Origin of the sequence: Streptomyces sp. NPDC058373 (assembly GCF_042723275.1) — a bacterium.
Classification (GTDB): domain Bacteria; phylum Actinomycetota; class Actinomycetes; order Streptomycetales; family Streptomycetaceae; genus Streptomyces.
The window spans coordinates 1-53243 of sequence record NZ_JBHXJE010000040.1 but is presented as its reverse complement, the minus strand read 5'-3'; the positions used below and the strand labels follow the sequence as shown (position 1 = coordinate 53243).

General features: G+C 74.5%; 56 protein-coding genes, 1 tRNA gene and 2 pseudogenes. 32 read left to right on the top strand and 27 right to left on the bottom strand.

Going from position 1 to position 53243, the window contains the following annotated elements:
* Positions 1–50 precede the first annotated feature (50 nt).
* From ACFWMZ_RS21550 to ACFWMZ_RS21540, 3 genes are all read left to right on the top strand, one after another.
* Positions 51–626, top strand: a complete 576-nt coding sequence (locus tag ACFWMZ_RS21550; protein WP_383173075.1) for a TerD family protein — start codon at positions 51–53, stop codon at positions 624–626.
* A 196-nt stretch (positions 627–822) separates the two neighbouring features.
* A complete protein-coding gene (locus ACFWMZ_RS21545) occupies positions 823–1413 on the top strand; it encodes a GNAT family N-acetyltransferase (protein ID WP_383173080.1) in 591 nt (196 codons plus the stop codon).
* On the top strand, positions 1413–1910 hold the full coding sequence (locus ACFWMZ_RS21540) for an alcohol dehydrogenase catalytic domain-containing protein (protein WP_383203482.1): 498 nt from the start codon (positions 1413–1415) through the stop codon (positions 1908–1910). The genes ACFWMZ_RS21545 and ACFWMZ_RS21540 overlap by 1 nt, the downstream gene beginning before the upstream one ends.
* A 19-nt stretch (positions 1911–1929) precedes the next feature.
* Here the strand turns inward: ACFWMZ_RS21540 and ACFWMZ_RS21535 are convergent, their stop codons facing one another.
* The gene (locus ACFWMZ_RS21535) at positions 1930–3285 is read right to left on the bottom strand and encodes a M1 family metallopeptidase (RefSeq protein WP_383173087.1); all 1356 of its coding nucleotides are present in this window, start codon (positions 3283–3285) and stop codon (positions 1930–1932) included.
* Between the two features lie 299 nt (positions 3286–3584).
* On the opposite strand from ACFWMZ_RS21535, the gene ACFWMZ_RS21530 reads away from it, so the two are divergent.
* From ACFWMZ_RS21530 to ACFWMZ_RS21520, 3 genes are all read left to right on the top strand, one after another.
* A complete protein-coding gene (locus ACFWMZ_RS21530) occupies positions 3585–4094 on the top strand; it encodes a hypothetical protein (protein WP_383173089.1) in 510 nt (169 codons plus the stop codon).
* Positions 4095–4167: 73 nt separating this feature from the next.
* Positions 4168–4509 carry a hypothetical protein gene (locus ACFWMZ_RS21525; protein ID WP_383173091.1) on the top strand — a complete coding sequence of 114 codons (342 nt, stop codon included), beginning with the start codon at positions 4168–4170 and terminating at the stop codon, positions 4507–4509.
* A gap of 209 nt (positions 4510–4718) precedes the next feature.
* Positions 4719–5759, top strand: coding sequence for a M14 family zinc carboxypeptidase (locus ACFWMZ_RS21520; protein ID WP_383173093.1), 1041 nt, complete (start codon positions 4719–4721; stop codon positions 5757–5759).
* A gap of 58 nt (positions 5760–5817) precedes the next feature.
* Here the strand turns inward: ACFWMZ_RS21520 and ACFWMZ_RS21515 are convergent, their stop codons facing one another.
* Both ACFWMZ_RS21515 and ACFWMZ_RS21510 read right to left on the bottom strand, forming a co-directional pair.
* A complete protein-coding gene (locus tag ACFWMZ_RS21515) occupies positions 5818–6294 on the bottom strand; it encodes a GNAT family N-acetyltransferase (RefSeq protein ID WP_383173095.1) in 477 nt (158 codons plus the stop codon).
* 68 nt (positions 6295–6362) lie between these two features.
* A complete protein-coding gene (locus ACFWMZ_RS21510; protein WP_383203499.1) occupies positions 6363–7274 on the bottom strand; it encodes an aminoglycoside phosphotransferase family protein in 912 nt (303 codons plus the stop codon).
* 260 nt (positions 7275–7534) lie between these two features.
* Between ACFWMZ_RS21510 and ACFWMZ_RS21505 the strand changes: the two genes are divergently transcribed.
* Both ACFWMZ_RS21505 and ACFWMZ_RS21500 read left to right on the top strand, forming a co-directional pair.
* Positions 7535–8932, top strand: coding sequence for an NAD(P)/FAD-dependent oxidoreductase (locus ACFWMZ_RS21505; RefSeq protein ID WP_383203479.1), 1398 nt, complete (start codon positions 7535–7537; stop codon positions 8930–8932).
* Positions 8933–9213: 281 nt separating this feature from the next.
* Entirely contained in the window at positions 9214–9831 is a 618-nt protein-coding gene (locus ACFWMZ_RS21500) for a histidine phosphatase family protein (protein WP_383203476.1), read from the top strand.
* Positions 9832–9932: 101 nt separating this feature from the next.
* Here ACFWMZ_RS21500 and ACFWMZ_RS21495 read toward each other — a convergent pair whose 3' ends face one another.
* A complete protein-coding gene (locus ACFWMZ_RS21495) occupies positions 9933–10334 on the bottom strand; it encodes a MerR family transcriptional regulator (RefSeq protein WP_383203496.1) in 402 nt (133 codons plus the stop codon).
* A gap of 73 nt (positions 10335–10407) precedes the next feature.
* Between ACFWMZ_RS21495 and ACFWMZ_RS21490 the strand changes: the two genes are divergently transcribed.
* The gene (locus ACFWMZ_RS21490) at positions 10408–11535 is read left to right on the top strand and encodes an alkene reductase (protein ID WP_383203473.1); all 1128 of its coding nucleotides are present in this window, start codon (positions 10408–10410) and stop codon (positions 11533–11535) included.
* Positions 11536–11546: 11 nt separating this feature from the next.
* Here ACFWMZ_RS21490 and ACFWMZ_RS21485 read toward each other — a convergent pair whose 3' ends face one another.
* A complete protein-coding gene (locus ACFWMZ_RS21485) occupies positions 11547–12629 on the bottom strand; it encodes a hypothetical protein (RefSeq protein WP_383203470.1) in 1083 nt (360 codons plus the stop codon).
* Positions 12630–12895: 266 nt separating this feature from the next.
* On the opposite strand from ACFWMZ_RS21485, the pseudogene ACFWMZ_RS21480 reads away from it, so the two are divergent.
* A pseudogene (locus ACFWMZ_RS21480) lies at positions 12896–13072 on the top strand (ABC transporter ATP-binding protein); the annotation flags it as partial.
* Here the strand turns inward: ACFWMZ_RS21480 and ACFWMZ_RS21475 are convergent.
* The 5 genes from ACFWMZ_RS21475 to ACFWMZ_RS21455 form a co-directional block, all read right to left on the bottom strand.
* Positions 13062–13604, bottom strand: coding sequence for a cysteine hydrolase family protein (locus tag ACFWMZ_RS21475; RefSeq protein ID WP_383173100.1), 543 nt, complete (start codon positions 13602–13604; stop codon positions 13062–13064). The pseudogene ACFWMZ_RS21480 and the gene ACFWMZ_RS21475 overlap by 11 nt on opposite strands.
* Before the next feature lie 138 nt (positions 13605–13742).
* Positions 13743–14159 (bottom strand): CBS domain-containing protein, encoded by a 417-nt coding sequence (locus ACFWMZ_RS21470; protein ID WP_383173102.1) that lies wholly within the window; start codon positions 14157–14159, stop codon positions 13743–13745.
* A gap of 628 nt (positions 14160–14787) precedes the next feature.
* Entirely contained in the window at positions 14788–15018 is a 231-nt protein-coding gene (locus ACFWMZ_RS21465; RefSeq protein WP_383173104.1) for a hypothetical protein, read from the bottom strand.
* Between the two features lie 387 nt (positions 15019–15405).
* On the bottom strand, positions 15406–15675 hold the full coding sequence (locus tag ACFWMZ_RS21460; protein ID WP_383173106.1) for a GlsB/YeaQ/YmgE family stress response membrane protein: 270 nt from the start codon (positions 15673–15675) through the stop codon (positions 15406–15408).
* Positions 15676–15794: 119 nt separating this feature from the next.
* Positions 15795–16886 carry a hypothetical protein gene (locus tag ACFWMZ_RS21455; RefSeq protein WP_383173108.1) on the bottom strand — a complete coding sequence of 364 codons (1092 nt, stop codon included), beginning with the start codon at positions 16884–16886 and terminating at the stop codon, positions 15795–15797.
* A 519-nt stretch (positions 16887–17405) separates the two neighbouring features.
* Here ACFWMZ_RS21455 and ACFWMZ_RS21450 point away from each other — a divergent pair.
* The 6 genes from ACFWMZ_RS21450 to ACFWMZ_RS21425 all read left to right on the top strand — a co-directional run bounded on the left by ACFWMZ_RS21450 (position 17406) and on the right by ACFWMZ_RS21425 (position 21317).
* Complete coding sequence (locus ACFWMZ_RS21450) at positions 17406–17570, top strand: hypothetical protein (protein ID WP_383173110.1); 165 nt, start codon at positions 17406–17408, stop codon at positions 17568–17570.
* A gap of 1 nt (position 17571) precedes the next feature.
* Positions 17572–17847: a DUF4190 domain-containing protein gene (locus tag ACFWMZ_RS21445; protein WP_383203467.1), complete on the top strand. Its 276-nt coding sequence runs from the start codon at positions 17572–17574 to the stop codon at positions 17845–17847.
* A gap of 132 nt (positions 17848–17979) precedes the next feature.
* Positions 17980–19041 (top strand): NAD-dependent epimerase/dehydratase family protein, encoded by a 1062-nt coding sequence (locus tag ACFWMZ_RS21440; protein ID WP_383173114.1) that lies wholly within the window; start codon positions 17980–17982, stop codon positions 19039–19041.
* 85 nt (positions 19042–19126) lie between these two features.
* Positions 19127–19882 carry a glycosyltransferase family 2 protein gene (locus ACFWMZ_RS21435; RefSeq protein ID WP_383173116.1) on the top strand — a complete coding sequence of 252 codons (756 nt, stop codon included), beginning with the start codon at positions 19127–19129 and terminating at the stop codon, positions 19880–19882.
* Complete coding sequence (locus tag ACFWMZ_RS21430) at positions 19879–20535, top strand: DUF2064 domain-containing protein (protein ID WP_383173118.1); 657 nt, start codon at positions 19879–19881, stop codon at positions 20533–20535. The genes ACFWMZ_RS21435 and ACFWMZ_RS21430 overlap by 4 nt, the downstream gene beginning before the upstream one ends.
* The gene (locus ACFWMZ_RS21425) at positions 20532–21317 is read left to right on the top strand and encodes a class I SAM-dependent methyltransferase (RefSeq protein WP_383203464.1); all 786 of its coding nucleotides are present in this window, start codon (positions 20532–20534) and stop codon (positions 21315–21317) included. Before ACFWMZ_RS21430 ends, ACFWMZ_RS21425 begins: the two co-directional genes overlap by 4 nt.
* 367 nt (positions 21318–21684) lie before the next feature.
* Here ACFWMZ_RS21425 and ACFWMZ_RS21420 read toward each other — a convergent pair whose 3' ends face one another.
* The gene (locus ACFWMZ_RS21420) at positions 21685–22944 is read right to left on the bottom strand and encodes a molybdopterin-dependent oxidoreductase (RefSeq protein WP_383203461.1); all 1260 of its coding nucleotides are present in this window, start codon (positions 22942–22944) and stop codon (positions 21685–21687) included.
* Positions 22945–23087: 143 nt separating this feature from the next.
* Here ACFWMZ_RS21420 and ACFWMZ_RS21415 point away from each other — a divergent pair, with 143 nt between their 5' ends.
* Positions 23088–24515, top strand: a complete 1428-nt coding sequence (locus ACFWMZ_RS21415; RefSeq protein ID WP_383203459.1) for a hypothetical protein — start codon at positions 23088–23090, stop codon at positions 24513–24515.
* A 260-nt stretch (positions 24516–24775) separates the two neighbouring features.
* Positions 24776–25189: pseudogene (locus ACFWMZ_RS21410) on the top strand (LuxR C-terminal-related transcriptional regulator); the annotation flags it as partial.
* Between the two features lie 22 nt (positions 25190–25211).
* Here the strand turns inward: ACFWMZ_RS21410 and crcB are convergent.
* From crcB to ACFWMZ_RS21395, 3 genes are all read right to left on the bottom strand, one after another.
* Positions 25212–25589 (bottom strand): fluoride efflux transporter CrcB, encoded by a 378-nt coding sequence (gene crcB / locus ACFWMZ_RS21405; protein WP_383173127.1) that lies wholly within the window; start codon positions 25587–25589, stop codon positions 25212–25214.
* The gene (locus ACFWMZ_RS21400) at positions 25586–26149 is read right to left on the bottom strand and encodes a fluoride efflux transporter FluC (protein ID WP_383203456.1); all 564 of its coding nucleotides are present in this window, start codon (positions 26147–26149) and stop codon (positions 25586–25588) included. The genes crcB and ACFWMZ_RS21400 overlap by 4 nt, the downstream gene beginning before the upstream one ends.
* Positions 26150–26336: 187 nt before the next feature.
* On the bottom strand, positions 26337–26474 hold the full coding sequence (locus tag ACFWMZ_RS21395) for a hypothetical protein (protein ID WP_383203453.1): 138 nt from the start codon (positions 26472–26474) through the stop codon (positions 26337–26339).
* 132 nt (positions 26475–26606) lie between these two features.
* Between ACFWMZ_RS21395 and ACFWMZ_RS21390 the strand changes: the two genes are divergently transcribed.
* From ACFWMZ_RS21390 to thiI, 3 genes are all read left to right on the top strand, one after another.
* The gene (locus tag ACFWMZ_RS21390) at positions 26607–27527 is read left to right on the top strand and encodes a diiron oxygenase (RefSeq protein WP_383173137.1); all 921 of its coding nucleotides are present in this window, start codon (positions 26607–26609) and stop codon (positions 27525–27527) included.
* Positions 27528–27708: 181 nt separating this feature from the next.
* On the top strand, positions 27709–29406 hold the full coding sequence (locus tag ACFWMZ_RS21385; protein WP_383203450.1) for an FAD-dependent oxidoreductase: 1698 nt from the start codon (positions 27709–27711) through the stop codon (positions 29404–29406).
* 228 nt (positions 29407–29634) lie between these two features.
* Positions 29635–30915 (top strand): tRNA uracil 4-sulfurtransferase ThiI, encoded by a 1281-nt coding sequence (gene thiI, locus ACFWMZ_RS21380; protein ID WP_383203447.1) that lies wholly within the window; start codon positions 29635–29637, stop codon positions 30913–30915.
* Positions 30916–31105: 190 nt separating this feature from the next.
* On the opposite strand, the gene ACFWMZ_RS21375 is transcribed toward thiI, so the two are convergent.
* The 3 genes from ACFWMZ_RS21375 to ACFWMZ_RS21365 form a co-directional block, all read right to left on the bottom strand.
* Positions 31106–31426 (bottom strand): SCO5918 family protein, encoded by a 321-nt coding sequence (locus ACFWMZ_RS21375; protein ID WP_383173143.1) that lies wholly within the window; start codon positions 31424–31426, stop codon positions 31106–31108.
* Between the two features lie 269 nt (positions 31427–31695).
* On the bottom strand, positions 31696–33240 hold the full coding sequence (locus ACFWMZ_RS21370; RefSeq protein WP_383173145.1) for a DEAD/DEAH box helicase: 1545 nt from the start codon (positions 33238–33240) through the stop codon (positions 31696–31698).
* Positions 33241–33875: 635 nt separating this feature from the next.
* Entirely contained in the window at positions 33876–34079 is a 204-nt protein-coding gene (locus ACFWMZ_RS21365; RefSeq protein ID WP_383173147.1) for a cold-shock protein, read from the bottom strand.
* Positions 34080–34662: 583 nt separating this feature from the next.
* Between ACFWMZ_RS21365 and ACFWMZ_RS21360 the strand changes: the two genes are divergently transcribed.
* Positions 34663–35010 carry a MerR family transcriptional regulator gene (locus ACFWMZ_RS21360; RefSeq protein ID WP_383173149.1) on the top strand — a complete coding sequence of 116 codons (348 nt, stop codon included), beginning with the start codon at positions 34663–34665 and terminating at the stop codon, positions 35008–35010.
* Between the two features lie 35 nt (positions 35011–35045).
* Here ACFWMZ_RS21360 and ACFWMZ_RS21355 read toward each other — a convergent pair whose 3' ends face one another.
* A complete protein-coding gene (locus tag ACFWMZ_RS21355) occupies positions 35046–35597 on the bottom strand; it encodes an ATP-binding protein (protein ID WP_383173151.1) in 552 nt (183 codons plus the stop codon).
* Positions 35598–35726: 129 nt separating this feature from the next.
* Positions 35727–36077, bottom strand: coding sequence for an STAS domain-containing protein (locus ACFWMZ_RS21350; RefSeq protein WP_383203444.1), 351 nt, complete (start codon positions 36075–36077; stop codon positions 35727–35729).
* A gap of 571 nt (positions 36078–36648) precedes the next feature.
* Between ACFWMZ_RS21350 and ACFWMZ_RS21345 the strand changes: the two genes are divergently transcribed.
* Positions 36649–36936, top strand: a complete 288-nt coding sequence (locus ACFWMZ_RS21345; protein ID WP_383203441.1) for a hypothetical protein — start codon at positions 36649–36651, stop codon at positions 36934–36936.
* A 58-nt stretch (positions 36937–36994) separates the two neighbouring features.
* On the opposite strand, the gene ACFWMZ_RS21340 is transcribed toward ACFWMZ_RS21345, so the two are convergent.
* Genes ACFWMZ_RS21340 through ACFWMZ_RS21330 form a run of 3 tightly spaced genes read right to left on the bottom strand, consistent with a single transcriptional unit; the run spans position 36995 to position 40166 of the window.
* Positions 36995–37360 carry an STAS domain-containing protein gene (locus tag ACFWMZ_RS21340; protein ID WP_383173157.1) on the bottom strand — a complete coding sequence of 122 codons (366 nt, stop codon included), beginning with the start codon at positions 37358–37360 and terminating at the stop codon, positions 36995–36997.
* Positions 37357–38463: a B12-binding domain-containing protein gene (locus ACFWMZ_RS21335; protein ID WP_383203438.1), complete on the bottom strand. Its 1107-nt coding sequence runs from the start codon at positions 38461–38463 to the stop codon at positions 37357–37359. The genes ACFWMZ_RS21340 and ACFWMZ_RS21335 overlap by 4 nt, the downstream gene beginning before the upstream one ends.
* Positions 38460–40166, bottom strand: a complete 1707-nt coding sequence (locus ACFWMZ_RS21330) for a PP2C family protein-serine/threonine phosphatase (RefSeq protein WP_383203435.1) — start codon at positions 40164–40166, stop codon at positions 38460–38462. The genes ACFWMZ_RS21335 and ACFWMZ_RS21330 overlap by 4 nt, the downstream gene beginning before the upstream one ends.
* Before the next feature lie 261 nt (positions 40167–40427).
* Here ACFWMZ_RS21330 and ACFWMZ_RS21325 point away from each other — a divergent pair.
* A tRNA-Met gene (locus ACFWMZ_RS21325) sits at positions 40428–40504 on the top strand.
* 58 nt (positions 40505–40562) lie between these two features.
* On the opposite strand, the gene ACFWMZ_RS21320 is transcribed toward ACFWMZ_RS21325, so the two are convergent.
* On the bottom strand, positions 40563–42005 hold the full coding sequence (locus ACFWMZ_RS21320) for an FG-GAP and VCBS repeat-containing protein (RefSeq protein WP_383173163.1): 1443 nt from the start codon (positions 42003–42005) through the stop codon (positions 40563–40565).
* Between the two features lie 94 nt (positions 42006–42099).
* Here ACFWMZ_RS21320 and ACFWMZ_RS21315 point away from each other — a divergent pair, with 94 nt between their 5' ends.
* From ACFWMZ_RS21315 to ACFWMZ_RS21295, 5 genes are all read left to right on the top strand, one after another.
* Positions 42100–42675, top strand: coding sequence for a hypothetical protein (locus tag ACFWMZ_RS21315; RefSeq protein ID WP_383203433.1), 576 nt, complete (start codon positions 42100–42102; stop codon positions 42673–42675).
* A 482-nt stretch (positions 42676–43157) separates the two neighbouring features.
* Positions 43158–43571, top strand: a complete 414-nt coding sequence (locus tag ACFWMZ_RS21310; protein ID WP_383203430.1) for a hypothetical protein — start codon at positions 43158–43160, stop codon at positions 43569–43571.
* Between the two features lie 149 nt (positions 43572–43720).
* Complete coding sequence (locus ACFWMZ_RS21305) at positions 43721–44311, top strand: carbonic anhydrase (RefSeq protein WP_383203428.1); 591 nt, start codon at positions 43721–43723, stop codon at positions 44309–44311.
* An 8-nt stretch (positions 44312–44319) separates the two neighbouring features.
* Positions 44320–45807 carry a SulP family inorganic anion transporter gene (locus ACFWMZ_RS21300; RefSeq protein WP_383173171.1) on the top strand — a complete coding sequence of 496 codons (1488 nt, stop codon included), beginning with the start codon at positions 44320–44322 and terminating at the stop codon, positions 45805–45807.
* Positions 45808–46071: 264 nt separating this feature from the next.
* Positions 46072–47448, top strand: a complete 1377-nt coding sequence (locus ACFWMZ_RS21295; RefSeq protein ID WP_383173173.1) for a hypothetical protein — start codon at positions 46072–46074, stop codon at positions 47446–47448.
* Positions 47449–47627: 179 nt separating this feature from the next.
* On the opposite strand, the gene ACFWMZ_RS21290 is transcribed toward ACFWMZ_RS21295, so the two are convergent.
* Genes ACFWMZ_RS21290 through ACFWMZ_RS21275 form a run of 4 tightly spaced genes read right to left on the bottom strand, consistent with a single transcriptional unit; the run spans position 47628 to position 50426 of the window.
* On the bottom strand, positions 47628–47984 hold the full coding sequence (locus tag ACFWMZ_RS21290; protein WP_383173175.1) for an MmcQ/YjbR family DNA-binding protein: 357 nt from the start codon (positions 47982–47984) through the stop codon (positions 47628–47630).
* Positions 47981–48415 (bottom strand): VOC family protein, encoded by a 435-nt coding sequence (locus ACFWMZ_RS21285; RefSeq protein WP_383173177.1) that lies wholly within the window; start codon positions 48413–48415, stop codon positions 47981–47983. Before ACFWMZ_RS21285 ends, ACFWMZ_RS21290 begins: the two co-directional genes overlap by 4 nt.
* Positions 48412–49089: a hypothetical protein gene (locus ACFWMZ_RS21280; protein ID WP_383173179.1), complete on the bottom strand. Its 678-nt coding sequence runs from the start codon at positions 49087–49089 to the stop codon at positions 48412–48414. The genes ACFWMZ_RS21285 and ACFWMZ_RS21280 overlap by 4 nt, the downstream gene beginning before the upstream one ends.
* Positions 49086–50426, bottom strand: a complete 1341-nt coding sequence (locus ACFWMZ_RS21275; RefSeq protein WP_383203425.1) for an APC family permease — start codon at positions 50424–50426, stop codon at positions 49086–49088. Before ACFWMZ_RS21275 ends, ACFWMZ_RS21280 begins: the two co-directional genes overlap by 4 nt.
* Before the next feature lie 71 nt (positions 50427–50497).
* Here ACFWMZ_RS21275 and ACFWMZ_RS21270 point away from each other — a divergent pair, with 71 nt between their 5' ends.
* The 3 genes from ACFWMZ_RS21270 to ACFWMZ_RS21260 all read left to right on the top strand — a co-directional run bounded on the left by ACFWMZ_RS21270 (position 50498) and on the right by ACFWMZ_RS21260 (position 53196).
* Positions 50498–51508, top strand: a complete 1011-nt coding sequence (locus ACFWMZ_RS21270) for a GlxA family transcriptional regulator (protein ID WP_383173184.1) — start codon at positions 50498–50500, stop codon at positions 51506–51508.
* Between the two features lie 78 nt (positions 51509–51586).
* Positions 51587–52816, top strand: a complete 1230-nt coding sequence (locus ACFWMZ_RS21265) for an amidohydrolase family protein (protein WP_383173186.1) — start codon at positions 51587–51589, stop codon at positions 52814–52816.
* Between the two features lie 17 nt (positions 52817–52833).
* The gene (locus ACFWMZ_RS21260; protein WP_383203422.1) at positions 52834–53196 is read left to right on the top strand and encodes a hypothetical protein; all 363 of its coding nucleotides are present in this window, start codon (positions 52834–52836) and stop codon (positions 53194–53196) included.
* Positions 53197–53243 lie beyond the last annotated feature (47 nt).

The window sequence follows — 53243 nt, the reverse complement described above, 5'->3', positions numbered from 1 at the left end:
AGCTTCGTCCCGCGTACGAAGCCCGCGACACACGACGAAAGGGACATCCCATGGCTGTAAGCCTGTCCAAGGGCGGCAACGTCTCGCTCACCAAGGAGGCTCCCGGCCTGACCGCCGTCACGGTCGGCCTCGGCTGGGACGTCCGCACCACCACCGGTACGGACTTCGACCTCGATGCCTCCGCCATCGCGGTCAACGCCGAGGGCAAGGTCTACTCCGACGGCCACTTCGTCTTCTTCAACAACAAGCAGACGCCGGACCAGACCATCGTCCACACCGGCGACAACCGCACCGGCGAGGGCGACGGCGACGACGAGGCGATCAACGTCAACCTCGCCGGCCTCCCCGCCGACGTCGACAAGATCGTCTTCCCGGTCTCGATCTACGACGCGGAGTCCCGCTCGCAGAACTTCGGCCAGGTCCGCAACGCCTACATCCGCATCGTCAACCAGGACGGCGGCACCGAGATCGCCCGCTACGACCTGAGCGAGGACGCCGCCACCGAGACCGCCATGGTCTTCGGCGAGCTCTACCGCAACGGCGCGGAGTGGAAGTTCCGCGCCGTCGGCCAGGGTTACGCCTCGGGCCTCGTCGGCATCGCCCAGGACTTCGGCGTCAACGTCTGACCCGGTCCCCGCACACCGCCCCGCCCGGCCCTCCGTCCCACCCCGGAGAGCCGGGCGGTCGCGGTTCCGGACGCCTTCCCGCCCGCGGCTCCGCTCCGTACGGCCCTCCCCAGGTGCCCGCCCCCGCCCGCCGCCGCAGAATCGAAGCCCCGGCTCCGGCCGGACCGGGGTGGTGCGGACGAGGGAGTGAGCGCGCGTGGCCGCCATGTACGTCGACATCGTGACCCCGGACGACGCGGCGCTGCCCGGCGCCCTGCTCACCGAGATCACCGAGGTCTACGCCTCCGCGCAGGCCTTCCACGAGCTGACCGGGGACTTCCCGGACGCCGGTGACATCCGCGTCTCCCAGGTCGCGGCCGCCCTCGCCGACGAGTTGTCGGTGCCCGGCAGCGTCGTCCACCTGGCCCGGGTCAGGGGCGAGCTGGTCGCGGTCGCCGTCACCCTCGACCACCACCCGGCCGACCCCGGCGACCCGGACCCGTGGATCGGGCTGCTCCTGGTCCACGGCGAGCGGCGCCGCGAGGGGCACGGCCGCGCCCTCGCCGACCACTTGGCCGCCCGCTTCCGCGAAGCGGGCCGGTCCGGGCTGCGGCTGGCGGTGCTCGACACCGACGCGGCCGCCCTCGCCTTCTGGGAGGCGCTCGGCTACGTCCCCATCGACCACCGGCCGGACCTGCGGCGCGGCCGCCAGTGCGCGGTCCTCCGCAAGGGACTGGCCGAACCGCCGGGCTCCCGGCCCGAGGCGGGCGCGGCGGCCGACGGCTCCCCGGCAGCGGGCGACGCCTGATGCGCGCCGTCGTCTACGAGTCGCCCCGCCGGGTCACCGTCCGCGACGTCGAGGACGCCGTGGTCGAGGAGGAGACGGACGCCCTGGTCCGGATCACCTCCAGCGCCCTGTGCGGTACGGACCTGCACATGTACGACGGCCGGACCGGCGCCGAGGAGGGCATGGTCCTGGGCCACGCGCCACTGGGCGTGGTCGAGGAGACGGGGAGCGCGGTCACCTCGGTGCGCCCGGGCGACCGCGTCGTCCTCCCCACCCACCTGTTCTGCGGCACCTGCCCGCACTGCGCGCAGGGCCTGACGGCGGCCCGCTCCCGGATCCGCCCGGACGGTTTCGGCGCCGCCTACGGCTACGCGGGCATGGGCCCGTACCGGGGCGCGCAGGCCGAGCTGCTCCGCGTCCCCTTCGCCGACGCCAACTGCGTACCGCTCCCCGGCGTACCCGGCGACCGCTTCGAGGACGCCTTCGTGCTCCTCGCCGACGCCTTCCAGCTGCCGTGACCGGGGGCGTCGGGTCCCGTCACCGCCCCGGCTCAGCGCTGTCCGGCTTCCCCTCCGCGCGCAGCCACGCCGCCCAGGTGCGGGTCAGCGCCTCGCGGGTCTCGGTGTCGGGAGCGAGGGACTCGGCGTAGGCGGTGAAGTCGGCGGTGCGGGCGTTACCGTAGGCGTACTCCTTCGGCCAGCCGGTGAGGAGTGCGGCGAAGCGGCCCTCGCCGAGGACGCGGCGGACCTGGTGGAGGGTCATGGCGCCGCGCTGGTAGACGGGGTCGGTGAAGAGCGAGTCCTGGTCGGGCGGGTCGGCCGGGGGGAAGGCCCACAGGCCGGCCTCGTCCGAGGTGGCGTAGAGGCGGTCGAAGGTGTCCTGGGCGCTGGGCCCGTCGTGGTCCTCCTCCCAGAGCCACTCCGCGTAGGTGGCGAACCCCTCGCTGAGCCAGATGTCCTGCCAGGTCCGAGGCGTCACCGAGTTCCCGAACCACTGATGGGCGGTCTCGTGGACGACCAGGCCCACGCCGGGCGAGCCCGGGTAGACCGGCCGGGTCTGGGTCTCCAGCGCGTACCCGGCGGTGTCCGGCGCGAGGACGATGGCGCCGAACGAGTCGAACGGGTACGCCCCGAAGCGCTCCACCGACCAGTCGAGGACGTCCGGCTGCCGCTTCAGCGCCTCGGCGTCCTCGCCGGGCGCGACGGCGTCGACGACGGTCACGCCGGACCGGGTGCGGGACTCGGTGAGGCCGTAGCGGCCGATGGCCAGGGTGGCGAGGTAACTGGCCATCGGGCGACGCGAGTTCCAGACCCAGGTGGTGCGCCCGCCGTTGCCCGGCGTCGGCTCGATGGTCTCCGGTTCACCGTTGGAGACGGCGCGCTGCCCCTTGGGGACGGTGGCGCGAAGGGTGTACGTGGCCTTGTCGAGCGGGTGGTGGTTGCCCGGGAACCAGGTCATCGACCCGGACGGCTCGCCCAGCGCCACCGTCCCGTCCTCCCCGGTCAGCCACCCCTCCTCGCTCCCGTCGGCGTCCTCGACGGGCCCGGGCCGCCCCTCGTACGCGACGGTCGTCCGGAACGTCTCCCCCTTGTCCAGCTCGCCCTCGGGCCGCACGGTCAGCTCGGTCCCGGCCTGGCTGTAGCGGGCGGGCCGCCCGTCCACGGTGACGGCGGTGACCTCAAGGCCCTTCAGGTCGAGGTTGAAGGCGCTGAGATTCTGCGTCGCCCGCGCCGTGATCCGCGCGGTCCCCCGCAACGGCCGCTCGGCCCGCTCCCCGGACCGCGCGGGCTCCCAGTCGAGCGCCAGGTCGTAGTGCCGCACGTCGTACCCCCCGTTCCCCAGTCTGGGGAACAACGGATCCAGCACCCCGGCCGCCCCCGGCGTCCCCCGCACGCCATCGTCCCCGCACCCACCCACCGGCACCAGCACGACCAATGCCGCGACAGCGGCGAGAGCGGTACGGGAACGAGGGGCGAGACGGCGGCGCCGGGCAGCTCGAGACTGACGTGGGGAAAGCACCCGCTGATCCTAGGCGCCGCCCCCCGTCCACCCCGGCACTTGCCCGCGCGCCAGCCCCGCCCGCAACACCCTCCCCCGCGGCCAACCGCGCCCGGGAGCCGAAGGGGCGCGTCGGCGGTCTCGACACCGGCATGTGGCGCCCCGGAGGCGGACGGGTGCCTCAAAATAGAACCGTGCTTGATATCGGCTACGCCCTCTCCGCCCGCTTCCCCGACCCGTCCGACCTGGACTACGCCCGGGTCGACCGGCATGCCCTGCGGCACGATCTCTTCTGCGGGGACGTCTATCTGGCGGACACCAAGGCCGACCGGGAGTTGTCCACAGCCTGGGGATGGGTGCCGGTGCTGGACTTCGCCTGGGCGCTCTGCGACATCGTGGAGCAGATCGACCAGGATCCCCGGGGCAGCCGCGCCTCGCGGCCGCAGTACGCGGAGCTGGACTTCACCGAGTCGAGTGACCGGATGCTCTTCACCCGGCGGTTCGGCTGGGTCGACATCGAGGCCGACTGGATGAAGGCGGACGAGCCGCCGCTGACCTTCTCCCACACGGAGCTGCGCCGGGAGGCCCGCGACTTCCTGCACGATGTCGTCGCGGACCTCTGCGACCTCCACGAGGAGCTGGCGGGCAACCCGGTGGTCTGGGATCTCCAGGCCCGTTTCCCGCGCCTGCCCGCGCCCCGCTGAGGCGGGGCCTTACCGCGGCCTGCGGGGGTACGCGTACCTCTACGTGTCCGAGGCCGACGGAGGGAAAGGCACCGTGAACCACTCGCACGCCGCACCCGGCACGACCCGGATGACCCCGCACCGGGCCCGGCCGCCACGCCACGGCAACACCAAGTACCCGCTCTCCCCGTCCACCGTCCGCGTGCTGCGCTGGGGCCGTTGGTTCTCGCTGACGCTGGCCGTGCTGACCTGGGCCGTGGTGATCACGGCGATCTTCACCGGCTCCTGGGGCGCGGACCTGTTCCTGGTGGTCACCAACGCCGTGGGCGCCGTCCTGTGGCCGGCCCACGCGATCTGGTCCTTCCACGCCCTGCGCCGCCACCGGGCCGCCGTGGAGGCGGCGGGCGCGGTGGACCACGCCGACGCCCCCGTCTGACCCGGATCGCCGCACGCCCGGAGCGACCGGTCCGCCCGAGCAGGCGGGCGGACGGCTTTCGCCCCGTTCGTGACTCTTTCCGCCAATCCCCGGCTTGCTTTTGCTCATTGACGGCACAACGGGTGGATGGAACGGTTCCGTTTCAGTGGGGCCCGGCCCGACGACGGCCGGGCCCCACGCGTACGCACCCTCCGTATCCCCCACTGGAGATGACCGTGAGCAGACGCCGCCACGCCGCCCTCGTGATCGCCGCCGCCCTGCTGGCCTCGCCCCTCGCCGCGAGCCCCGCCACCGCCACCGCCACACCGCCGCTGAAGCCGGGCCCCTGGGTCTGCGAAGGCGAGCCGGTCAAGCTGAACCGGCTGACCAGCAATGCCGAACTCTCGTCCGAGCTAAGCCAGTTGGCCAAGCGGAACCCGCGCACCCTGGAGCTGGAGACGATAGGCCGCTCGGTCGACGGGCGGCCCCTGTACTCCGCCACGGTCGGCACCGGCGCGCGCAAGCTGCTGGTGCTGACCCAGATGCACGGGGACGAACCGCTCGGGACCGAGGCGGCCCTGCGGATGCTGAAGAAGGCGGCCGGACCGGGCCGGGCCGCGCGCGAGCTGCGCGAGGAGGTCACCATCAAGGTCGTGCCGCGCGTCAACCCGGACGGCTGGGAGCGGTATCACGACCCGGACTTCCGCGAGGGCGTCGACCCGCGTCTGAACACCCACAAGGTCGACCTGAACCGCATGTTCGGCCCGGCTCCGGAGTACGACCTCTCCCTCGCCCCCGAGGCGGCCGCCGTGCACGGCGTGGTCGACGGCTTCGAACCCGACCTCGTCCTCGACTACCACCACCAGGTCACCTACGCGACGCCCGACGGGCGGATGGTGACCATGTCCGTGCTCTGGTCCACCCACCCCGACGTGGCCCCCGAGGTGGTTGCCGACGGGCGGCGCGCGGCGGCCGTGGTCGGCGACACCCTGGCGGACGACCCCCGCTCCAACGTCACCCTCTACCCGCGCAGCGACACCGCCTCCACCGCACGCAACGGCCTCGGCCTGGACGGCTACCCGACGCTCCTGCTGGAGCAGCGCGGCCAGCAGGAGGCCGGCCAGAAGGGCGCCGGACCGCTGATCCGGGAGGCGCAGACGGCCATGGAGTCCCTCGCCGGGTCGCTGGCCGACGGCTCCTTCGACACGATCGACCCCGCCCGCGCCGACCTGCTCCCGGAGCGCGGCGAGAAGGTCGACCCGCCGTGCTGAGCCGGCTCTGAGAGGGAAGGGGTGGCCCGTCGGACGCGGGCCGCCCCCTCCCCCGCCGCTACCGCGCCCCCAACTCCGACAGCGCCCCGTCCGTCAGCCGGTACACCGTCCACTCGTCCTGCGGGCGGGCGCCCAGCGACTCGTAGAAGCGGATGGAGGGCTCGTTCCAGTTGAGGACTGACCACTCAAGGCGCTGGTAGCCGCGGTCGACGCAGAGGCGGGCCAGCTCGCGCAGGAGAGCCTTGCCGTGGCCGCCGCCGCGGGCGTCGGGGCGGACGTAGAGGTCCTCCAGGTAGATGCCGTGGACACCGCGCCAGGTCGAGAAGTTGAGGAACCAGAGGGCGAAGCCGACCGGCTCGCCGGTGGTGTCGTCCTCGGCGAGGTGGGCGTAGGCGGCCGGGTTCGGGCCGAACAGGGCGGTGTGGAGCTGCTCTTCGGTGAGGTGGACCTCGTCGAGCGCCTTCTCGTACGCGGCGAGGTCGCGGACCATCGCGTGGACGGCGGGCACGTCGGCGGGACGGGCTGTACGGATCATGGCCGCAGGCTAACCGGGACGCGGGCCCGCCCGCCCGGCGTTTCGCCTGGTGGTCGGCGTGCGGCGGGTCAGGCCCGGCCGAGCAGGACGCGGGCGATGTGGGCCTGGTCGGGCTGGAGGCGGTGGGCGCCGTCGAGGACGTCCCACTGGGTCTCCTGGAGGACGCGGGCCAGCGTCCAGCGGGCCGCGCGGCCCCGGTCGAGTCCGGCGAGCGCGGTGAGGGCGTCGAAGCGGCGGCGGACGGCGGCGGGGTCGAAGCGGTTGTGCAGGGCGGGGGCCAGGTCGAAGCCCGGGTCGCCCGCGAGGGGTTTGGGGTCGATGGCGAGCCAGGGGCCGCGTGCGGCGGCCTCGGTGCCGGGGTGCGGGGCGAGGACGTTGCCGTAGTGGAGGTCCCAGTGGAGGAGGCGGTCGCCCGGTTCGGGCAGGACCTCGCGGACGGCGGCGGCGACGTCGGCGAGCAGCGCCCGCTCGAAGGGGTCGCTGAGGGAGGCGGCGGCGCGGGGCGCGTGGTGGACGAGGCGGGCGGCGATGTCGGCGAGGCGGCGCAGGCCGGGCGGCGCGGGGTGGGCGCAGAGCCGGGCGAGGAGGGTGCCGAGCACGGCGACGGCCTCGTCGGTGTCGGCCAGCGCCTCCAACGGGCGTCCGGCGTCGAGCCGTTCGAGGAGCAGGGTGCCGGTGGCCGGGTCCTCGGCGAGGAGGCGGGCGGCGCCGTCGCCGTTCCAGGCGCGCAGGGCGGTGCCCTCACCGGCGTTCTCCTCGTCGAGGAGTTGGAGTTTGAGCATGGCGGCGGCGTCGCCGTGGGCGGACAGCCGGACGGGGAGGACGAGCGAGGCCATGCCGTGCATCGGCGGGCCGTCCGGGCGCAGGCCCCAGGCGTGGCGGAAGTGGGCGGCGCGGCCGGGGAGGGCGGCGGTGAACGCCTGCCCGCGCGAACCGTTGAACCGGGCCTGGCTGGCGACGAGTTCGGTGGGCACGGCCAGCTCTGGCCAGCCCTGTCCCTCCTCGGCCGGTGCGCCGCCGCCGGGTGTGCGGGGGGCGCGGGAGCTGTGGCCGTACGGGTGCGGGAAGGCGCCGGACTGGGTCACGCGGTGATCGTACGAGCCCAAGTGCGGGCGGGGCGCGGTGATTCGGCCTGGCCCGGTCGGCCGACCGTGGCCGCTGCCCCCTCTCCCGCGCCGCTCCGCCGGGCAGTACCGTCCTGTCCAGCCGACCGCGCCACCACCACACCCGGGACCGACACATGAGCACAGTCACCGTCAACGGCGGGATCTCCTTCTGGCACGCCGACCAAGGCCCAGCGCAGCCCCGCGAGCCGCTGCCCGGCGACGCGAGCGCCGACGTGTGCGTGGTCGGCGGCGGCTACACCGGACTGTGGACGGCGTACTACCTGAAGAAGGCGGCACCGTATCTGCGGATCACCGTGCTGGAACAGCGGTTCTGCGGCTTCGGCGCGTCGGGGCGCAACGGCGGCTGGCTGTACAACGGCATCGCCGGGCGCGAGCGGTACGCGCGGCTGCACGGCAAGGAGGCGGCCGTACGCCTCCAGCGGGCGATGAACGCGACCGTGGACGAGGTGGTGAAGGTGGCCGCCGAGGAGGGCGTGGACGCCGACGTCCACCAGGGCGGCGTCCTCGAAGTCGCTTACACACCGGCCCAGTTGTTGCGGCTGAAGGCGTTCCACGAGACGGAGCTGGGGTACGGCGAGAGCGACCGCGAGCTGTACGGCGCGGCCGAGACCGCCCGCCGGATACGCGTCGCGGGCGCCGTCGGCTCGTCCTGGACGCCGCACGGCGCACGGGTGCACCCGGTGAAGCTGGTCCGGGGGCTGGCGGCGGCCGTGGAGGCGCTCGGCGTGGTCGTCCACGAGGCGACCCCGGTGACCGAGATCCGCCCCAAGCACGCGGTGACGCCGTACGGCACGGTCCGCGCTCCGTACATCCTGCGCTGCACCGAGGGGTTCACCGCCTCGCTCAAGGGCCAGCGGCGGACCTGGCTCCCGATGAACTCCTCGGTCGTCGCGACGCCGGTCCTTCCCGACGAGGTCTGGGAGGAGATCGGCTGGGAGGGGCGCGAGGCGCTCGGCGACATGGCGCACGCCTACCTGTACGCCCAGCGCACCCCCGACAACCGGATCGCGCTGGGGGGCCGGGGCGTCCCGTACCGCCTCGGGTCGCGGACCGACACGGGCGGGCGTACGCAGGGCGCCACGGTCGACGCCCTGCGGGAGCTGCTGGTCCGGCTCTTCCCCGTCCTGGAGGGGACCGAGATCGCCCATGCCTGGTCGGGTGTGCTGGGGGTGCCCCGCGACTGGTGTGCCACCGTGACGCTGGACCGGTCCACCGGGCTCGGGTGGGCCGGGGGGTACGTCGGGTCGGGGGTCGCCACGGCCAACCTCGCCGCCCGTACCCTGCGCGACCTCGTCCAGCAGGACGCGGGGCAGGGGGCGGCCACCGAGCTGACCACGCTTCCCTGGGTCGGCCACCGGGTCCGCAAGTGGGAGCCCGAGCCGTTGCGGTGGCTCGGGGTGCGTTCTCTGTATGCGGCCTATCGCACGGCCGACCGGCGCGAGCTGGCCCGGGCCACCGGGGAGGCCGCTTGGGTGGCGCGGCTGGCCGACCGGGTCTCGGGGCGGGGCTAGCCTGCGGCTGGCGTGCCGTCGCCTGCGGCCGGCCTCAAGCACCGGCCGGGCTGGGTTTTGGCTGCGCGCCGCCTGACCGTGCCCGTCAAAGACGGCCTCAAGCGCGGGCCAGGCTGGCTTTGGCTGCGCGCCGCCTGACCGTGCCGGAGCTCAAGGCTCGGCGCCGGTCGGTGAGGGGGCGTGCGGAACCGCTCCCGTACCCCCGGCGTCCTCCTGACCACCCAAGATCCCCGGGCGCCCCGCGAGCGCGGCGCGCCCCCCGCCCCGAGGAGCCGAGGCCCATGCCCGCCACCCGGTATCTCTACGTCGCCCGCCATGCCGAGGCCACTCCCGACGAGTCCGGGCTCACCGAGGTCGGGCGGCGGCAGGCGGTGCTGCTCGGGGAGCGGTTGGGCGGGGTGGCGCTGGCCGCTGTCCACCACGGGCCGCTCGCCCGTGCAGCGGAGACGGCTCGGATCGTCTGTGACCAGGTCGGCGGTGTGCGACCGCAGGTCGCCGAGGAGGCGGGGGACTATCTGCCGTACCTGCCCGAGCGTGACGAACTGCCGGACGAGTCGGCCGACGCGACGCTCGCCCGCCTCGCGGGCTTCCCCGCCGCCGAGCGGGAACCCGGGCCGGGGCGCGTCCGCGCCGCCCAGGCCCTCTTCACCGGGCCGGCCGACGGGGACGAGCCGCGCCACGAGTTCCTGGTCACCCATGCGTTCCTCGCGGCCTGGCTGGTCCGCGACGCCCTCGACGCGCCCGCCTGGCGCTGGATCGGGCTCAACCACGCCAACGCCGGGCTGACGGTGATCCGTTACACCCCGGGCCGCCCTGCCGCCCTGATGCTCTTCAACGACCTCGGGCACCTCCCGGAGGAGCTGCGCTGGACCGGGTTTCCGCCGGAGCTGCGGGCCTGAACTGGCTCGGCCTCAAGAGTCAGGCCGACCGGTCCGTACAGGACGAAGGGGCACCGGTCGCCCACCACGAACGCGAACCGCGCGGCGCGGCGCCGCCTCCCTCACGCGCCGGTGCGGCGCGCGGGCTCCTCCTCCGGCCGGGGCGGCCCGCCCTTCGCCGTGTCGATCACGTCGTCCAGCACCTCCCGGGAGCGCAGCAGGTCGGCGATGGTGCGGTCGATGCGGGCGCGTTCCGCCGACAGGTCGGCCACCAGGCGCGGGGTCGCCACGGCGGCCGGGCCGCCGTCGCTGTCGCGCATGCAGGGGAGCAGGGTGGCGATCTTGGTGGTGCAGAGACCGGCGGCCAGCAGTTCCTGGATGCGGATGACGCGGTCGACGGCCTGTTCCGGGTAGTCGCGGTGGCCGCCCGGGGTGCGGTCGGGGCTGAGCAGGCGCTGCTGCTCGTAGTAGCGCAGGGAGCGCTCGCTCACCCCGGAGCGGCGGGCCAGTTCACCGATACGCATCGCGGTCTCCGTCTCCCCCACCCCGGCGACGGGACTTGAATCTGACACCGGTGTCAACTTATACCGTCCCACCATGACGGACACCGAGCGATTCACCGACCCCAACCCCCCGGGTGCGCACGGGCTGTTCGAGCCCGCGTCCCTCGGCCCCCTGCGGCTGCCGAACCGGCTCGTCATGGCGCCCATGACCCGCAACCGCGCCACCGCCGACGGCGTGCCCACCCCGCTGATGGAGACGTATTACGCGGAACGCGCCTCCGCCGGGCTGATCATCGCGGAGGCGTCGACGCCGAACGCGCAGGGCCAGACGTACCCGAACATCACCGCCATCCACCGGCCCGAGCACGTCGAGGGGTGGCGGCGGGTCAACGACGCGGTGCTGGCGGCGGGCGGACGGCCGATGTTCCTCCAGCTCCAGCACGGCGGGCGGGTCGGCCACCCGGAGACCAGCGGGCTGACGCCGCTCGCGCCCTCGCCGGTCGCCCTGCCGGAGGAGATCCACACCCCGGGCGGGCGCAGGCCCTCCCTCGTGCCGCGCGAGATGAGCCTCGCCGACATCCGCACCACCGTCGCCGACTTCGCGCGGGCCGCTCGCCACGCGGTCGCCGCCGGGTTCGCCGGCGTCGAGGTGCACAGCGCCAACGGCCACCTGCTCCACCAGTTCCTCGCCTCGAACACCAACCGCCGCACCGACGCCTACGGCGGGCCCGCCGAACGCCGCGTCCGGTTCACCGTGGAGGTCACCGAGGCGGTGGCCGAGGCCATCGGGCCCGAACGGACCGGCCTGCGCATCTCCCCCGGGCACCCCGTCAACGGCATCGCCGAGACCGACACCGCCACCCTCTACCCGCCGCTCCTCGCCGCCCTGCGCGACCACCGGCTGGCCTACCTGCACGTCGCGTTCGCCGACCCGGCCACCCCCGCCTTCCGGCGGCTCCGGGAGCAGTGGCCCGGCACGTTGATGGCCAACCCGCTGCTCCCCACCAGCCGCCTCCCCGCCGACGGCGGCCGCGCGGCAGGCGAACAGCTCCTCGCCCAGGGCGCCGACCTGATCGCCCTGGGCCGCGCCTTCCTCGCCAACCCCGACCTCGTCACCCGCCTGCGCACCGGCGCCCCGCTCAACGAGGTCAGGGACCGCTACTACATGTACGTGGGCGGGGCGACGGGCTACACGGACTACCCGGCGCTCGCCGTGCGCTGACCGGGGCGGCGTCAGGCCCCGGCCGCCCGCAACGCGCCCCACACCAGCGGCGCGTCCCGCCGGGCGGTGCCTATCAGCACCTCCTCGTCGCCGTCGCGGCAGACCAGCACCACCCCGTCGTACCGGTACCGCTCCAGCCAGCCGCGCGGGTCCGAGGACTCGATTCCGCGCACCCGCTCGACGGTGAGCGTCGCCGGGAGCGGGCTGAGGGCCACCTTGCCGTCCGGGTCGGGGGTGGCGATCAGGGGGCCGTCGCCGACGACGAGCAGGCCGTACCCGTCGCGGCTGTACGGGACGTCTCCGTGGACCTGGGCGCCGAGGAGCTGCCTGCCGTCCGGGGTGATGGGGGCGACGTCGCCGGTGTCGGCGGCCTTCCGGCTGCGGCGCCGGAAGAACCAGGTGGCCAGCGCGGAGACGGCCACGACCGGCGGGGCGGAGAGCGCCGTGAAGCGCAGTGCCTCACCCACGTCCGCGCCGCCCATGGCACCGAACAGGCTCAGCGAACCGAGCAGGATGCCGCTGAGCAGCACCGTCATGGGCAGGAACACCACCGTCTCGCGCGGTGGCGCGGCCGCGTGCCGCCGGTACCAGAGCGCGAACCAGACGAAGGCGGCGCCCGGCAGGAGCAGCAACAGGGCCACGGCCAGCGGCATCCGCCAGCCGTGCTCGGGCGACCCGTGCGCCTCCTGCGCCACCTCGCCGAGGCGGACCGAGGCGACCTCGCCGCGCCAGTGGACGAGGGTCACCGTGTCCCCGGCGCGCACCCTGTCGTACACCGGCGAGGTGCCGTCCATCCGGACGCGTTCCTCGCCGGCGGCCGAGCCGCTCTTGGTGTGGCGGAGCCAGTGCCGCACGCCCCGGCCCATCGCCTGGTCGTGCGTCCCCTCGACCGTCGCCCGGGTCAGCCGCACGCAGTCCGGCACCGTCCGCACCCCGCAGGGCTGCGCCGCGCGGTACGCGTCCCGCTCGACCACGGCCCCCCGGACCACGAACAGCAGCCCGACGGCGACCAGCACGGCGGCGATCCCCGTGCACAGACCGACGAGGTACCCGCGCCCCGGCCCCTTCTTCTGCGGCGCCTTCTCCCCCGACATGGAGCCCCCCCCTGGTCCCCGCCGCCCCCGGCCGCGCTCGTTCGCCTCTGTGCTCGGTCTCCCGTTCATTCTGCCGCGCCCCACCGACAACCGGGCCCCACGCGGGTCAACCGAAAGGCGGAGCGCCCTCTCCCCCTTCCGGCTCCGGGAGTGCCATCCCGCGCGCGATGCCCGCGACCCCCTCGGACGGCGACGGTGGAGGCCACCGGGAACCGAGTGGCCGAGAGGCCCGAAGAGGGGTGAGGGAGGCGGGATGTTCCTCGCATCACGAACGCGGCGCCGCCGTCCTCGACCTGCTCACCGACCTCACCCACCGCACCGCCACCGCGACGGTCCTGGTCACCCACGACCCGCGCCACCTGTCCGGCGCGGATCAGGTGGCGCGGGTCGTGGACGGGCGGCTCACCGTGCAGGGAGCGACGCCCGCCCCGGTCACACCGTGAGGTCGATCCGGTCCGAGGGGAGGACCTCCGCCCCCATGTTCCGCTCCATCATCCGCAGCGCGGCGTCCGCGAGGTCGGGGTGGATGTGGGCGACGGCGTCCTCGGCGACGGTCACCTGGAAGCGCCGGATGTGGGCGTCGAGCGCCGAGTAGAGGATGCACTGCTCGGTGACCTGGCCGCACAGGACGAGGTGGTTCAGGCCTTGCTGCTGGAGCAGGTACTCCAGCGGGGTCTGGTAGAAGACCGAGTGCCGGGCCTTCACCACGAACATGGAGGTGTCGTCCGGCCGGATCGGCTCGACCAGGTCGGCGTGCGGGCCGCGCAGGGCGGTCGCGAGGAGCTCGTCGTGGTGCGAGCGCCAGCGGCCGAAGTTGTCGTTGACGTAGACGACCGGCGTCCCTTCCGCCCGGGCCCGCTCGATGAGCGCCCGCATGGTCGGTACGACCGGTCGCACCGATGCGGCCAGCGTCTCGGCGTCCGCGTGCTCATAGCTGTTGATCATGTCGATCACGAGCAGGGCAGTACTGGGCATAGCGGGACCTCGAAGTCGCCGGGGGTGTGGTGGGGGGAGGGGGCGGACCGCGGCGGGCTCGCGCTGCCGACGGCGCGGGGACCCCGGGAGCCCGGGGGCGCGTACGGAGCCGCGGAGCCCGCCCGGGGCCGGCGGTCCTCAGTCGCTGGAGAGGGCCGTCAGAAGGTCGCCCACCTGCGGGTCGGGCAGGGCGCGGGCGACGTCGGCCTGAGCCACCATGCCGACCAGGCGGTGCCCGTCGATGACCGGCAGGCGCCGGGTCTTGTGCGTGGTCATGGTGGCGAGGATCTCCTCGGTGCCGTCGTCGGCGCCGATGGTCACCGCCTCGCCCTGGGCCAGCTCCCCCGCCTTCGTCTGCCCCGGGTCCTTGCCCGCGCCGAGGACCTTCACCACGATGTCGCGGTCGGTGACCATGCCCTTGAGTTTGTCGTCGGTTCCGCAGATCGGCAGGGCGCCGACCCCCAGGGTGGTCATCTTCCGGGCCGCCTCCAGGACGGTCTCCTGCTCGCCGACGCACTCCGCGCCACCGGTCATGATCTCGCGTGCGGTGGTCATGGTGGGTCCTCTCTGTCTCGGTTCTGTCCGCGTACCGGACCTGTGCTGTCCGTCCGCGTACCGGACGGTGCTCCGTGCCGCGTCCGGGGACGCGCCGGGGCGGCCCCGGTGGGGACGGGCGGCCACCCCGGACGAGGCGCCGCCCCCCGTGGCAGCCCGCGTACCCGAGGGGTCGGGAGACATGCGGGCGCCAGGGCGGGCCGCCGCTCTCTACGGCCTTCCCGCCCCCCTGTGAGCGAAACGCCCATAGGGGGATCAATCGCCCACATGGGAGGGCTTTGCCGCAGAGTCCCGAGGGCGGGGATCAGCCTCGGCGGCGGGCCCGGCGGGCGGCCACGACCAGCGTCGTACCGGCGGCCAGCAGCGCGGCGGCGATTTTGCCGAGCACCCACTCCCCGTCCTGGGAGCCGGTGTCCGGCAGGGTCGGGCCGGGCGCGGGCGGCGGGGCCGTGGTCCGGGGGTCCGGCGTGGACGGGGCGGGGGCCGGGGTCGACTCGGACGGCGAGGGCGACGGGCTCGGCGTCGGGGAGCCACTGTCCGTCGGGCTCGGACCCGGGGAGTCGGTCGGGCTCGGGGACGGAGTCGGGGGCGGCGTGGGCGCGGGGGTCGGCGTGGGAGAGGCGCCGCACTACGGCAGGTCACCGTCGAACGGGTACACGTGGATCTCCTGCCCGCCCGACTCGCCCATGGAGGTGCCGGAGACCAGGCCGGCGTCGACGGAGAAGGTCTGGATCGGCGAGGCCCCGTCGCCCTGGAACATGGTCGTCGTGCCCGCCCGCACCACTTCCCCGGTGGCGGCGCGGCGGCCGTCCTGGTCGTAGGCGTAGCAGTGGCTGGCTCCGGTGAGGTCGCCGCGCACGCCCGCGTAGGGAGAGGCGGCGTCCGGGGTGCGGACCGCCGGCGGTCCGACCGTGCCGTCCAGGGTGCCGCCGTACCGGACGACCCGCTGCTGGTGCCCTCTTCGGCGAGGAGGCGTTCGCCCGGGGCGAGGGTTGGGCCCATGCGCCGGTCAGCTCGGCTCGCGAGTCCGTGGGCAGTTCGACGGTCGCGTCGACCGACCCGGGGGCGAGATGGCGGGTGACCTCGTCCATCGCGGCGGCGCCATTTCGCGCCACTTGGCGCCACGCCGCCCAGGCGAACGGTGCACGGCGAACGGCTCCGCCCTCGGGAGGGGGAGCCGTTCGCCGTGCGCTGCTCTTCGTTCCGTTGTGCTGCCGTGCCGTGCTGTGCTGTTCGGCGTGGCCGGTCAGACGCGTCGTCGGTTGCCTGTGACGACGCGGTAGATCGCCAGCAGAATCAACGAGCCGACGATGGCGGCGACCCAGGTGGAGAGGTCGAAGAAGCCGTCGATGGAGTCGACGCCGAAGATGACCTTGCCGAGCCATCCGCCGAGGAGGCCGCCCGCGACACCGATGAGGATCGTGATGATGATGCCCCCGGGGTCCTTGCCCGGCATGAGCGCCTTGGCGATGAGGCCGGCGATCAGCCCGATGAGGATCCACGCGATGATGCCCATGATGTGTCTCCTGCCTGCTGAGATAAAGACGGTGTTAACACGCCGTCTGCGCCGTCAGGAACGCTTCAAACCCACCGGTTCCCGATTCGGCTCCGCGTAGCCGTCCGCCACCCGCCCCGTCAGGACCGCGTGGCCGTGTCGCAGGCCGGCCCGTCCCCGGCGTGGCGGTCGAGCGGGCCGCTGCGGTCGTACGGGTCGACCTCGGGCCCGTCGCCGGTCGCGGCCCGGCCGGTGCCGAAGGGCGGGGTGAAGAAGCCGGTGCTGGCGGCGCAGCCGCCGTTGGTCACGTGCAGCCGGTACGAGAGCAGCGAGAACGTCCCCGGCTCGGTGAGCACCTCGGCGGGGTCGTCCCAGCTCATCACCGTCTCCCGCCGGACGACGGTGCGGACGACTTCTTCGCCGCCGGCCGCGGCGCGCGTCACCGGGTAGACGAAGGTGACGTCGGCGGTCACCTCCAGGGCGCCGCGCTCCCCCTCCCGGTAGGTGAGCCGCCCCCTGGTCCTGACCTCGTCGCCGACGAGCCGGGTCCGCGACTCCTCGAACCGGCTGAAGAGGAGAAGGGGGTCGTCCTTCTCGTCCGGGGCGCGGAACGCGTCCGCGAGGTAGGCGCGGACGTCCTCCTGGTGCGGGTTGACCAGGGCCGTCGCCTTCTTCGGCCGCTCGCCCCGCAGCACCCCGGGGTCCAGGTTCGACGCGGCCAGGAACGTCCGGCTGTGCTCCAGGGCCCGCTTCACCTGGGCCGCGTCCATCCAGCCGGTGGCCTCGGCCTCGGGCATCGAGATGCCCGTCACGCCACTCTCCCACCGCGCCGCGGGTGACCCGCGGAACGGGTCGTCCAGCGTGGGCCGCAGGGCCGCCTCCGTCGGCGGCGCCTGCTCCGGGCTCCCGCTCTGCGGGGACTTCACCGGAGCCTGCGACGCCCCGCCGCCGAAGAGCCCGGCGACCTGTCCCGGGGCGAGCGCCACGGCCAGCAGCGCCGCGGCGACCAGCAGCCCCAGGACGTACCAGGTCTTCCGGCGTTTCGACCGCGCCGGAGTGTACGTACGCCAGCCCTCGGGCGGCTCCTGGCCCTTCAGCCGGTGCGCCACGCTCCGCGCCCGCGCCGACGGCTCCTTCGGAGCGTCGGTGGTGCCCGCCACCGACTCCCGCAGGAACCGCTCCCAGTCCGCGTCCGACAACGACGAACCGTCCCGCTCCGCTTCCCCGCCCATTCCGACTCCCCGCCCCCAGGCACCTTTTGTCATGACTACGTCGGGATGATCGCACGGCGCACGGACAGCTCGCGCGGGGCGGTGCCGAAGGCCGGGGCGGCCCCGTCCTCTGCTGTCAGCAAAGCCCCCACCCGTCCACCCTCCGCCCTGCTTGGCTGGGCGTATGGACATCTTGGTACTGGGCGGGAAGGCATGGCTGGGGCGGGAGTTGGCGGGGCAGGGCGTGGCCCGGGGCACCGGGTGGCCTGCCTGGCGCGGGGGCTGGGGCGGGAGCGGCGGAACGGGCTGAGTCCCCGGAAGGAGGCGGCGCTGCTGGCTGAGTTGGGATGACGGCGCCCCGGGTCTGTGGAGTTGCCCGGGGCGCGGGATGCCTCGCGTGAGGAAGCTACCTCCGGGTAAGCGCGGGGTCATGGACGCGTTGATCAACCGATCGAAGGAACCGCCCATGGCACCCCCGACCCGTCCGCCGCACGCATCACCGTCCCCGGGCGCCCGGCCCGGCCGAGAGAGGTGACCGGCATGGTCTTCCTGGTCGCCGCCCTGCTCCTGCTGGGCATCCTGGTCGGTGCCGCCGCCTACCTCCCCTGGCCGGTCACCCTGGTCCTCGGCACGCTCATCCTGACCTGGCTCCTCGTCTTCGCGGTCCGCGAGCGCAGGCGCCGCCGCACGGCGAAGGGAGCCTGACATGCGACTGACCGCACCGCCCGCCCGCGAGACCGGCCGCCGCGACACCGAAGGCATGGCCGTCGCCTCCTTCGTCACCGGCCTGGTCGGCCTCCTCGTCCTCAATCTCATCCTCGGCCCGACCGCGATCATCCTGGCCGTCATCGCCCTCCGCCGCGGCACTCCCCGCCGCTTCCGCGCCTACCTCGGCCTGGGTCTCGGCATCGCCGACCTGCTGGTGCTCGCCGTGCTGACGCTGGTTCACGGGACGGCGCCCTGGATGGTGTGGGGCGGCTAGCCGCCACGGTCGTCTCCTTCAGGACGGCGGGCCCGTCGGCCGCGCCCGTCATGCCGCCCGATCGGCCCGTTCGCCCGGATGCCGCCCTGCCACAGCCCGGTCCGCCGCCTCCCGCGACCTAGCGTGACCCCCATGCGCGTACTGGTCACCGGCGGTGCCGGGTTCATCGGGTCACAGGTCGTGCGGGAACTGAGTGCGGCGGGGCACGAGGCGGTGGTGTTCGACGCGTTGCTGTCCGCCGCGCACCCCGACGGCTCCTTCCGGCCCCCGGCCGGGTCGCGGGCGGTCGTCGCCGACCTGCGCGACGCCGAGCAGGTGAGGGCGGCGCTGGCGGGGATCGACGCCGTGTGCCACCAGGCCGCCATGGTCGGGCTGGGCAAGGAGTTCGCGGACGCGCCGGAGTACGTCGGCTGCAACGACCTCGGCACCGCCGTACTGCTCGCCGGGATGGCCGAGGCGGGCGTGCGGGACCTCGTCGTCGCCGGGTCGATGGTCGTCTACGGCGAGGGGCGGTACGACTGCCCCCGGCACGGCGCGGTCCGGCCCGGGCCGCGGGCCGCCGCCGACCTGGAGGCGGGCCGCTTCGAGCCGCCCTGCCCGGTGTGCGGGGCCCCGCTGCGGCCCGGTCTCGTCGCCGAGGACGCGCCGGCCGACCCGCGCAACGTCTACGCGGCGACCAAGCTCGCGCAGGAGCACCTCGCCTCGGCCTGGGCCCGCGCCACCGGCGGACGGGCCGTGTCGCTGCGCTACCACAACGTCTACGGGCCGGGGATGCCGCGCGACACCCCGTACGCCGGTGTCGCCTCCTTCTTCCGCTCGGCGCTGGCCCGGGGTGAGGCGCCCCGGGTGTTCGAGGACGGGGCGCAGCGGCGCGACTTCGTGCACGTACGGGACGTGGCGACGGCCAACACGGTGGCGCTGGCGGCGCTGGGCGGCCGGGAGCCGGGCTCCTTCGCCGCGTACAACACGGGGAGCGGGGAGCCGCACACCATCGGCGAGATGGCGGCCGCGCTGGCCTCCGCGCACGGCGGGCCGGCCCCGGTCGTCACCGGCGAGTACCGGCTCGGGGACGTCCGCCACGTGACCGCCGACTCGCGGCGGCTCCGCGACGAACTGGGGTGGAAGCCGCAGGTGGGGTTCGCGGAGGGGATGGCCGAGTTCGCGGCGGCGCCACTGCGGCCGGGCTCCGCCTGAACGGCGGAGGCTGTCGCCCGGCCGGGACCCGCCACACGGTCGATGTCGCCGTTTCGCACGAACGCGTGCCCCGAAATGCCCCTTTATGCTCCGTAGGGTGTGCGGCGTGAAGGAATCTCCGGCTGACCCCACCGCCCCCGTCCGCGCGGACCTCGTACTGCCCTGCCTCGACGAGGCGGCCGCCCTGCCCTGGGTCCTGGGACGCGTCCCGGACGGCTGGCAGGCGATCGTCGTGGACAACGGCTCCACCGACGGTTCCGCCGAGGTCGCGCGAGCGCTCGGCGCGAGAGTCGTGCACGAGCCGCAGCGCGGCTTCGGCGCCGCCTGCCATGCCGGGCTGCTCGCCGCCACGGCGCCGTACGTCTGCTTCTGCGACTGCGACGGCTCGCTGGACCCGGCGCTGCTCCCCGGGTTCGTCGCCCGCGTCGCCGCCGGGGAGAGCGACCTCGTCCTCGGCAGGCGACGCCCGCAGAGCCGCGGCGCCTGGCCCGCGCACGCCCGCGCCGGGAACCTCGCCCTCTCCCGGATGCTCCGCTCCCGTACGGGGCTGCGCCTGCGCGACCTCGGCCCGATGCGCGCCGCCCGCCGGGAGGCGCTGCTCGGCCTCGGCCTCACCGACCGGCGCAGCGGCTACCCGCTGGAGATGGTGGTGCGCGCCGCCGACGCCGGACTCAAGGTCACCGAGACGGACGTGCCCTACCTCGCCCGTACCGGCAGGTCCAAGGTGACCGGCACCTGGCGCGGCACCTGGCACGCCGTCCGGGACATGCGCGCCGTGCTGAACCTGCCTTCGGCCGCGCCCACCGGGGCGGCGACGGGCCGCGCGGAGGCCGCGCGGTGACGGCGGGATGGAAGGCGGCGCCGACGACGCTGCTCGTCCTCGCCAAGGAGCCGGTGCCCGGCCGGGTCAAGACCCGCCTCACCCCGCCCTTCACCCCCCAGGAGGCCGCGGAGCTGGCCGCCGCCTCCCTCGCCGACACCCTGCGGACCGTGCTGACCCTGCCCGCCCGCCGCCGCGTCCTCGTCCTCGACGGGCGGCCCGGCCCCTGGCTGCCGCCGGGCATCGAGGTGCGGCAGCAGGTCGCGGGCGGCCTGGACGAGCGCATCGCCGCCGCCTTCGCCGAGTGCGCGGGACCCACCCTGCTGATCGGCATGGACACCCCGCAGCTCGCCGCCGCCCACCTCGCGCCCGCCCTGTCGCCGGAGGCCTGGGACGGCTGCGACGCCTGGTTCGGGCCCGCCGAGGACGGCGGCTTCTGGGCGCTGGGCCTGGCCGTTCCCCGGCCGGGGCTGGTCCGCGGGGTGCCCATGTCGCAGCCGCACACCGGCCGCCTCCAGCGCGCCCGGCTGACCGGCGCGGGTCTCGCCGTACGCGACCTGCGCGAACTGCGGGACGTGGACGAGGCCGAGGACGCCGCGCACGTCGCGGCCGAGGCCCCCGGCGGGCGGTTCGCGGCGACCCTGGCCCGGCTGACCGGGGCGGCCGTCCGATGAGCACCGCCCTGCCGCCGACCGGGCCGGCCGGCCGCGCCGCCTGGGCCACCGACCCGTACGCCAACGCCCTGCGCACCGGCCGGGGCCCGCTCTTCCTGCGCCGTAGCGACGGCTGGCTGCTGCCACTGGACGTGGAGCGCTGGTGCGCCGACGCCGACGCCGCCGACCTCTCCGCGCTGCGCCGCTGCGAGGGCCCGGTCATCGACATCGGCTGCGGCCCCGGGCGGCTGGTGGCCGCGCTCGCCACCCGCGGCCACCGCGCCCTGGGCATCGACGTGAGCGAGGCCGCCGTCGCCCACACCCGGCGCCTGGGCCGCACGGCGCTGCGCCGCTGCGTCTTCGACGAGCTTCCCGACGAGGGCAGTTGGGGCACCGCCCTGCTCCTCGACGGCAACATCGGCATCGGCGGCGATCCAGGCGCCCTGCTCCGCCGCACCGCCGCGCTGCTCGCACCCGGCGGCCTCCTCGTCGCCGAGACCTCGCCCCAGGACGTGGACGAGCACGTCCGCGTACGCCTCGACGACGGGCGCGGGCCGCAGGCGCCCGGCACCCACTTCCCCTGGGCGCGCCTGGGCACCCCCGCCCTGCTGCGGTACGCCCGTCGGCACGGCTGGCGTACGGCCGATCAGTGGGAGGCCGACGGCCGGCCCTTCGTCGCCCTGCGCCGGGACCGGGCCGCCCGCGCCGCCAGCCAGAGCGCGGAGAGCACGAAGAGCGCGGCGGTGATCAGGAGCCAGTTCCCGAGGAACCTGTCGGGGGACATCCCGCTCGCCGACTCGTAGGCGCCGGGCGGCTGACGCGTGATCAGCGGCCACCACATCAGCAGGAGCAGCCCGGAGAGGAGGGCGGGCACCCGGACGAAGCCGGCCCGCGCCCGGCTCCGCCGCCCCGGTGCCCGGACCACCGCCCGGTCCGCCAGCGAGTACAGCGGCAGCAGCACCAGGTCGTGGAGGAGCGCCGCGCCCACGAACCACACCACCACGAGGTACGTCTCCCCGCCCGCCAGCAGCCGCACCCCCGCGTACCCGGCTAGGGCGAACGAGGCCGCCATCAGGACCAGGTGCAGCGGGCCCTCCCCGTACCAGCGGCGCGGCCTCCCGCCCTTCACCGTGCCGCTCTTCGCGTCCGGCGTCGCCCTGGTCGTGTTGTTCATCGCGGGTCTCCGAAGGTCATCCGGGCCACCCATTTGGTGTTCATCACGCCGGGGGCGGCGGGGACGACGACCCGCGCCGGGTAGCCGTGGTCCAGGGACAGCGCCTCGCCGTTGACGCCGAGGGCGAGCAGGGAGCGCGGGTCGGCCACCTGGTTGTCGCGCAGGGCGACGGTCCGGAACGGCCCGCTGACCTGGAGCGATTCGACCAGCACGTCCGGCGCCCGCCCGTTCGCGAACCCGGCGAGCGCGGCCAGGTCGCGCAGCCGCACCCCCCGCCACCGCTGGTCGGAGGTCGACCACCCCTCGACGCAGGCGATCGGCAGAGCCGCGTCGTGCTGCTCCATGGCGAGCAGCTGGGCCCGGGAGAGCCGCACCTCCCCGGCCGGGCCGACGAGGGTCAGCCGCCACCGCTCCCGGGTGTCCGCCACGACGATCCCCGCCTTGGCCGCCGTCGTGTTGATCTGGAAGCCGTTCGGCCCCTCGCCCGGGTCGGCGCCACCGCGCGGGGTCAGGAGCGCGACGCGCCGCAGCGGCCCGTCGAAGCTCCGGCCCACCGAGGTGACCAGCAGGAGCAGCGACCCGGCACCGGCCACGGCGAGCGCCCCGCGCCGCGAGACGGTCGGGGGCGCGGGGTCGGGCGAGGCCAGCTCGTCCGTCTCCGCCGGCGCGACCCCGTGCCGCAGTACCCGCACCGTCCTGGGCAGCTTCAGCCCCAGATGCGCCACGAAAGCGCCGATGAAGACCCACGCCCCGTAGAAGTGCAGCGTGTAGAAGGACCCGGGGAACACGTACTCCAGCTGGATGTTGAGCAGCCCGGTGGCGAACTGGAACAGCGCGCCCCCCACCAGCAGCAGCAACGACACCCGCTCCAGCGCCCGCCCCACCGACCGCGCGGGCGGCAGGGCGAAGAGCCGTGGGATCACCGACCACAGCTTGGCCAGCAGCACGGGTACGAGAACGATGCCGACGGTGACGTGCAGTCCCTGGTTCAGCCGGTACAGCCAGTGCGGCCCGGTCGGCCAGGCGAAGAGGTAGAACCCCAGCAGCCCCTTGCCAGGGGTCTTGTCGTTCACCGCCGACAGGTCCGGGTTGTACGCCGCGTACGACAGCAGGCCCGTCACGAACAGCACGGTGATCCCGCCGAGCAGCACGGTGCCGAGCACCGCGGTGAACCTGACCCCGCGCACCGGGCTGCGCCAGAACCCGGGATCGGAGGGCAGCCGTGGCGCGGCGGAGCGCAGACGGGAGACGGCCATGGGGCCGACGGTAAGCCGGACACCCCCACACGAAAGGGGTACGACTCCTCGTGCGGGCCGACGTCACCCGGAGGAGCTGGCGGTCGCGTGACGCGGCGGCGTCGCACCGCGGCCCCGGGCACGGGCGTGCGTAGCGTGCCCCTGTGAAGACCGAGGAGCGCAGCGACAGCAGCCGGCCCGCCGACGAGCCCGCCGCCCCGGCCGGACGCGGGGGCCGCCGCCTGGACCTGGTCGCGGCCGGGGCCGGTGCCCTGCTCGTCGCGGTGGCCTGCGGCGTGGGCTGGGCGTGGCAGAGCGCCAACGGCGCCCTCCAGGCCCACTGGCCGCCGTTGCTCGCCTCCTGGGACCCGCACGTCGGCCCCGGCACCCCCGCAGCCCTCGCCGTGGCCGCCGCCGTCGTCGCGTACGGCCCCGCGCTCGCCGACCGCCTCCCCTGGCGCCGCCTCCTCCTCACCGCCTGGGCGACCGCGCTGGCCTGGATCCTCTCCCTCGCGCTGATCGAGGGCTGGTACCGGGGCGTGGCGCGCCGCCTCACCACCAAACACGAGTACCTGCGCGTCATCGACCGCTTCGAGGACATCCCCGCCGCCCTGCGCGGCTTCACCGACCACATCGTCGTCGGCCCGCCCGGCAACTGGCCCGCCCACGTCGCGGGCCACCCGCCCGGCGCCACCCTGACCTTCGTCGGCCTCGACCGGATCGGCCTCGGCGGCGGCGCCTGGGCCGGGGTCTGGTGCATCGTGCTCGGCGCCTCCGGCGTGGCCGCGGCACTGATCGCCGTACGCGCCCTCGCCGGTGAACACCTGGCCCGTCGCGCCGCCCCCTTTCTCGCCCTCGCCCCCTTCGCCGTCTGGACCGGCACCTCGGCCGACGGCTACTTCGCCGGGGTGGCCGCCTGGTCGATCGCCTTCCTCGCCCTCGCCGCGACCACGGCCCGCACCCGCCCGACCCCTCTCGCCACCCTCGCCGCCCTCGCCTCCGGCCTCCTCTTCGGCTGGACCTGCTACCTCAGCTACGGCCTCACCCTCATCGCCGCCCCCCTCGGCGCCGTGCTGCTCCTGACCCGCACGGCCCGCCCCGTCCTGCCCTTCCTCACCGGCGCGCTGGTCGCCCCCCTCGCCTTCACCCTGACGGGTTTCCACTGGTGGGAGGCGTACCCCCAACTCGTCGAGCGCTACTACCAGGGCGCGGGCGGCGTCCGCCCGTACGCCTACTGGGTCTGGGGCAACCTGGCCGCCGCCACCTTCGCCGTGGGCCTCGCCGCCGTGGCCGGACTCCGCCGCGCCCTCGCGGCCACCCCCGACGCCGCCCTCCACGCCCTCCGCCCCGGCCGCCCGGCCCCGACCGGCGAGGCCGCCCTCGCCCTCCTCACCCTCGCCGGCCTGCTGGCGCTGCTCGCGGCCGACCTCTCCGGCATGAGCAAGGCCGAGACGGAACGCATCTGGCAGCCCTTCTTCCTCTGGCTCCTCCCGGCGGCGGGACTCCTTCCGCTCCGGGACCACCGGGCGTGGCTGGGCGCGCAGGCGCTGGGAGCGCTGCTGGTCAACCATCTGCTGTGGACGGGGTGGTGAGCGGGGGCGGGTGATCAGCTCCGGCCGCGTCCTGCACTCCACGGGCGGACGGGCAGGGGCGGGCCGGCCCTCGCCCCTGCCGCGCCCTTCCACCTTTCGGTCGATGGCGCCGCCCCCTTCCTTCCGTACCGTGGGAGGCCGGCCGCTCGTCGCAGGCGGTCGGCCTAGCCGCCGTCCGGAGACCACCGTGCCCAGCACCACCCGCCCCGCCCCCGCGGCCGCGCCCTCGCGCGCTCCCCGCACCACCCCCGCCCCCGACCACCGCCCGGCCGGGAGCGCCGCGCGTCCTGGTGGTGACCACGTACGGCTCGGACGCCGACACGCTCCCGGCGATCGAGGCGGGCGCCACCGGTTACCTGCTCAAGGACGCCCCGCCGGAGGAGCTGGCCGAGGCGGTCCGTACGGCGGCGGCCGGCCGCACCACGCTGGCGCCCGCCGTCGCGGACCGCCTGCCGCGCCGCATGCGCGCCCCGGGCACGGCGCTGAGCAGGCGGGAGACGGAGGTGCTGGGCCTGGTCGCGGAGGACATGTCCAACCTCCGCATCAGCGAACGCCTCCACCTCAGTCAGGCCACGGTCAAGTCCCACCTGGTCCACGTCTACGCCAAGCTCGGCGTCGACTCCCGTACGGCGGCGGTCGCGGCGGCCTTGGAACGCGGCCTGATCCGGCGCTGAGCCGGGACCGGCCGGACCCCGGTCAGCCTCCCCAGAGCGCCTTCGCCAGCCCCAGCCCGACGACGGCGGAGCCGAGGGCGGCGGTGACGCTGAGGGCGACGTTGGCGAAGGCGGCGGCCCGGGCGCCGCTCTCGGCGAGGCGCAGGGTCTCGTAGGAGAAGGTCGAGTACGTGGTGTACGCGCCGCAGATCCCGGTGCCGGCGAAGAGCAGCAGGTTCTCGGAGGCGGACCCGGTGAGCAGGGCGCCGATCAGCAGGCCGAGGACGAGAGAGCCGCACATGTTGACGGCGAGGGTGCCCCAGGGGAAGTCGGAGGAGTGGCGGCGCTGGACAGCACGGTCGGTCAGGTACCGCAAGGGCGCGCCGATCATGCCGCCGACGACGACGAGCAGCCAGTTCACGCCGTACTCCGTTCCGGGCGGCCGGACCGGAGGCGGACCGCCCGCCGGGTCAGCCACGACCCGGCGGTGACGGCGGCGAGCCCGGCGACGACGGTCAGGGCGAGGCCGCCCAGGGCGCGGCCGGGGCGACCGCTCTCCAAGAGGGTCTGCACGTCGAGGGCGTAGGCGGAGAAGGTGGTGAAGCCGCCCAGCACACCGGTGCCGAGGAAGGGCCGCACCAACCGCGGCGCGTCCCGCCACACCTCGGTGAGCAGCGCCATCAGCACCCCCATGCCCGCGCAGCCGGCGGCGTTGACGAGGAGGATCGTCCAGGGGAAGGCCCCGCTCGGCGTCGGCCACAGCACGGTCGCCCCGTACCGGACGGCGGCCCCCGCCCCGCCGCCGAGCGAGATGGCGAGGAGCACGGGGAGCTGGCTCTCGGGCCGCGCTCCGGGCGCCGGTCCGGGGCCGAGGTCGGGGTCGACCGGTTCGGGCGGCGGGGGCGGGAGGTCGGCACGGCGCGGGCCGACGCCCGGGGTGCCCGGGGCAGGTTCCGGCCGGTCGTCGGACGGGGTGGACATGGGGTGAGCCTATGCCGGTCGGGGGAGGGCGAGGGGGACCCCGTTGGCGGCGGGGCTCCGGAGGCCGTGACGCTACGGCCAGTACAACCGGGAGTCTGCGTCTGACGAGCGGGGCGCGGGCAGACCGTCGCCTTCTGGAGGGAGCACCGCGTAGCCGAGGTCGCGGAGCACCGCGGCCGCGACATCGTCAGTTGTCACCGGCCAGAAGGTAGTCGATTCCTTCGATGGTGTGCCAAACGCTCAGCTCACGGGCGCTCAGCGTGGAGGACTCGGCTCGGCGGTGGAGCTCGTCGTGGGTCATGCGGACCTCGACTCGCCCGGCCATCCCCCCGAAACACCACTGTCGACTTTCTGTAAATAACAGCGCCCGAGGGGTTCCCTCGGGCGACGCCTCTTCTTACCATCGGTAACACCACGAGTGTGGTATCGCCCGAATCCGGACGAAGGGGCCGCTCCCATGGCAACGACCGACGCACAGCCCACCGCCCAGGACGAGGGCGGGCACGACATCAACGACATCACCCGCCGTCTGCTGGAGTCCTCGGCGAAGCTCTCCTACGACCCGGCCACCGAGGTGGACTGGGAGACGCCGCTCGACAAGTCCTTCCACGGCATGAGCCCGGAGTGGAGTTCGCTCTACGGGACGCGCTACTGGGACGAACTGAGCGAGGACCAGCGCAAGGAGCTGACCCGGCAGGAGTCCGGGTCGGTGGCGAGCACCGGCATCTGGTTCGAGGTGATCCTCCAGCAGATGGTGCTGCGGGACATCTACTCCAAGGACCCGGGCAGCCCCGAATTCCAGTGGGCGCTGACCGAGATCGCCGACGAGTGCCGGCACTCCATCATGTTCGCGCGCGGCGTCCGCAAGCTCGGCGCCCCGGCCTACCGGCCGCGCCGGGCGGTGATGGAGCTGGGCCGCCTCTTCAAGACGCTGGCGGTCGGCGAGGCCGCGTACGCCTCGATCCTCGTCGCCGAGGAAGTCCTCGACGTGATGCAGCGCGACTGGATGCGCGACGAGCGCGTGGTGCCCTTCGTGCGCACCATCAACAACATCCACGTCGTCGAGGAGTCCCGGCACATGAAGTTCGCCCGGGACGAGACGATCAAGCGGCTGGAGAAGGCGGGGTGGCTGCGGCGCCAGACGCAGGCGCTCCTCATCTCCGTCTGCGCGTACTTCGTCATCACGAGCATGTGGAACCGCGACGTGTACCGCAACGCCGGGCTGAACACCGAGCGGGCGCTGGCCGAGGCCAAGGCCAACCAGCACCACAAGTCGATGATCCGGTCGAGCTGTTCGGGGCTGATGGACTTCCTCGCCTCCGCCCGGCTCCTCACCCGCCCGGCAGCGGCGGTCTACCGGCGGGCCAACCTGCTCTGAGCCGAGCCGGCGCCCAGGGGGGCCGCCTCCCTGCTGAGCGAAGCCGAGAGCTCGGGGGCGGCGGGCCACCCGCCCGCCGCCGCGCCGCCGTCAGCCTCACGCGGTCCGCGTCCTGGACGGGCCCGCACCCCCTCCTGGTCCGGGCCACCCCGGGCCCGTACGACCGAGCCGGAAGCGGACCATGACCTACGCCATCACCCAGACCTGCTGCAACGACGCGACCTGTGTCGCGGTGTGCCCGGTCAACTGCATCCACCCCACCCCCGAGGAACGCGCCTTCGGCAGCACCGAGATGCTGCACATCGACCCGCGCTCCTGCATCGACTGCGGCGCCTGCGCCGACGCCTGCCCGGTCGACGCGATCTTCCCGGTGGACCGCCTCAAGCCCGCCCACCGCGAGTACGCCGCCCTCAACGCCGCCTACTACGAGGAGACGGCCCCCGAACAGGGCGAGCAGACGGCCGAGGAGCCGGTGCCGGCCGGGGCGTCAGCGGAGGCCGAGCCGGAGCGCACCAGCCCGATCTTCCGCGACTGGGACTTCCCCGGCTTCGCGCGCTCCCTGCCCTCGGACTTCGCCCCGCTGCGGGTCGCCGTCGTCGGCACCGGGCCGGCCGGGATGTACGCCGCCGAGGACCTGCTGCTGCACACCAGCGCGCAGGTCACCCTGGTCGACCGGCTCCCCGTCGCGGGCGGCCTCATCCGGTACGGCGTGGCGCCCGACCACCCCGCCACCAAGAAGGTCGGCGAGGCCTTCGCCCGCTTCCACCACCACCCGCGCGTCCGCATGCAGCTCGGCCTGGAGGTCGGCAAGGAGCTGACCGCCGAGGAACTGGCCGCCCACCACGACGCGGTGGTCTACGCGGTCGGCGCCGCCACCGACCGCAGGCTCGGCGTACCCGGCGAGGAGCTGCCCGGCTCGGTCTCCGCCACCGGCCTCGTCGCCTGGTACAACGCCCACCCCGACCACGCCCCGGACGCCGTCTCGCTGGACGCCGAACGCGTCGTCGTGGTCGGCAACGGCAACGTCGCCCTCGACGTGGCCCGCATCCTCGTCTCCGACCCGGACACCCTCGCCGCCACCGACATCGCCGCCCACGCGCTGGCCGCCCTGCGCTGCCGCCGGGTCCGCGAGGTGGTGCTGCTCGGCCGCCGGGGCCCGGAGGACGCCGCGTACACCCGGACCGAACTGCTCGCCCTCAAGCACCTGGACGGCGTCGACCTCGTCGTGGACGACCACGACCCGCGGACCGGCGCGGCCATCGACGCCGCGGGGCCGCTGGACAAGGCGGGCATGCTCGGCGGGGTGACCCGGGCCGCCGTCGACTGGTCGAGCCCGCCCGCGCCCGGCCGCCGCATCGTCTTCCGCTTCCACTCGGCGCCGGTCGCCTTCACCGGCGAGCAGGCGGTGACCGGAGTCCAGGTCACCGGCGGGACCGAGATACCGGCCCATCTCGTGGTCCGGTCGATCGGCCACCGGGGCGTGGCCGTGCCCGGCCTGCCCTTCGACGAGGCCACCGGGACCGTCCCGCACGAGGGCGGGCGGGTCGAGGGCCGGACCAACGAGTACGTGGTCGGCTGGATCAAGCGCGGGCCCTCCGGCGGCATCGGCGCCAACCGGGCCTGCGCCGCCGAGACCGTCACCACACTGCTCGCCGACGCGGTGGCGGGCGAGCTGCCCGCGCCGACCGGCACCGCCAAGGAGTTCGCGCGCCTGGCCCGCCGCCGCAACCGGCGCCTGGTCGACGCCCGCGGCCTCGCCGCCATCGACCGCGCCGAGCGGGAGAGCGGGCAGCGCGACGGGCGGGTCCGCACCAAGTTCGCGACCGTGCCGGAGCTGGTGGCGGCGGCGCGGCGGAGCAGGCTGCGGCTCCCGGGCTGAGCCCTGCCGCACGAGGTGGCACAGGAGCGTCCGGTTCGGGCCCTCCTGTGCCACCTCGCGATGTTTCACGTGAAACATCACACGGCGGACGCCCGCACCGACCGGACGGCTCCTCCACGGGCCCGTTTAACCTGGAGGACGGCCCGCCCGACCGGCGGGGGCCGGGGCCCGGGTCCGCGGCCGCCCGCGCTGTGCGGCGCCGTCGTCTTTGTCCTGCGAGGAGTAACCGTGAACGCCGTCGTGCCCGCTCAGGGCGTCCCCGATCTGGCCGGACCCGTACCGATCGGGCCCTGCGTGCTGCTGAAGCACGGCGAGGTGTTCCTCAAGGGCCGCAACCGGCACCTCTTCGTCGAGCGCCTCCACGACAACCTGCGCCAGGCCCTGCACGGCCTCCCCGGCTCCACCTGGATCAAGGAGATGCAGAACGTCACCGTCGTCGGCGGCGACGCCCCGCAGGACGAGCTGGTCGAGCGGGCCCGTCGAGTGATGGGCTTCGTCGCCGTGCAGCCGGCGGTGCGGGTCGAGACCAGCGAGGAGGCGATCGTCGCGGCCGCCGTGGCCGTGCTGGGCGGGGCCGCGCCCGGCACCACCTTCGCGGTCCGCGCCCGCCGCCGCCACAAGCCCTTCCCGCTCACCTCCACCCAGCTGGAACGGCTCGTCGGCGCCCGCATCCAGGAGGCCCACGGCCTCCCCGTCGACCTGACCCGCCCGGACATACGCGTGGAGGTCGAGATAGACCGCAAGGAGTCCTACGTCTCGGGCCTGCGCCACACCGGCCAGGGCGGCCTCCCCGTCGGCACCAGCGGCCGTGCCCTGGTCCTCCTCTCCGGCGGCTACGACTCCCCGGTCGCCGCCCACCGCGCGATGCGGCGCGGCCTGCGCTGCGACTTCGTCCACTTCACCGGCGCCCCCTACACCAACGCCGCCTCGGCCTTCAAGGCGTACGCCCTCGCGCGCGAGCTCAACCGCTACCAGTCGCCCGGCAAGCTCCACATCGTCGCGCTCGGCCACGCGCAGAAGCAGTTGGCGGTGGCCGGAGCCGGGCGCTTCCAGGTCGTCGGCCAGCGGCGCCTGATGGTCAAGGCCGCCTCCACACTCGCCCGGCGCCTGCGCGCCCAGGCCCTGGTGACCGGGGACGCGCTCGGCCAGGTCGCCAGCCAGACCCTCAGCAACATGGCGCTGGTGGACGAGGCCGCGACCCTGCCGGTGCTGCGGCCGCTGATCGGCTGGGAGAAGCAGGAGATCATCGATGAGGCGCGGCGCGTCGGCACCGCCGACATCTCGGTCCTCCCGGACGAGGACTGCTGCCAGCTGCTGGCTCCCCGCCAGGTTTCGCTCCGGACCAAGCTGGAGGACGTGACCGGCTTCGAGAGGCGTCTCGACTCGGAGGAGCTCATCGAGGCGATGCTGGCCTCGGCCCAGATCATGCGGCCGGGGGCCGCTGACGAGGGGGGCGCTCCGGTTCCCCCGGGCCCGGCCCCGGCAGCCCCCGCCTGCGCAGCGGGCTGACGCCCGGCCGGGCTGGGGTGGGGTGGGGTGGCCTCAAACGCCGGCCGGGCCTGGTTTTCGGCGCCAGGTCAGCCCGCCTCTGCCCAGTGCCCCTCCGGGGGCCGCCGCACCGTCTGACCTGCGTACGGGCAGACGAAAGCCCGGCCCGACCTGGTGTGTCGACCAGGTCCGGCCGGGCTCGAGGGGCGGGTCAGCCCTGCTCCGGAGCGCCCCCGAGCTGGGCGGCGGCCGTCTCGACGGCGCTGCGCTCGGGCGCGGCGGGGGCGGGCTCGGTGCCCGGGGCGGGGCGGCAGGTGAAACCGAGGCGGGTCAGCGCCCGCGTCACCTCACCGGCGCTGAAGTCGCGCCGGTCCTGACGGGTGATGACCTCCCCGACCTGCTTGACCGGGTAGTGGTGGCGGCCGATGATCACGTACTCGCCGGTGACCGGCTCGGGCTTGACGCCCTTCATCTTGGCCACCACCTCGCTCTTGACGAGGTCGAAGGGGAAGCGGGCGATGACACAGCGCATGGGTGCCTCAACTCACGGGGTTCGAAGGGGACCGGCGCCGGATGGCGCCCCCGGCCGGCCGGTCAGGAAGGAGCGCGAGGACGTCATGAGCGTATCCGTCCGCACCCGTGGCGGGCGAGGATTCGGGCAAGCGTTCTGCCCGTTGCTCCCCTCCCGCCGTACGGATCGGGCCCGGCCCCAGGGGTACTTGGAGCCGGACCCGGACCCGACACGCCCCGGACGCCACCCGGCCCCGTCAGGACGAGGGGCCGGACGGACCGGGGCGCGGCTCAAGCCGCCGAGCCGAGCGACGAGGCGCCGCTCTGCCCGGCCGGACGGGACCGCACCGCCGCCGCCCGGCGCGCCTGCGCCGCGGGGCTGCGACGCCCGCGCGAGGAGGCCGCTCCGCGCCGGGGCGACTCGGAGGCGGGCGCCCGCACGGTGACGGGGACGCCGGTGGGCGTCCGGGCGCCGGTGATCCGGCTCAGCTCTGCCTCGCCGGAGCGCACCCGGGTGGTCTGCGGAGTGATGCCCGCGTCCGCCATGAGGCGGCTCATCGAGCGCCGCTGCTCGGGCAGGACCAGCGTGACGACGCTGCCGGAGGCCCCGGCGCGCGCCGTACGGCCACCGCGGTGCAGGTAGTCCTTGTGGTCGGCGGGCGGGTCGACGTTGACGACCAGGTCGAGGTCGTCCACGTGGATGCCGCGCGCGGCGACGTTGGTCGCGACCAGCGCCGTGACGTGCCCGTCGCGGAATTGGGTGAGGGTGCGGGTGCGCTGGGCCTGCGAGCGGCCGCCGTGCAGGGCCGCGGCGCGGACGCCGCTCTGGAGCAGGTGCTTGGCGAGCCGGTCCACGGCGTGCTTGGTGTCCAGGAAGAGGATCACCCGGCCGTCGCGGGCCGCGATCTCGGTGGCCAGCGCGTGCTTGTCGGCGCCGTGCACCTGGAGCAGGTGGTGCTCCATGGTGGTGACCGCGCCCGCCGACGGGTCGACGGAGTGGACGGTCGGGTCGTCCAGGTAGCGGCGGACCAGCAGGTCGACGTTGCGGTCCAGGGTCGCCGAGAAGAGCATGCGCTGCCCGCCCGGGCGTACCTGGTCCAGCAGCGCGGTGACCTGCGGCATGAAGCCCATGTCGGCCATTTGGTCGGCCTCGTCGAGGACGGTGGCGCCCACCCGGTCCAGGCGGCAGTCACCCCGGTCGATGAGGTCCTTCAGGCGGCCCGGCGTCGCCACGACGACCTCGGCGCCGCCGCGCAGCGCCGACGCCTGGCGTCCGATGGAGAGCCCGCCGACCACCGTGGTCATCCGCAGCCGCAGCGAGCGGGCGTACGGCGTCAGCGCCTCGGTGACCTGCTGCGCCAGCTCGCGGGTGGGGACCAGGACCAGACCGAGCGGGCTGCGCGCCTCCGCGCGCTGCCCCTCCAGCCGGGCCAGCAGCGCGAGGCCGAAGGCGAGGGTCTTGCCGGAGCCGGTGCGGCCCCGGCCGAGGATGTCGCGCCCGGCCAGGGAGTTCGGCAGGGTCGCCGCCTGGATCGGGAACGGCTGGGTGACGCCCTGGGCGGTCAGGCAGGTGAGCAGCGCGGCGGGCAGGCCGAGCTGGTCGAAGGCCTCGACCGGGGGGAGGGCGGGGGTGCCGGTGGCGGGCGGGGCGAACTCGCCGCGGGCTCCGGCGCGGGTGCGCTGGCCGCCGGAGCGCTGGCCGCCCTGGGGGCCGCCGCGGCCCGGGGAGCGGTAGCGGTCGGGGGAAGCAGAGCGGGGGGCGCCGGCGCCCCGGTAGCCGCCGCCGGAGCGTCGGCCGGTGCGGTCGTCGGTGCGACTCGCGCGGTTCTGGTTCATGGGGAACCTCCTCGTTGCGGAACGCCGGGGAATCCCGGCCGCGCAGAGCTGAGACGCGGAAGAATCACCGATACGAACCGAAGAAAATGCGGGAAAAGCCGTAAAGCTGTAAAGCCGGAAGGCCGTAAAGCTGAAGGCTGTGGAGCTGGAACAGGAACATCAGGTAGACGCAAGGGGGCGCGCCGGTGGCGCGCTCGCGCCTTGTCCTGAAAGCCCGGGACTTACGGGCGGCGTTCTCCGGGGTCGGCGCGGGCCGGTCGGATCACGGTCGTTCACCGCGGCCTGGAGCTCTCACCCTGCTGCGGTTTGCCTGCTGCGGCGTGCTGCCGCGATTTCCCGGCGGCGCACACGAGGCGCCTTCGCCGTACAGGATCGCGGGTTCGCTCCCGCTCTTCGCGGGGGCGGGCCGGGCGGGGCCTGGGCCTCGTCCGGGAGATGGAGTGCGCGGTCGGTCCGCCGGCCGGGCGCGGACGAGCCGCGTCGAGGGGAGGGCGGAGGGGCCGGTGCGCCCGAGGGGGCGGCGCCCCGCGGAACGGGGCGCGGACGAGGCTGCTGGGCCTCGCCGGGGAAAGCACGAGCTGGGGGCCCGCACCCAAGGTGCGGGCCCCCAGCTACGTCTACGCTACCGCCAGACGTCAGGCAGGAACGATGTTCTCGGCCTGCGGGCCCTTCTGGCCCTGCGTGACGTCGAAGTTCACCTTCTGACCCTCCGTGAGCTCACGGAAGCCGGAGGTGGCGATGTTCGAGTAGTGGGCGAAGACGTCGGCGCCGCCGCCGTCCTGCTCGATGAAGCCGAAGCCCTTTTCCGCGTTGAACCACTTCACGGTGCCAGTAGCCATGTCATATCTCCTTCGGGGCAATTCACCGGGACCCGCACTGTGCGAATCCCGCGCCGCCGCGATGATTACCCCGTCCGGAGAAAAATCTCCGGAAATACACAAGCGTTCCTGCCGATGGCCGCCGATTTCTCGGTGAGGCCCTCCGCGAAGGAGCGTGAAATTCTGGGAACCACAACTGCAACTGGCTCCGACACTAGCACGCAGCCTCCGTCGGTGGAGGGGCCGAAAGTGCCCATTCGGCGGCCCCTGCGGATTTCCGCTCACTGCCCGGTCAGGAAACCCGCACCCGCCACGCCGCCTCTTTCTGCACCAGCCGCGACAGATATTCGCCCGCCGTCCGCGGCCCCACCACGGCCGCCTCCCGGCGGCCCGGCGTCCGGCCGCGCCCCGCTCGTGGCGGCCCGGGCGCCGCGACACCTCGGCAAAACTGTCACGGCCACGTTAGACATCGGGTCTCCCCGGAGTTAGCCTTTTTATCCGGGTGCTGCGATCCGCCGGAGGTTCCGAGCCCGCCTCGTGAAGCGGAACGGCCGGGGAAACTTCCTCCGGAAGGAGCAGCGATCCGTCCCACGAAGAGGTGCAGGTGACCCGACAGACCCCGCCGGACACGACAGACAAGTTCGACGACGAGGACTACCCCGCGTACACGATGGGCCGCGCGGCCGAGATGATCGGCGCGACCCCGGCGTTCTTGCGCGCCGTGGGCGACGCACGCCTGATCACGCCGCTGCGCTCCGAGGGCGGCCACCGCCGCTACTCGCGCTACCAGCTCCGGGTCGCGGCCCGCGCCCGGGAGCTGGTCGACCAGGGCACGCCGATCGACGCGGCCTGCCGCATCGTGATCCTGGAGGACCAACTCGAAGAGGCCCTCCGGGTCAACGAGCGACTCCGCGGCGCCACCACGGTCCCCGACGACAGCGCCCGCGACTGACCCCGCGGTCCGTACCCGCCCGGGGCCGGCGGCGCTCAGAACAGCGACAGGGTGACCGTGACGCACTTGCCGCCGCCGGGCAGCAGGCGCACGGACACATCCCGGGCGAGGCGGCGTACGAGCGGCCAGCCGTAGCCGCCGACCATCGGACGGTCGGGGTCGAAGGGGCCGTCCGGGCGGGTCGGGACCGGGACGGCCGAGCTGGCGTCGCTGACGTGCAGCGTGAGGTGCGCCTCGCCGAGCTGGACATCGAAGCCGGTGAGGCCGCCGCCGTGCCGGACGGCGTTGGTGACCAGCTCCGAGGTGACCAGCAGGGCGTCGGCGACGACCACGGTGTCCCCGAACCCGTCGGGGGCGTCCGCGTCCGGGCCGAAGTTCTCGCTCAGGGCCCGCTGGACCAGGTCGCGGGCCTCCCCGGCGGTCCTGGGCACCTCGGGCCCGCGCCGGGGGTCGAGGCGGCGCGCCGCCTCCACGGTCCGGGACACGTCCGCCGTCCGGGACCGGATGCCGGGGCGGTGGTCGCCCTCGGCGCGGGCGGGGCCCGGCCGGTACTGGATCAGGTCTCCGTCGCCTTCATCGACTGTCACGACTGGCCCCCTTGCGCGTCGGTACGGCTGCTCGGCTCTGCGGTTGCGGTACGGCCTGCTCGTCCTGGCCCGGTCCCGGGCCCCCGGCGGGGCTGCCACCGGGGACCGGGTACCCGGAAGAGGCCGGGTTCACTGCTCCCGGGCCGCCTCCGCCGTGGGCGCCGTCTCGAACGCGGCGAGGGTGCCGGTCACCTCGAAGAGCCGGGAGACGAGGTCGCTCATCGGTCCGGCGAGGATGAGCCGCCGCCCGTGGTCGCGGTGATCGCGCAGGGCGCGCAGCAGACTGCCCAGGATGCTGGAGTCGGCGAAGCCCGTCCCGGACAGGTCCACGACCGTCCGGGACCCGCCGCCGCGCAGCGCCTGGGCGAGTGCGGCGTCCAGGGCGGGTGCGGTGTGCAGGTCCACGTCGCCGTGCACACCGATGACGTATGCGGACGGTTCCGCGCTCGTCGTGATGTCCATCCCGGATCTGTCCAGCATGCTCCTGTCCTCCTTTTTCGCGTCCGCCCGGGGCGACGCGGCCCCATCGGTCCGCGCGGAGGCCCGGGCTGCGGGGCCGCGGATGCCGCCGGTGACCGCAGGGGCGCACGGTGTGGTTCTCGCGGCCGGACTGCTTCTCCTGGCACTCCACGCATCCCACTCCTCGGTTCGGACGGTCCGTTCCGTTCAGCGCTTTTTGCCACGATCCCCCTGTTCAAACGGGCCCCTGCTCCGGACCGGGGAATTCAGGGGCGCGTCCTTCCTCTTACGGGGGAGCGCTCCGGGAAAGGCCGACCGCGCCGGAGGAGCCGCCCGACTCCGCCAGAATTCCGGTACGGAACAAGGGGCGCACGCCCCGTTCGGAGACGGGATGCCGTCGGCCTCGTACCCCCGCCGACCAGCGCGGACGCCCGAGGGCGGCTGCCGGTGACGGACCGGGCGGCCCGGAGACCGCCGCCCCGAACCTCTGAGTTCCCTCAATTCCCCTTTGGCCTCGCCCCGCTGCGGGCATCGCGGAATCCAGCACGGCACGCGGCGAGAGCGCGCGCCGCGGAACCAGGTAGGGGGAAAAATGGAAATCCCGGTGCTTGTGGTGGCCGCGCTGGGTCTCATCGGAGTGGTGGCGGCCCTCCTTGTCGTACGGATCGCCGTCGCGGGGGTGCGTTTCCTGCGGTGGCACACCTCGTTGCCCGTCGAGCAGCGCCGGTACAACCGCCGCCGCTTCGCGGAGCTGGTCCGCCAGGACCGCCGCGAACAGGAGCTCTCCACGCGGCGGCGGCATCAGGGCTGGTGGGGCCGGAGCTCCGGCGGCGACAGCGGGCCCATGAGCTGCGGGGGCGGCAGCGGCAGCGGCGACTGAACCGGCGCGGCCCCGGGCGTACGCCTTGCGTGCGTACGCGCCGTGCATCCGCCGTCCGTCAGGCCGGGCCGGGCTCCTCGTCCGGCCCCACCAGGTATCCGCGGGTCCCGGTGACCGTCAGCAGGCGGTCGAGGTGGGGCGGGGTGCGGTCGAGGTGGAGGGCGCAGTCGGCGGCGCGGGTGCGGCGGCCGATCATGAGGAACGCGGAGAGGCCCAGCGCGTCGCAGGCGGTGAGCCCGGCGCAGTCCAGCCGCAACCGCCGCGGCGCGGGCCGTACGCCGAGGCGGGCGGTGACGGCCCGTACCAGGGCGTCGGCGCTCTCGTGGTCGAGGTCACCGGTGAGCCGCAGGCACAGGGTGCCCGGGGCGGCGGGCTCGGCGGTGACGGTCAGGCCGTTTCCGTAGAGGTTGTCCAGAGGGGTCATGCGGGCTTTCCGGGGCCGGTGGGGTGCGGGAGGGCGGCGAGAGCGTCACCGCCCCGGTGGAGCAGGCGGGTGGCGCGGGGGAAGTCACGCAGCGGCTCGGCGAGCAGCTCCAGGGTGGGCACGAGGGAGCGGGCGGGCACGCCGCGCGCGTCGAGGATGCCCGCGGTCCAGGTGAGGAAGGCGGTGAAGAGCTCGTCGTCGTCCACGTAGAGCGCGGTGGCGAGGAAGTCGACGATGTGCGCGATGTCCTCGGCGGTGCGCTCCCGCCGGCGTCGGCTGTAGTCGCGCAGGGCCGGGAAGCGGTCGGCCAGTCCGTCGACGGTCTCCCGCACCAGCCGGGCCCGGCCGCGGCTGACCATCGTGTACTCCTGGTCGGCCAGGTGCGGCAGGTCGTCCACCGGCTCGTGCGCGGCGGCGCCCGCGGGCATGCCGAGTCCTTCCTCGATCACCTCGGCCGCGGCACGGGCGTCAGGCGCCCAGCCGTCGGCCCCGAGCAGCCGCGCGTACCGCCCGTCGGCGCCGAAGGCGGCCCCGCCCGCGAGGACGGGCACCCCGGCTCCCTGGCAGGCGGTGACGGCGGCGTGCGCGGTGGGCAGCCGGGTGGGGAGGGAGGAGGAGAGCGCGACCAGGTCGGGGCCGGTCTGGTGGAGGTGGGCGATGAGGTGCGGGGTGGGGGCCTGGGCGCCGAGGAAGTCGACGCGCCAGCCGCGCAGCCGCAGCGTCTCGGCGAGCAGCCGCGCGGGCAGCGCGTGCCACTCGCCCTCGACGCACGCCACGGTGATCCGCCCGCGCTGCTCGGCGGGCGGCGGGGAGCGATGGGCGAGGGCGGCGATGATCCGGTCGTTCATGGCGGTCGCCACGTGCTCCTGGGCGACGGTGAGCCGGTTGGCGGCCCAGCCGAGCCCCACCTCCGCCTGGACGGGACCGATCACGTCGAGCAGCGCCTGCTCGGCGGTGAGCCCGCCGTCGAGGGCGGTGAAGAGCAGATCGGCCGCCGTGTACTCGTCACCGGCCAGCAGGGCGTCCCGGAGGAGCGCGCGCAGCGGCTCGCACTCGGTGGCGGCCTGGTCCGTCGCGGTGTTCTCGGGCGTGCGTGTGGTCATGGGCCGCCCCTGCCCCGGCCGGCGGCGCTCACCACGCCTCCCGGCGCGTTCCTCGGCACGGTGACGGCGACCATGGCCATGTCGTCGTGCTCGCCGCCGCCCACCCACTGGGTGGCCAGCATCTGCACGCGTTCCACCACGGCCTCGGCGGGCATCCCGGCGCACTCGGCCAGCGCCTCACGCAGCCGCTCCTCGCCGAACATCTGGTCGCCGAAAGGCCCGCCGCGCGCCTCCGTGACCCCGTCGGTGTAGAGCAGGCAGGTCTCCCCGGCGCGCAGCGCGACCCGGGCGGTGGTCGTCTCGACCTCGGGCAGCGCGCCGACCAGCGACCCGCGTGTGTCAGCCGCCTCCACGGTGCCGTCGGCGCGGACCAGCAGGGGCGCCGGGTGTCCGGCGCTGGTCAGGTCGAGGCGTACCGCGTCGCCGTCGCGGATCGCGGAGGCGAGGACGAGGGTGGCGAAGCGGGTGTGGTGGGAGCTGAGCAGCGAGGCGTTGAGCATCCGCAGGACGCGCGGGTGGTCGTCGGCCATGGGCAGCAGCGCCTGGAGGGTGTTGCGGATCTTGCCGGTGAGGACGGCGGCGTCCAGGCCCTTGCCGCAGACGTCGCCGAGGACCACCAGCGAGGCCCCGGCCTCGCCCGCGGTGGGGTGGACGTCGTAGAAGTCGCCGCCGACCCGTTCGCCGCGTTCGGAGGCGCGGTAGCCGCCGGCGAACTCGACGCCGCGGACCTGTTCGAGGCGGGGCGGCAGCAGTTCACGCATGAGCGTCGCGGTCACCGTGGCCTGCTCGGCGTACATCCGGGCGGCGGAGAGGGCGGCTCCGGCGCGGGCGGCGAAGAGGCGGGCGAAGACCTCCTCGGGCTCGGTGAAGTCGCGCTGCTCGTCGCGGCGGAGCAGGATGAGCGCCCCGGCCGGGACCCCGTGGCCCGGCAGCGGGATGACGGCGACCGCGCCGACCGGCCCGTCGAACCCCTCGGGGACCGCCCAGTCGGGCAGCGCCTCCGGGTCGGTCCAGCGCGACGGTACGGGCGGGAAGCCCTGCAGCGCCTCGGCGAGGCCGGGCACGTCGACCGGGTCGAGGGCGACCTGCGCGCGGGTCGACCCGCCGCCGTCCACGGCCCAGGCCAGCGGGGTGCGCCGGCCGGTGGCGGAAAGGACCACCACGACGCCGTCGGCGAGGTGGCGGGCGGCGAGCTGGGCGGTCACCTCCATGCAGCGTTCGGTGTTGAGGGTGGCGAGCAGCGCGTTGGAGGCCTCGGCGAGGAAGGTGGTGCGCTCGCGTTCGACGGCGAGCGCGGCCTCGGCGGCGGCCCGCTCGGAGTCGTCGCCCAGCCACCAGGCGAGCTCCGGCGCCCCGGCCTCGCGGGCCCCTCCGCCCCGGGCGGCCGTCGGCACGGCCCGGAAGAACCGGTCCCCGACCGGCCCTGACACCGCTTCCCCCGTCCGTTCCCCGCCCGGCCGTTCTGGTGCCGCGACGGCCGCGCGGTGGGCCGCGCCGAGCCACTCCGGTACGGCTTCGGCCAGCGGGGCGCCCGCGGTGGCGGCGGGGAAGAGCTCGGTGGCGTGCCGGTTGGCGGCGACCACGGTTCCGGTGGCGTCGGCGACCAGGACCGGGCAGGGGGCCGCGTCCCAGGGTCCCGGGGCGGCGGGCCGCGCGGTCCGCGCCCGGGGCGCGCCGACGGCGGAACTCCTCGTAGCGTCCACGTGTGCGGGCCTCGCTGAGGCCCTGCCACCTTCCCGGCAGATCGACGACGGTCCTCCCCCTGCGGGCACCATCCCGCAGGACCCGCGCGCCGGGCAACCCGCACCGCTCCCCGCACGCCCCGCCACCGTCCTCTACGCCTCTCTCGGCTTCGCCCCCACCGGGGACCACGAGGACGACGAGACGGTCCTGGCCCTCGCACCCCGCCCCTGACCACGTGGTCAGGGACCACCCCGCCACTCGTGTACGGTGGGGTTTACCGACGCGGGGTGGAGCAGCTCGGTAGCTCGCTGGGCTCATAACCCAGAGGTCGCAGGTTCAAATCCTGTCCCCGCTACCACGATCCGGCCCCCAGGCGCACACAGCGCCTGGGGGCCGGATGCTTGTGCGGCCCCGCCTCAGTCCGCGAACGGCCCGCCGACCTCCTCGTACGCCGCCAGCTTCAGCGTGTTGACCGTGTAGTGGGCCGAGCCGGTGCCGGTGATGCCGGACGCCGAGCCTTTCAGCAGGTGGACCATGCCCCAACGGGTGTTGTCGATCTGCTCGTTGGTGTCGACGAGCAGATCGGCGCGGCCGTCGCCGGTGTGGTCGGCGAGCCTGACTCCGGTGCCGAACTGGTCGTTGGCCTCCACCGCCCCGGCGACCCCGGCGGTGTCCTGGTCGTACGCCTGGGCGCCCTTGCCGGTCAGCCCGGCGGGGGAACCCTTGAGGACGGTGACGGCCCCTGCGTCCTTCACCTTGCCGAGATCCTCGCCCGGGGAGCCGGCGGCGAGGTCCGGATATCCGTCGCCGTCCATGTCGCCCGCCGCGACCGAGCCGCCGAAGAGGTCGCCCTTCTCCACGGCGCCGGGCACCCCGGCGGTGTCCTGGGTGATCGTCTGCGTACGCGGCTTCGGCCCGCCGTAGTGGACGACGACCGAACCGGCGCCGCCGTCGGTGTTCTCCGTACCCCTGCCGACGGCGAGGTCCAGGTGGCCGTCGGCGTCGAAGTCGGCGACGGCGCTGCGGGCGTTGCCGCCGGTCTCGCCGCCGCCGTCGTCCGGGGTGTCGACGACCCGGGCGGGCTTCTCGGCGAAACGCGGCCCGCCCTGGTGGACGAAGGCGCTGAAGGCCGGGCCCTTGTCGTCGCCCAGGTCGTCGCCCAGCATGTGGAGGTCGGCCGGGCGGTCCGCGGCGGGCCGTCCGGCGGTCAGCTCCGAGACGCTGAGGTACCCGTACGCGTCGCCGAGCCGGCCGCTGCCGCCGTGTTCGCCGGTGCGGGTGAAGGGGCCCTTGAGCCACAGGGCCCCGGCCGGGGAGTTGCTGATGCCGACCAGGTCGGGGTGACCGTCGCCGTCGAAGTCCCCGGAGGTGACGTCGAGGCCGTACCGGTCGCCGTGGCCGTTGACCGGCTGGACGTCCGAGTGGAACACCGTGCCGGTGCCGAGCCCCTTCGGGCCGCCCCACACCACGGTCAGCCCGCCCCGGTCGGGCACGGCCCCGACGTCCTCGCCCGGCGAGGCCACGGCGAGGTCTGCGTACCCGTCGCGGTCCAGGTCGGCGGTGGTCGCGGCGAACCCCCAGTCGTCGCCCGCCTCCACGGCGCCGGGGATGCCGGGCGAGTCCTGGTGGAGGAGTTGCACGCGGCCGGTGGCGGGGCCCTTGGCCGAGCCGTACACGACGGTCACCCGGCCGTCCTTGCCGTGCGTGCCGCCGAGCAGGACGAGGTCGCGGTGCCCGTCCCCGTCGAAGTCGTCGCTCAGCCCGGCGGGCGCGGCGGCGGCCTGCGGAGCGGTGAGCAGGGGCGCGGCGAGCACGGCCGCGACCAGGGCGGCGGCCGTCGCGGTGCGAGGGGGTCGCATGGGTGGAGTCCTCCTGGGGTGTGGCCGCCCGGACTGTGCGTACGGGGGTCCGCAGGGGAGACCTGCCGGGGGACGGTGAGGTTGTACGCGCGGGGTGGGAGGGGCAGGGGCCCTGCGGGAGTTCGTTCCCCTCCGTCGAAGAGCTCCGCGCCTCCCCCGTCCCTCGCGGTCCTCCGCCCCGCGCCTTCGCCTGCGGCGGGACGAGAGCTCCCCCGGCGACCGTGGCGGCCGGCGAACCGCCGGCCGTCCCACGTCACCGCTCGTCCAGCGCTGGCTGGAGCGCCTGCTCACCCCGCTCGCCGCCGCCCTGCTGGAGGCGGACTCCGCACGCGAGGGCATCCACGGCGCCGTCCGCGCCTACCTCGGCTTCGTCCGGGCCCATCCCGACGCCGCCCGCCTGCTCCACTCCGCCACCGCCGACCGCCACGGCATGGCCCACGCCCAAGAGCTCCGCGACGCCCAGGAGGCCCGCCTCTCCCCGCTCGCCGCCTGGCTCCAGCACCACGTCGCCACCGGCGAACTGGCCCAGCTCTCACCGTCGTTGCTGGAATCGCTGATCCTCGGCCCGGTCGTCGCCATCGCCCGCCGCCACCTCACCCTCGGCGACACCGACCTCGACGAGGCCGCGCGCGAGCTGCCGGAGCGGATCTGGGGATCGGTGCGGGGGTAAAGGGCGGGCCCGTCCGTATCCGCGAGAAGGTGGCCGAATATGCCGCCTAGGCGGCTGAGTTCCACTCCCCGGGGGCGCCCGCATTCCCTCGTCCGGTCCGCGCCTCCCCAAGCAAGTCCCAAGGGGAATTTTCCGCCAATTCCCGCGGAGTGTTCTCCGCCACCCCGTCCCGGCCGGGCTCCCCGCCCCAGGAGCACCTCCCGGCCCCGCCCTCCCCTCCGTGGCCGGGTCTCCACGCTGACCAGGCCCGACGGGACCACTGTCCGCGACAGGCCGCTTCCCCGTTCGAACTCATTGCGTAATTACCCACCCTCACTTGTGCGGAAGCTGTGGCGAAAGAAAGAAGGGCTGCCGCTTTCCACCAGAACTAAAGAGCGAGTAAAGAGGTCCCGCTCTTCCATTTCACATCGGGTTAACTTGGCAATCGCTTTACCCTGTTAGCGTTTTGTCGATGACCGGGTCCGGATCGGAGAGGAGGCACCGTGCGATCCACGATGAGTCGCTTCGTCGGCACGCTGCTGGCCGCCCTCCTCCTGGCCCTCCAGTTCCCGGGCGCCTCCCCGGCGCCCCTCCTGCTCGCGTACAGCGCCCACGACCCTGCTTCCGCGAGCCCGCAGGGCGATCCCGCCGCCACCGCGCGGGCGGTGGAATCCACGTACGCCACCTGCGGCGCCTCCGAACGCACCGGTGAACTCACCGGGTTGCGGAACGCACGCGACCGGCACCGCGCCGCCGCCGGCGCACCCTCCGACGGCCTCCCGCGCTCCGTGCTGTCGGGCGACACCGCCGCGGCCGTCCGTGCGGCGGCGGAACTCGTCCCGCCCTCCGGCACCCACCACGCGTCGAGATCCTCGGACGCGCACCGACCCGCCGTCCTACAAGTCTTCCGCTGCTGAGCCGACCCGCGGCACACCCCGGCGCCCCGCGCGCGCCCCACCCGTCACCCCCAGGCCTTCGGCCCGGGGCCATGCCGGTGTGCCGCCCGCGCCACCTATCTCGTCCGCACCGACGCGCCGTCCGCGGCGCGCCAGGAGGAACCACTGGTATGCAGCCCCTCATCGATCACGCCCGCTCCTTCCGCCGGCAGTCCGCGGAGCGCCCTGAGGAGTTCGCCCGGCTGGCCCAGGGCCAGTCCCCGCAGGTGCTCTTCATCACCTGCTCCGACTCCCGGGTCGTCCCCGCGCTGATCACCGGCGCCCGCCCCGGCGAGCTCTTCGAGCTGCGCACCGCGGGCAACATCGTCCCGCCGTACGCCTCCACACCGCCCACCAGCGAGGCGGCCACGATCGAGTACGCCGTCGAGGTGCTCGGCGTCACGGACGTCGTCGTCTGCGGCCACTCCCACTGCGGCGCCGTCGGCGCCCTCGTACGCGGCGACGACCTCACCGCCGTCCCCGCCGTCCGCGACTGGCTCGCCCACGCCACCCCCCGCCCGCAGGGCGCGGTCGAGGACCCGGCCGTCACCGATGCCGTCCAGAGCCACCTGCTCACCCAGCTCCTGCGGCTCCGCTCCTATCCCTGCGTCGAAGCCCGCCTGGAGAACGGGGAGTTGCGGCTGCACGGCTGGTACTACGAGGTGCACACCGGCTCCGTCCTCGCGCACGACGCCCGCGCCGACCTCTTCCGGGCGCTGTGAGGCCCGCCGTGGAGAAGGCCGCCCGCTTCCCCCACCTGCGGCAGGACTTCGCCGCCTCCCTCGTCGTCTTCCTGGTCGCCCTGCCGCTCTGCGTGGGCGTCGCCGTGGCCTCCGGGGTCCCGGCCGAACTGGGCCTGGTCACCGGCATCGTGGGCGGCATCGTCACCGGCATGATGCGCGGCAGCAGCCTCCAGGTCTCCGGCCCCGCCGCAGGGCTGACCGTGCTGGTCTTCGAGGCCGTCCAGAGCTTCGGCCTGGCCGCGCTCGGCGTCATCGTGCTCGCCGCCGGGCTGCTCCAACTCGCCATGGGCGCGCTGAAACTGGGGCGCTGGTTCCGGGCCATCTCGGTCTCCGTGGTCGAGGGCATGCTCGCGGGCATCGGCCTCGTCCTCATCGCCGGCCAGCTCTACGCCGCGGCGGGCCTTCCGGCGCCGGTCACCGGGCTCGGCAAGATCACCGGGCTGCCCGGCGCGATGGCCGAGGCGGTCGGCAGCCCCGCCGCGCTCGCCTCGCTGGGCCTCGGCGCGGGGACCGTCGCGGTGATGGTGCTCTGGAAGCATCTGCCGCGCCGGGTGCGGACCGTGCCGGGCGCGCTCGCCGCCGTGCTGCTGGCGACCGTCGCCTCGCTGGTGTTCAGCATGCCGGTCGCCACCGTCGAGGTGCACGGGCTGCTCGGCTCGATCCAGCCGCCCGGGCTCGACGCCTTCGGGCAGCTGGCCGGTGTGGGCCTGCTCGGCACGATCCTCGCCTTCACCCTGATCGCGTCCGCCGAGAGCCTGTTCAGCGCGGCGGCCGTGGACCGGCTGCACGACGGCCCGCGCACCCAGTACGACAAGGAGCTGGTCGCCCAGGGCACGGGCAACACCGTCTGCGGGCTGCTGGGCGCCCTGCCGATGACCGCGGTCATCGTCCGCAGCTCGGCCAACGTCCAGGCCGGTGCGAAGACCAAGGCGTCCCGGGTGATGCACGGGGTCTGGCTGCTGCTCTTCGCCGCGCTGCTGCCCGCCGCTCTCGCCCTGATCCCGCTGCCCGCCCTCGCGGGCATCCTCGTCCACGCGGGGTGGAAGCTGCTCCCGCTGCGCTCCTTCGTCCCGCTCTGGCGCGAGCACCGGGGCGAGGCGGTGATCCTGGTGGTCACGGCGGTGGCGATCGTCGCGGTCAACATGTTCGAGGGCGTCCTGATCGGCCTGGCCCTCTCCGTCGCCAAGACGGCCTGGACGGCCTCCCACGTCAAACTGGAGGTCATAGACAAGGGCGCGGGCCCGGTGCAGGCGTACCTCTCCGGCAACGCCACCTTCCTGCGCCTCCCGAAGATGCTCGACAGCCTCGAATCCCTCCCCCAGGACCGCCCGGTCGAACTCGACCTCTCCGGCCTCCACCACCTCGACCACGCCTGCCGCACGGCCCTGGAGAACTGGGCCGCCCGGCACAGCGCCTCCGGGACGGACCCGGTGCAGCTGACGGCGCTGGCACCGGTGCGCGGCGAGTCCGGCTGACGCCTGACGCCCGCCTGCCCGAAGGGGCTTACTCCCGCACCAGCGGGAGTAAGCCCCTTCCGCCGTCCTGGCGTCCAGGGGTTGGCGCGAGCCCGGCGCGGCCGCGGAGCGTACGGTCCCGGCGCCTCGCCGAAGGTCCGCGTCGTCCGTGCGGACCCTCTCCGATGGCGCTTCACAGGGGCAAAGATTAGAAAGGGTCGGGCAGTCCGCATGTGCCTGTGCAGCGGCGTCGTCCTGAGGCGACGCCCGGAACGGAAGGCAACCATGACGACGGAATCGGAAAACCTCACCCCCGACATACCGCCCGTAGACCCTTCGACGGGCACGGGGGAACCGTCGACGGCCCGCCCGGCGCCCAAGCCGGACGACAGCCCTGGGGCGCCCCCGTCCAGCGTCCCGCCGGAGCAGGAGACCGACGCCTCCGACGCGCCGGAGTACGAGCCCGGCGCCTTCGACGCGCCCGAGCAGGAGCCCGGCGCCTTCGACGCGCCGGAGCAGGAGTCCGGCGCCTTCGACGCGCCGGACTACGAGACCGGCACCGACCCCGTCAGCGGCCTGGTGAGGACAGCTGTCACCGCCCGCTCGATCGACGAGGTCGTCGACCTGATCCGCCTGCTGGAGGACTCCCCGGGCGGCGCGGAGGCCGCGGAGGAGGTCCTGCGCGCGGCCGCCGTGGAACGCCCCGTGGACGACGTCTCCGAACTGGTGGCCCGGCTCTCCCAGCCGCCGCAGCCTGTCGACCGCGCCGACAAGGCGATCCACACGGCCGCCGCGCGGCGGTCGATCGGCGACGTCAGCCACCTCGTGGCCCTTCTGCACCGGCCGCCCCACGGCCCCCACGCAGGAGAGGAAGCGGTCCAGGCGGCCGCCACCGGGCTGACCGTCGAAGAGCTGGCGGAACTCATCAGCCAGCTGGAGGCCGAGCGCACGGCGCAGGCCGAAGCCGAGCCGCCCTCCGCCGCCACGCCGACGGAGGGGCTGAGCGAGGAGCCGACCGGCGCCCCCTCGCCTCACGGCGGCTTCCAGGGCGCCGCCCAGGCCCACGGCACAGCGGCCGCTGCCGCCATGCCGACAGCGGCGGACGTGCCGCCTCCCGACGCCCCGGCCGCACGCCCCGCCCGCCCCCAGCAGCCCCGCCGCCGGCAGCCGTCACACGCGCGGCCGTCTCTGCCCGAGATCCCCCGGGACCGGAGCGCCACGCCCACGGGAGCGCTCCCCCTCTGGCTGCGCTGGACGACGGCCGCGGCACTGCTTCTCTGCGGTGCGACGCACTTCCCGCTCCAACGGGCCGACCTGTCGGCGAGCGCGTACGGGCTGTCGATCGGCGTCGCCGCCCTGTGCCTCCTCCTCGCGGCCGGCTCCCTGCTCCGCCAGGTGCTGCCGGTACTGATCGCCGGCATCCTGTCCATGGGTGCCCTGACCGCGGCGCATCTGCTCACGCCCACGAGCGGGCCCGAGGCCCTCGCCTCCGCCATGGAACGCGGCGGCGCACCGGCCACCCTCACCGCGGTGGTGGCCGGAATGGTCTCGTTGCTGGCCTTCACGGTCCTCCTCACCCGCGACCGCACCCGCGGCGGGGAACGGGCGGAAGCGGACCCCGGGACCAGGAGCAGCCGCCGCATCCGGCCGGACCGGGTGTGACACCAGTCGGCTCGACACCGACACCGACACCGACACCGACACCGACCGGCGAAGACCGCGACCGCACGTCCGGTCACGCCACCCCTCAAGGCCGCGCTTGCCGGTACGGGCAGGCGCGGCCTGACCCTGCGTCGGCCCCGGCTGACCGCGACGGGCCCGGCCCGGCCGGGCCCGTGGTGTCACGCGTCCCCGGCGAGCGACTCCAGGTAGGCCTCGCCGACGGACCTGGGCACCGCCATCAGCCAGGCGTCCACGACGAGGGAGCCCAGTTCCCCGGGGTCGAAGGCCCCCATGCGCAGCTGGACCCAGTTGTAGCGCAGGTCCGAGGCGCGGGGCAGCTGGTACTTCTCGGGCTCGGAGGCGATCAGCAGCTCCCGCTCCTCGCGGGGGAAGGCGAAGCCCATCGTCGTCTCGTCCGGGGAGACCGAGGCGTACACGATGCGGCCGACCTTGAACTTGACGTACTCCCTGATCAGGTGCTCCTGGGTGCGGGGCAGGTGCAGGGCCGCCGCACGGACGTCGTCGAGTGTGATCACCCGCGGCCCCCCGGGGCGGGGGCGTAGTGGACCAGTTCCACCAGCAGGCCGGCGGGGGCCGGAGCGTACAGGAAGGCCACCGTCATCCCGTCCCGCGCGCCCTTGCAGGGCGTGGCGTCGACAGCCGTCCAGCCCTCGCCGCGCAGCCGGGCGGTCTCGCTCTCCAGGTCGTCCACCTCGAAGGCGAGGTGGTAGAGCCCGGGCCCCTGGCGGGCCAGCCGGCCGCTGATCGCGGACGGCTCCTGGGTGGGAGAGACGATCTCGACGGCGGGGTTGCCGAGGCCCCCGCCGAACTGCCAGAACTCGCAGGCGACCCCGTAGTCGTCGGCGTGCCCCTCGTCGTACTTGCGCAGGCCCAGCGTGGTCATGAAGGCGGCGACGCCGCCGGGGTCCTCGGTGGCCAGCCCGACATGGTCTATGCGAAGAATCACCGTGTGTCCGATCGAGTCAATGTGACGTACGCGTAGTCGTCCAGCATCTTGGCCAGGGGCCGCCCAGGACAGCTGTACAACATGGCGAGCCCGTCCTCGTCGAGGCGGCTGTCGGCCAGAATGTTCCGGGCCCACTCCCGGTTGAGGCGCTGATGCGCCACGTACGCCGCGGCGTCCCGGGCGCCGTGCAGCTTGCGGGCGATCGCCTCGTCCCAGGGGACGAGGGTGCGAGGACGCAACCCGTGCAGGAGCTTCGAGGCGGCGGTGGCGCCGAGGGTGCGCGGGCGTTCCGCCGGTCCGGCGCGGAGGGCGGCCAGCTCGGCGTAGCACTCGCCGAGGGGCGCCAGGTCCTCGTCGTCGAGGTCGCCCAGCCGGGTGCCGGGCCCCGGCAGGACCGCGTACCAGCGGGACGACCAGTCGCGCAGTGCCGGGCCGAAGAGGTCCGTCTCACCGGGGCGGGGGTAGCGGATCCTGCATCCCCAGGAGTTCAGCCATTTCAGCGCGGCGGACGGGTCGTCGTGGGCGAGCGGTACGTACGAGCCCACCGGGGGCGGCGCCTTCGCGCTGTCCGCGTCCAGCCCCAGGAAGACGGCCACGGCACCGCGCAGGCTCCCCACGGTCGGCGGCGACCATCCCGCGGGCGTGCTGACCGAGGAGGCCTCCTGGAGGGTCACGGTCGCCCCTCCGTCGCGTCGGCGGCCGGCTCCAGCGGCGGTTCCGGGGCGACGGCCGCCTCTTCGGCGGCGGCCCGGCGGTCCCGGTTCAGCCGCAGGTAGAGCAGGGCGGCCCCCGCCACGGCCAGCGGCCAGAGCAGGTAGACCCCGGCCATGACCAGCAGCGCCACCACGGCCACGCTGGCGCCCCATGCCGAGGCCCGGCCCTTGGTGCCCTTGGGGAGCAGCCGGACGGCGGCGGCCACGCCGACCGCGTAGACGGCCACGAACGAGCCGGTGGTGAGCAGGACGAGCGGCTCGGTGCCGAGGCCGGTGAGGCCGACGGCGAACAGGGCCAGGAAGGAGAGGGCGGAGACGACGGCGAGGCTGCGGCGCGGCACCTCGCCCGCCACGCTGCCGCGGGACATCCACGCCGGGAACGCCCCGTCCCGGGCGAGCGCGGCCCCCAGGTTGGCGGCGCCGGCGTAGTAGGCGTTCATGGCGCCGGTGGTGAGCAGCAGGGCGGCGCCCGCGGCGAGGTAGCGGGCGTGGCCGCCCAGTCCCTGGGCCATCAGGTCGCCGAGCGGGGCTTCCGAGCTCGCGGCGCCGTCGCCGAGGACGACGATGACCGCGAAGGCCACCAGCAGGTACAGGCCGCCGACGATGACCACGGCCGAGTAGGTGGCCCGGGGCAGGTCGCGCGCCGGGCGGCGGAACTCACCGGCCAGGTGGGTGATCGCCTCCCACCCCGCGAAGCTCCAGACCAGCAGCGCCGCCGCGGGCATGATCGCGGACCAGCCGTGCGGGGCGAACGGTTCGAGGTTGGCGGTGTCGGCCTTCGGCAGCGACAGCGCGACGGCGACCAGCAGCAGGACGACGAGCAGCCCGGCCAGCATGAACTGGAACCGGCCGGTCACCCGCAGGCCCATCGTGTTGGCGGCGGTGACCAGGACCATCAGCCCGACGGCGGTGACGGTCGTCGTGGCGGTGCCGCCGCCCAGCGCGGCGGAGACGTACGCCCCGCCGAAGAGGGCCGCGGCGGCCGCGCCGGGCGGCACGGCGAGGTAGAAGCACCAGCCGACGACGGCCGAGGCGCGCCCGCCGAACGCCTTCATGGCGTAGGTGGAGACGCCGCCCGCGTCGGGGTAGCGGGCGCCCAGTGCGGCGAAGGCAGATGCCAGCGGGGCCGAGAGGACGACGAGGGCCAGCCAGGCCAGCAAGGAGGCGGGGCCCGCCTTCTCGGCGGCGAGGGCGGGCAGGGCGATGACGCCGGTGCCGAGCACGGCGCCCACGTACATCGCGGTGCCCTGGACGGCACTGAGTGGCCCCCCGGTGGGTTCTGTCTCTGCTTCGCTCATGCCGGCCAGCTTCGCCCCGCGGTTCCCGCCGCACCATCGGCTCTTCCGACAAGGTGCGCTAAATTACCGACATGCGTCCCCACGTGATCGCGATCGCCGTTACGGATGCCACACCTACGTTCGAACTCGCGGTTCCCTGCGAGGTGTTCGGCACCGACCGCTCCGATCTCGTCGACCCCTGGTACGAGCTGCGGATGTGCGGCGCCTCCCCCGGTCCGCTGCGGACGGCGGCCGGGCTGCAGGTGCACGCCGCCTACGATTTCGAGGGCCTGCTCGACGCGGACACCATCCTGGTCGCGGCGTGCGCCCGCCCCGTCCAGCTCGACCCGCCGGCGCGGCTGGTCGAGGTGCTGCGCGAGGCGCACGTGCGCGGCAAGCGCATCGTCTCGATCTGCACCGGTGCCTACGTGCTGGCCACGGCCGGGCTGCTGACGGGCCGCACGGCGACGACGCACTGGATGAACGCGGGGGACTTCGCCCACCGCTTCCCCGAGGTGGACTTCCTGCCCTCGGCGCTCTACACCGACGACGGTGACATCCTCACCTCCGCCGGGACCGGCTCGGCCATCGACCTCTGCCTGCACCTGGTGCGCCAGGACCACGGTGCCGCCGTGGCGGGCGAGGTGGCCCGCCGGATGGTCGTACCGCCGCACCGGGAGGGCGACCAGCCGCAGTACACCAAGCCGGTGGTGCGGGCGGAGACGGGCGACGGCCTCGGCCCGGCGCTGCAGTGGGCGCAGGAGCGGCTGCACGAGCCGCTGACCGTGCCGCAGCTGGCGCGCGCCGCCCATCTGGGCGAGCGGACCTTCGCGCGGCGGTTCCGGGACCGGCTCGGCATCACCCCGTTGCAGTGGCTGCTTCAGCAGCGGGTGCGGATGGCGCAGGAGCTGCTGGAGACCACCGACGAACCGGTGGAGCACATCGCGCGCAGGACCGGGTTCGGCACGGCCGCCAACCTCCGCTACCACTTCGGCCGGGTCACCACCGTCTCCCCGCAGACCTACCGGCACGTCTTCCGGCACCGCGCGGCGCAGCAGGCCCGCGGCGGTCCGGCTCCGCAGGCTCCCGCGCTGGCTCCCTGAGCCGACTGCCCGGTGACGACAACATCGGCTACCTGAACACCTGTTGTCCCCTGCGCGCACCCTTGGTTTGCTCCCTGCATGTTGCAGCGAATCGAAGCGGAAAAGCTCATTCCTGGTCGTGGCGCGCCGTTGGAGAACGGCGTGGTCATCTTCGACGAGAACGCCATCACCTACGCCGGTCCCGCCGCCGACGCCCCCGAGACGCCGCAGGCGGACGTGGTCCGGGCCCCCACGGTCATGCCCGGGCTGTGGGACTGCCACGGCCACTTCATGGGGCTGCGCTCGGCCGATCTCACCCTGCTGCCTCAGGAGCCGATCGCGCTGCGCGCCGCCCGGATCACCTCGGACCTGCGCGCCGCGCTGAACGCCGGAGTCACCTCCGTACGGGAGACCGGCGGCCTGGGCATCTACCTGGTCCGCGCGATCGAGGAGGGCACCGTTCAGGGCCCGTCGGTCTACCCGGCCGGCACCACCCTGTCCACCACCGGCGGCCACGCCGACCTGCACAGCTACCCGGCGCACTGGGTGGAGGACTTCGGGCACCGCGGCGGCGAGCTGCGGCTGGCCGACGGACCCGCGGAGTGCGCGCGGGCGGCCCGGGAGCAGCTGCGCCGCAACGCGAAGCTCATCAAGGTGTGCGCCTCCGGCGGTGTGCTCTCCGAGGTCGACCACCCGGTCCACCAGCAGTTCACCAACGCCGAGTTGCGGGCGATCGTGGAGGTCGCCGGGATGGCGGACCGGATCGTCGCCGCGCACTGCCACGGCAAGCCCGGCATCATGGCCTCGCTGGAGGCCGGCGTCACCACCATCGAGCATGGTACGTACATCGACGAGGAGGCCGCCATCGCCATGCGCGAGTGCGGCGCGATCCTCGTCACCACGCGCACGATCTTCCAGGAGCTCCTGGACAACGGCCACATGCTCCCCGAGTACGCCCTCAACAAGCTGCGGGCGACGGCCGGGCGGCACGAGGAGGCCATCGCCATCGCCCGCGAGCAGGGCGTGACGATCGCCGCGGGCACCGACGTGGCGCTCTCCGGCACCGAGCTGCCCGACTCGTGGGGCCGTAACGGCCGGGAGCTGCCGCTGCTGGTGAAGACCGGTATGTCCCCGCTGGCGGCCATCGAGTCCGGCACCGCTATCGGCCCGGCCACGCTGGGCCCGCAGGCGCCGCTCTCCGGGCAGCTGCGCGAGGGGTACGACTCCGACGTGCTGATCCTCGACGAGGACCCGCTCATCGACATCGGCGTCATCGCGCAGCCCGAGCACATCACCGGGGTCTGGAAGGCCGGGGTCCGGGTCAAGTGACCAGTGGAGGAGAGGCGATGACCGGTACCGACGACGCGCCGTGGCTGCTGGAGATCCGGCTGTTCACCGTGAAGCCGGGCGAGCGGGACGAGTTCCACCGGGTCAGCAGGGACGGCACCGTCCCGCTGATGCGCGACCACGGCATCACGGTGGTCGCCCACGGCCCGTCCCTGAACGACGAGGACGGCTACTACCTGCTGCGCGCCTTCCGCTCGGAGGAGGAGCGCGTCGCCCTGTCCCAGTCCGTGTACGCCACCGACGTGTGGCTGCGGAAGTACGAGGACGTGGTGCCGGCGATGATGGCGGCCTACCAGACCTCGGTGGTGCCCGTTCCGCGCGCCGCGCTGGAGGAGTTCGCCCGGGGCCTGGCCGTCGGCTGACCGGCCCCCGCGAGCACCACGAAACGGCCGCCGCCCCGTTCGGGGCC

Bases quoted from the DNA above. Each gene is read 5' to 3' on its own strand.
- ACFWMZ_RS21420 (WP_383203461.1), bottom strand. From the start codon at position 22,944: ATGGCCGTCTCCCGTCTGCGCTCCGCCGCGCCACGGCTGCCCTCCGAT.
- ACFWMZ_RS21440 (WP_383173114.1), top strand. From the start codon at position 17,980: ATGCGCGTACTGGTCACCGGCGGTGCCGGGTTCATCGGGTCACAGGTC.
- ACFWMZ_RS21460 (WP_383173106.1), bottom strand. From the start codon at position 15,675: ATGGGCATCATCGCGTGGATCCTCATCGGGCTGATCGCCGGCCTCATC.
- ACFWMZ_RS21395 (WP_383203453.1), bottom strand. From the start codon at position 26,474: ATGGCCGGGCGAGTCGAGGTCCGCATGACCCACGACGAGCTCCACCGC.
- ACFWMZ_RS21365 (WP_383173147.1), bottom strand. From the start codon at position 34,079: ATGGCTACTGGCACCGTGAAGTGGTTCAACGCGGAAAAGGGCTTCGGC.
- ACFWMZ_RS21390 (WP_383173137.1), top strand. From the start codon at position 26,607: ATGGCAACGACCGACGCACAGCCCACCGCCCAGGACGAGGGCGGGCAC.
- ACFWMZ_RS21540 (WP_383203482.1), top strand. From the start codon at position 1,413: ATGCGCGCCGTCGTCTACGAGTCGCCCCGCCGGGTCACCGTCCGCGAC.
- ACFWMZ_RS21340 (WP_383173157.1), bottom strand. From the start codon at position 37,360: ATGACCCCTCTGGACAACCTCTACGGAAACGGCCTGACCGTCACCGCC.
- ACFWMZ_RS21475 (WP_383173100.1), bottom strand. From the start codon at position 13,604: ATGCCCAGTACTGCCCTGCTCGTGATCGACATGATCAACAGCTATGAG.
- ACFWMZ_RS21265 (WP_383173186.1), top strand. From the start codon at position 51,587: ATGTTGCAGCGAATCGAAGCGGAAAAGCTCATTCCTGGTCGTGGCGCG.
- ACFWMZ_RS21520 (WP_383173093.1), top strand. From the start codon at position 4,719: ATGACCGTGAGCAGACGCCGCCACGCCGCCCTCGTGATCGCCGCCGCC.
- ACFWMZ_RS21550 (WP_383173075.1), top strand. From the start codon at position 51: ATGGCTGTAAGCCTGTCCAAGGGCGGCAACGTCTCGCTCACCAAGGAG.
- ACFWMZ_RS21505 (WP_383203479.1), top strand. From the start codon at position 7,535: ATGAGCACAGTCACCGTCAACGGCGGGATCTCCTTCTGGCACGCCGAC.
- ACFWMZ_RS21295 (WP_383173173.1), top strand. From the start codon at position 46,072: ATGACGACGGAATCGGAAAACCTCACCCCCGACATACCGCCCGTAGAC.
- ACFWMZ_RS21450 (WP_383173110.1), top strand. From the start codon at position 17,406: ATGGTCTTCCTGGTCGCCGCCCTGCTCCTGCTGGGCATCCTGGTCGGT.
- ACFWMZ_RS21485 (WP_383203470.1), bottom strand. From the start codon at position 12,629: ATGTCGGGGGAGAAGGCGCCGCAGAAGAAGGGGCCGGGGCGCGGGTAC.
- ACFWMZ_RS21320 (WP_383173163.1), bottom strand. From the start codon at position 42,005: ATGCGACCCCCTCGCACCGCGACGGCCGCCGCCCTGGTCGCGGCCGTG.
- ACFWMZ_RS21275 (WP_383203425.1), bottom strand. From the start codon at position 50,426: ATGAGCGAAGCAGAGACAGAACCCACCGGGGGGCCACTCAGTGCCGTC.
- ACFWMZ_RS21500 (WP_383203476.1), top strand. From the start codon at position 9,214: ATGCCCGCCACCCGGTATCTCTACGTCGCCCGCCATGCCGAGGCCACT.
- ACFWMZ_RS21375 (WP_383173143.1), bottom strand. From the start codon at position 31,426: ATGCGCTGTGTCATCGCCCGCTTCCCCTTCGACCTCGTCAAGAGCGAG.
- ACFWMZ_RS21445 (WP_383203467.1), top strand. From the start codon at position 17,572: ATGCGACTGACCGCACCGCCCGCCCGCGAGACCGGCCGCCGCGACACC.
- ACFWMZ_RS21370 (WP_383173145.1), bottom strand. From the start codon at position 33,240: ATGAACCAGAACCGCGCGAGTCGCACCGACGACCGCACCGGCCGACGC.
- ACFWMZ_RS21490 (WP_383203473.1), top strand. From the start codon at position 10,408: ATGACGGACACCGAGCGATTCACCGACCCCAACCCCCCGGGTGCGCAC.
- ACFWMZ_RS21385 (WP_383203450.1), top strand. From the start codon at position 27,709: ATGACCTACGCCATCACCCAGACCTGCTGCAACGACGCGACCTGTGTC.
- ACFWMZ_RS21345 (WP_383203441.1), top strand. From the start codon at position 36,649: ATGGAAATCCCGGTGCTTGTGGTGGCCGCGCTGGGTCTCATCGGAGTG.
- ACFWMZ_RS21305 (WP_383203428.1), top strand. From the start codon at position 43,721: ATGCAGCCCCTCATCGATCACGCCCGCTCCTTCCGCCGGCAGTCCGCG.
- ACFWMZ_RS21425 (WP_383203464.1), top strand. From the start codon at position 20,532: ATGAGCACCGCCCTGCCGCCGACCGGGCCGGCCGGCCGCGCCGCCTGG.
- ACFWMZ_RS21260 (WP_383203422.1), top strand. From the start codon at position 52,834: ATGACCGGTACCGACGACGCGCCGTGGCTGCTGGAGATCCGGCTGTTC.
- ACFWMZ_RS21470 (WP_383173102.1), bottom strand. From the start codon at position 14,159: ATGACCACCGCACGCGAGATCATGACCGGTGGCGCGGAGTGCGTCGGC.
- ACFWMZ_RS21515 (WP_383173095.1), bottom strand. From the start codon at position 6,294: ATGATCCGTACAGCCCGTCCCGCCGACGTGCCCGCCGTCCACGCGATG.
- ACFWMZ_RS21455 (WP_383173108.1), bottom strand. From the start codon at position 16,886: ATGGGCGGGGAAGCGGAGCGGGACGGTTCGTCGTTGTCGGACGCGGAC.
- ACFWMZ_RS21335 (WP_383203438.1), bottom strand. From the start codon at position 38,463: ATGACCACACGCACGCCCGAGAACACCGCGACGGACCAGGCCGCCACC.
- ACFWMZ_RS21495 (WP_383203496.1), bottom strand. From the start codon at position 10,334: ATGCGTATCGGTGAACTGGCCCGCCGCTCCGGGGTGAGCGAGCGCTCC.
- ACFWMZ_RS21350 (WP_383203444.1), bottom strand. From the start codon at position 36,077: ATGCTGGACAGATCCGGGATGGACATCACGACGAGCGCGGAACCGTCC.
- ACFWMZ_RS21270 (WP_383173184.1), top strand. From the start codon at position 50,498: ATGCGTCCCCACGTGATCGCGATCGCCGTTACGGATGCCACACCTACG.
- ACFWMZ_RS21435 (WP_383173116.1), top strand. From the start codon at position 19,127: ATGCTCCGTAGGGTGTGCGGCGTGAAGGAATCTCCGGCTGACCCCACC.
- ACFWMZ_RS21400 (WP_383203456.1), bottom strand. From the start codon at position 26,149: ATGTCCACCCCGTCCGACGACCGGCCGGAACCTGCCCCGGGCACCCCG.